The following is a 57,671-nucleotide window of genomic DNA, read 5'->3' as shown; positions in this document are numbered from 1 at the left end:
CCTCCTGGCCATCGTCGGCGAGGCCTCATCCACGACGATCACCGCCGCGACGCACCTCGGATTCGCGCTGGTGGTTCTCTTTTCAACGGTCGCCGCAGGCGCACAATTCGTGCTCCCCGTGCGCGCAAATGCGGAGCGCTCGGCCAGCGTCCGCAGGCTGTTCGGTTTTTTATTGGGCGAACGCGGACCGGTCACTTTCCTGCGCAACGGGGAAGTCATCGAAGCGCACGACGAACGCAGCCGCAGCGGACCCGGCGTGCTGCTCATCGACTACGCCTCGGCGGCGGTCCTGCGCACGGACGTCAAATTCACCCGCTCCGTCGGTCCCGGATTGGTCTTCACCGATCCGGGCGAACGCATCGAGGAAGCCGCCGATCTGCGCCGTCAAATCCGCGCCGTGGAGGGATTCATCCCGCCTTCGGGGGAAGCGGCCGCGCTCGAATCGGTCAATTCACTCGCCGTGACGAAGGACGGCATCCCGGTTTCGACGGACATCTCCGTCGAATTCATGCTCGATCCGGGCGAGCACGTCGAGCCCCACGAAGGACGTTTCGCCCGCCGGCCGCCCTACCCCTGGAAATCCTCGGCCGTCGAAAAGGCCGTCTACGGACACGTGTACGGCGAGGCGGAAGACCTGCCCTGGACGGAACTGCCACTGCGGCTGACCATCGATCTGTGGCGCGAAATCATCAAGGGCAAGAGTCTCAAGGAACTGACCAGCTTCGATTCCAAAAGCGCACAACCCCTTCAAACCGTACGGGACGACATCCTGCGCCGTTTGACCACACCGAAAAACGATACGCAAACAGATGACAACGACGATAATTCTTCACAGCGGGATTGGAAAATCCTGCAGTCGCGCGGCATTCGCGTACTCGACGTCGATCTCTCGCATCTCTATCTCCCCAGGGACATACAGCAGGAGCGCATGGAAGCCTGGCGTCACGAATGGGCGAGCGACGTGCAAAATGTCCTCGCCGACGCGCAGGAACAGGCTACCCGAGCCATCGAACAGGGACAGATGGAGGCCAGTGAAATCCTCTTTGATGCGTTGAGCGGCGTACTTTACGAGCAGATTCGGAAAAACCCCACGCTCAGCAGACAGGACACAATGCGCTGTATCCTCAAGGACGCCGTCGATCTGTGTTCACGCGACGAGATGGTCGAAGAAAGTCCGGCCTTGAAAGCCGAGTTGCTCGACATCGCCCGGGAGTTGTCCACACTCGATAAGGACTGCCGTGAGCCGGGAGGGGAATCGTGAAACCGTCCTTCTCCTCCTCGCTTTTCGAGCGGCCCAAACGCTGGCTGATGCGTTTTCCGGCGATGGCCTATCTCGGCAGATTGAGCCGGCAGGCGCGCACCCATTTCCTGGCCCGCAATCGCGGCGGCGCCTTCCTGCGTTTATTCGTCACGGCTGTTGCGTTCGCCGCGTATTGGTTCCTCATCGTCGTCGCCCAGGGATTTCCGGGGGAGCTCGATCCCGAACTGCAGAACGAGCTGGGCCCCATCGGCTTCCTGCTGCTGAACATCCTCACCCCGTTCTTCCAACCCGAAGTCCTGGTGTACATCCTGCCGGTCATCGCGGCGGCGATGCTCGGGCTGTACGTCGCGGCGCGCTACCTCGCCGATCTGTTCGACACCGAATCGGTCTGGACGGCGTACCGCTACCTCGTAGGCGCAATCCTCGGATTGAACTACCCGGTCCTGCGGGTCGATCAAGGCAACCTGGAAACGCTCGAGGCGGAAAACGCCGAGAATCCCGTGATACTCATCGGGGGGCCAGGCTACGTGGATGTGCATCTCGGTTTCGCAGCCGTGTTCGAATCGGAGAACGGCTATCCCAGAGTGCTCAGCGCCCAACAGCGCGAGGAAGCGGCGATCCCCGACGTGTTCGCGCGCGGCGATCGACACATCGAAGGGTTCACGCGCCTTCGCGACGTCGTCGATCTGCGCGATCGTCACAGCCAACTGGACGAGATCATGGCGGTCACGCGCGACGGGATCGAGGTCTACGCGCGCGACGTCCAGGTGGTTTTCCGCGTGTACAGCGGCGAGCAAAAACGCACGCTCGAAAATCCCTATCCGTTCGATGAACGCAGCGTGCGTCGTCTGGTATACGGCCAACCGGTGACCCGCAAGGGGACGAGCCGCTGGGAGAGCGTTCTACCCTCCATCGTCAAACGCGAGATCCGCGATTTCGTGGCGCAGCGTAAAGTCGAGGAATTCCTCGCAATGCAGCCTTTCCGCATCCTCGAGAACGAAGCGCAAATCGCAGAAGCAGACGCTGGTGAAGACGGCGCTGCGGACAGCGCAGCCACGCGCCGCGATCTCACCGAGCGTTTCCATACAGAGGAACGCAAGGCCAGGCTGAGAGATCACGGCCTGGAGTCGACCTGGGTGGGTGTGGGCGCCTGGGAAGTGCGCGGCTCGCACCCGGGCGAGGACATTGGGCCGGGAAAAACGCTGCTCACCGCATGGCGCGATCTGCAGTTGGCGCGGCGTCTGAATTCAAAACGCTACCTCCAACGCAAGGGACACGAGGCCTTCCAGGACGTCGTGTCCGATTCGGTGTCGCATCTGATCCGTTCCTGGAAGGCACATCAACTGCGTCGTTCCGATCGCTGCTTCGAGTTCCTCAACACCTATCGCCAGGTCCTGCTGGAAATCCAACAGCGACTGGAGCGGAATCCCGAGCAGGACGGCCGCATCCAGACGATCCTGCTGCACCTGGACAAACTGATCGGACCGACGGTGTTTGGGGGGCCGGATTATTAACTTCGTTTTTATCATCATCCACGGAAAAACGTGCAGCGCCTATCAAACCCTCTGATTTCGGTCACCATATACCCGGCAACAATCGATACCTTACCCTACTGCAGTATTCCCGATATCCCCCCAATTCATCCTGCAGCGTGCGGTCCTCGAGCGCCGTGCGCAGCACGTATCCGGCTATTCCCAACACGGCCGGGATCAGCGCCCAGTAGGAGCCGAGCAGAAACGGCACGCCCAGAAACGCCAGAATCGCCCCCGCATAGCCCGGATGGCGCACGACGCGATACGGCCCGTTCGTAGCGACCGCATGGCCGCGTTCCGCCTGGATGCGTACGACTTCGGAGAAGTAGGCGTTCGATGCCATGGCCCAGAGGAACAGGAACCAACCTATGGCGACGAGGACCAATCCCACGACGTGCATGAGCGCGGGCGGCGTGGGCTGCCAGTTGTAACGCAGGTTCAACCCGGCCACGATCCACGATGCCATGGGCAAGATCCCGCCGGCAACCGCAGCCAGCCAGCGATCCCAGCGCTTTCCGCCTTCCTGCCGTAAACCGCCGGCGCGCTCGAGGAAAGTCTCCGGGCTGATGGGAACGAGCAGGATGGGTTGACCGAAAAGCATCACCGCGACCGAGGCGAGGAACAACCACCCCCAGAGCCATTTCACTGTACCCGCGGCGAGGAAGATGATCACCCCATAGCCAACCAGCCCCACCACGGACTGCAGGCACCAAATGATGATCTTCCGTCGAACGTCTGTCGTTGCTCGATCCCGATTTCCTTCAGTCTCATGCATGATCCTGCCTCACTCTTTATCTCGAACGCGTTTGCGTAAGCGCACGTCCAACGCCACCGCGCCTTCACCTTCGGGCAGCACGCACAACGGATTGATTTCCACTTCCATCACGTCCGGCAGATCGACGGCCAACTGTCCGATACGCAGCAAAGCCTCGATCACCGCCTCCCGATCGGCGGGGGGAAGGTTGCGGTATCCCTTCAAGCGTTTACCCGCCCAGGTGGACTCGAGCATGCGCTCGGCCTCGAAACGGCGCAGGGGCGCCAATTCAAAGGCCACGTCCCTGAGCGCTTCCACCTCCACGCCGCCGGAGCCGAACATCACCAGCGGTCCGAACTGCTGGTCGCGCACGACACCCACGATCACTTCCTGACCTTGCTCGATCATCGGCTGCACGATCACGCCTTCGATTTTCGCCTCCGGCGCCGTCGCGCGCGCGCGTTCGACGATCGTCGCAAAACCGCTTTCCAACTGCGCGGCGTCCCGCACGTTCAACAGCACACCGCCAACGTCCGATTTGTGGGGAATGTCGGCGGAGGCAACTTTCAACGCCAACGGGAAACCCACCTCGTTCGCCGCTTGCTGCGCTTCTTCCACACTTTTCGTAAGCACTTCGGCAGCGGATTGCAACCCGTAGGATTGGACGATCTCGGCGGCCAGGCTCGGTCCGATGAAATCCCCTTCCCCAACCTCAGCGCTCTCGAGTTTTTTACGCGCTCGAGCGGGATGAATGCCCCGGATCGGCTGCGCTGTTTCCTCGACCGTGCGCAGGTGAACGGCACGCTGCAGCAGCACCCGTATTGCCGAGGCCGCCCTCTCCGGGAAACGGTAGTCCGGAATTCGCGCCTGCCGGAACATGCGCGCCGCGTGCTCGATCAGATCCTGACCCATGAGCGTCACCACGACCGGCTTGGATGTGGAATGGATCAAGGGGATGAGTGCTCCGGCCACTTCTGCGGCGGTGCTCATCGGCGGCGGCACCAGGATGACGATCACCGCATCGACGGAGTCGTCCTCGATCAGCGCGCCGAGGCACTCGGCATATTCCTGCGGCCCGCCGCCCGCCAGCAAATCGATGGGATTGCGAATGGACACCGTGGAAGGCAGCAAGGACTTCAGCTTGCGAACCGTCTCGTCACCCAGCGCTGCCAGACTCAGATGGTTGGCCGCGATGGCATCCGAGGCAATCGCCCCGGGACCGCCGGCGTTGGTCAGGATGGCCACCCGGTCTCCCTGTGGTAGGGGGCACCAGGCCAGCGCCTGGGCCCAATTGAACATCTCCTCGCTGTGTCGGGCGCGGATCACCCCCGCCTTGCGGAAGGCCGCGTCGTAGGCCTTGTCCTGGCCCGCGAGTGCGCCGGTGTGCGAAGCGACCGCCGCCCGGCCCGCCTCCGAAACGCCCACTTTAATGGCGATGACCGGTTTTTCACACGTGACCCGGCGCGCTTGGTCGATGAAACGCGCACCGTCGACGATGCCTTCCAGATACATGGCGACGACACGGGTGTGGGCATCCATGGCGACCGCCGGAAGCAGATCGCTCTCGTTCAAATCCATCTGATTCCCCATACTGACCAGGCGGGACAATCCGAAACCCTGGCCGCGTGCCCAGTCGATCACGGCCTCGCACACCGCGCCGGAATGCGAGACGAAACCGATGTCCCCCTGGGTGGGACCCGGCAGCGGCAGAAAGGTGGTATCGATGGGCAAATGGGTGTCCAGGAAACCGATGCAGTTGGGACCCAACACGCGGATTTTGTGCTTGCGAGTTATTTCCAGGCAGCGCTGCTCCAGAGCGGCGCCTTCGGGGCCGGTTTCCCGGAAGCCTCCCGAACCGACGATCACGTAACGCACGCCGCGCTGGCCACATTCCTCGAGTACGTCCGGCACCGCTTTTGCGGGGATGATGATGATGGCCAGATCGAGCGGATCGGGCACAGAACTGACATCGACATACAGCTCCCGGTCGAAGAGCACTCCGCCGCGCGGATTCACGAAATACAGCTTACCCCGGTATCCGGAGACGACCAGATTCCGCGCCACGCCGTAGCCCAACTTGGTCGGATTCGTCGAAGCCCCGATAACGGCCACTCCGCGTGGTTTGAACAGCGAATCCAGCATCTCACCTCGGCTTTCTGCCGGTCTACGATTTCACGCCGACACGAAGTCCTGGTTTGGACGAAACGAGCCCAAACCAATGATAGCAGATGTTAAAACCAGGCAGAATAGAGAATTCTCATTGCTTCCATATCTTCGGTGTGTTAGAATGCCCTCAACCAAGTCACGAAAGCGGACGGAGGCAATGAATTTTGTAGAGGTAGTCGTCGACAGTATTCGTGTAAGCCTAATGTCTCCCCAGCGGATCATTATTCTACGAGAACTTGACTCCGATCGCTTCCTGCCGATATGGATCGGCCCTTTCGAAGCCGACGCAATCACACTCAGCCTGCAGGAACTCGAAGTCGCACGCCCATTAACCCACGATCTACTCCGAAACGTTCTACAAACCCACGATGCCAGCGTCGTACGCGTCAACATCACAGAGTTGAAAGACGACGTTTTCTACGCGCGCATCATCCTGTCCGTCGACGGGCGCGAACTTGAAATCGATTCGCGTCCTTCTGATGCGCTTGCACTCGCTGTTCGAGTCAACGTTCCCATTTTCGTCGCCGAAGAGGTCATGGAAGAAGCGTCTTCTGTGCCAGAGGAGGACGTGGAGGCGGGAGAAGAAATGGAAGATTCGGAAGACCGCCTCGAAGTCTTCAAGGACTTTGTAGAGAATCTCGACCTCGACGATCTGGATTCAAAGGATGAGGAGTCCAAGGACTAGCCTCTTCCCAAACGCACCGTAAGTAAGATTTTGTATGAATTTAATATGGAATGGTTGGGAACGACGATGACTGCTCTCCAGCAGTCATTACCTTTCGAGCCGAATAATAAAATCCGATTAGCAGGAATCCACACGAATGAGTGACTCCCCCTCTTTTTCCGTCGCTCCGCAGGACAGCGGGCAAAGCCAGGAGATGCCCTACGACCGCGTGGCGGAAGAAGCCGTGTTGGGCGCTGTTCTCGTCAATCCCGAGGTGTATTACGACGTCGCTCATTTCCTCACTGCGGATGATTTCTTCCTGCACCGCAACCGCTGGGTGTGGAATGCATTCACCAGCCTGCAGGAGCAGCGCCTGCCGATCGACATTCTGACCGTCTCCGAGGAACTGGAACGCAGAAACCAGCTCGACGAAACCGGCGGTCCGGCGTATCTCACGACGCTGATCAACAACGTGCCCTCCACGCTCCACGCCGAAGCGTACGGCCACCTGGTCGAAGAGACCGCAACCCGCAGACGTCTGCTCCAGGCGGCAAACCAGGTCGCTCGATTGGCGTTCAAAGCCGACGCCCTCATCGAAGACGTGGTCAACGACGCCGAGAAGGCGATCTTCGGCGTGAGCGAGCGCAGGCTCGCCCACCAGTTACAGCCGATCAAGCAGGTCGTCAGCGAATACTACGACCGCATCGATTATCTCGCCCGGCACCGCGACGAGACCCTGGGCGTACCCACAGGTTTCCTCGATCTGGACCGTTTGCTGGGCGGTTTGCAGCCCAGCGACTTTCTGATCATCGCCGGGCGTCCCGGGCAGGGGAAATCCGGATTCTGCCTTTCGGTCGCCAAGAACGCCAGCCAATTGCACAAGAAGCACGTGGCGCTCTTCTCGCTCGAGATGTCGAACGAACAACTCGTGCAGCGTCTGGTGTCGCAGGAGACGGGCATCGATTCGCAGCGGCTGAGATTGGCCAATCTGGAGGACGACGAGTGGCCCTTGTTCACGCAGGCCGTCAGCGCGCTGGGCGACACGCACATCTATCTGGATGACACACCTGCCATCACGCCGCTGCAGTTGCACACGAAGTGCCGCCGCCTGCACATGGAAGTGCGGCTGGATTTGATCGTCGTCGATTACCTGCAGTTGATGACCGGAGAAACGCGCATCGACAACCGGGTGCAGGAAGTCTCCTACATCTCGCGCAACATGAAAGCCCTGGCGCGCGAGTTGAAGGTGCCCGTCTTGGCCGCCGCACAGCTCTCACGCGCCGTGGAAGCCCGCAGACCACCGCGTCCGATCCTCTCCGATCTACGCGAATCGGGCAGCCTCGAGCAGGACGCCGACGTGGTGATGTTCATCTACCGCCCGGATCAATACGAAGAAGACACGCTCAAACAAAACATCGCCGAGATCATCGTGGCCAAACACCGAAACGGACCCGTGGGCAGCGTCGAACTGGTTTTCCGTAAAGCGCTGGCGAAGTTCGAGAACGCCGCCACGCGGCAGGTCGATCTATCGCAAATCGGATGAATTGTCCGGTTCGAGAAATGAAGTCCTTTGCCATCTGCCGCACATTCATATATAAACGGTTGAGATGAAAGCACAAAAAGGGTTCTCCGGATTCCCGGCCGGCAAATTACGAACCACACCGGTGCCGAATTTATTCTACAGCGAGCTGCTCCCGGCCATCGACCATCTGGGGGAATTGAAACTCACGCTCTACGCCTTCTGGGCACTGGCGCAGAAGGAAGGCCGCCACAGGTACCTGCGCGAGTCGGAAATCGCAGCCGACGAAGTTTTCATGCGGAGCTTCGATTCGGGCGGTCAGGACCCACGGGAAAAGCTGGCAGACGCATTGGAACGCGCCGTGGCCCGCGGGACGTTTCTCAAAGCGGTCTTGACGTTTGCGGACGGCGAAGAAGCGTTATACTTTCTGAACACCCCCAAGGGACGCGCCGCGATCGAGGGAATCGAACGCGGCGACTGGCGCCCTACGGGAATCGAGGACCATCCGGTCGAGCTGAAGGTCGAACGACCGAACATCTTCGTTCTTTACGAACAAAACATCGGCGCGCTGACGCCCATGATCGCCGACCGGCTGCGTGAAGCGGAGGACAGCTATCCGGCGGCGTGGATCGAAGATGCCATCCGCATCGCCGTCGAGAACAACGTCAGAAAATGGCGCTACGTGGAAGCGATACTCGAAGATTGGGACAAACGAGGGAGAGATGAGCGAGAAGATCGAGGAGACTCTGAAAAGGCTCGCCGCCGCTACGTCGAAGGGGACTTCTCCGACTTCATCGAACGCTGACCGCCCTGAAGAACCACTCGGCGATCCGGGATGCCCGCTGTGCGGCGGCGTGGGGTATTTGCGCGCCGACGTTCCGCTCGAAGACCCCAACTTCGGCAAGGTCGAAATCTGCCCATGCCGCCAGCCGGATGTACGTGAGCGGGTGCGCAGCCGCCTGTACCGCTTCAGCAACCTGGACGAATTGAAGCATCTCACCTTCGAGAGTTTCAACCCGGAAGGCCGTCACAACCTGCCGGCGCATCAACGCCAATCGCTGGGAAATGCCCTGGAAGCGGCGCAGAAATTCGCCCACAGCCTGGACGGCTGGCTGCTGATCCAGGGACCGTACGGCTGCGGGAAGACGCATCTCGCCGCCGCCGTCGCCAACGAATGCGCCTCTCTCGGGGTGCCCACCCTGTTTCTCACGGTGCCCGACCTGCTCGATTCGCTGCGCTTCGCATTCAACGCCGAGGACACGACCTTCGAAGAGCGCTTCGTACAAATCCGCTCCGCCCCTTTGTTGATCCTCGACGATTTTGGCACGCAGAACGCCACCGATTGGGCGCGTGAAAAACTGTTCCAGATCTTGAACTACCGCTACGTCAACCGCCTGCCCATCCTGGTGACGACCAACCTGGCGTTGGAACAGATCGAGGGACGCATGCGTTCGCGTCTATCGGAGCCCAATCTGGTCACCCAGGTTGAAATCCTGGCCCCGGACTACCGCCTGGATCGCGATCAGGTCGGGACAAATGGAATCTCGTCGCTCGAACTCCACAAAGAACAGAGTTTCGCCAACTTCAACACGCGCGACAAGGAACGCCTGGCTCCGGAAGACACGCGCAGCCTCAAGCTTGCTCTGGAAGCGGCGGTGAAATTTTCCGAAAAACCTAAAGGATGGATGGTCATCACTGGAACTTACGGTTCGGGTAAAACACATCTGGCCGCGGCGATCGCCAATGTTTGCGCCAGCCAGGGTCACGCGGTTGTCTTCATCCAGGTGCCCGACCTGCTCGATCACCTGCGCGCCACTTTCAACCCAAAGAGTGAGATTTCCTATGATCGGCGATTCGAAGAGGTCCGTGCCGCACCAATCCTGGTTTTAGATGATTTAGGAACCCAGGCCACAACCCCCTGGGTTCGAGAAAAACTCTATCAATTATTCAATTTCCGTTACAATGCGGAACTTCCTACGGTAATCACAACTGCTGACGATGTGGATAACATTGAGCCTCGCATTCGCTCGCGGATGTTAGATAACCGCTTGTGTAAAATCTACGCCATCACGGCACCTTCATACTTTGTTGATGGGACAAAACGCAAACAAAGAAAGAAGCGTTGACCCTGTTCCACGCACCGTGGTACAATCCGGCCGTTGCCCCCATCGTCTAGGGGACCAGGACGTGGGCCTTTCAAGCCCAAAACGGGGGTTCGAATCCCCCTCAAATCCGCCGCATAGTCGCGTGGCGACCTCAGGATAATCCGGGCTCGTTTCAATCCCCATCCCGTTGAATCCCACGGATGATATCCTCCACAATGTCCTCGACCGGTTGATCGATCGAAATTTCAAGCGCCTCCGCAGCGTCCGGAGGCTCCAGCGCGTCGAATTGGGAGCGCAGCATGTCCGCTTTCATGTAATGCGGATCCCGACTCTGCATGCGTGCGAAAATCGTTTCGTAGTCCCCCATCAGGTACACGAAGGTCAGGTTCCCAACTCCCCGGGCGAGAATCTCGCGGTACTTCCGTTTCAAGGCCGAACAGCTCACGACTACCGAGGCGCCTTCAGCCTGTTTTTCGAGCAGCAGCGCGTTGATGCGTTTCAGCCAGGGCAGGCGGTCTTGATCGTCGAGCGGAATACCGCTCGTCATCTTTTTAACGTTCTCCGCAGGGTGAATTTCATCCCCTTCGATGAACGCCCAGCCCAATCGCCTGCACAGCTGCGTTCCAATCGTGGACTTTCCACAACCGGAGACGCCCATTAATATCACCGCTTGACTCATCGGAGATCACCGGATTTCAACTGGCTAATGAATCTTCTGGAGATGGGAAGAACGGCACGCGTTCGCTGAACGCACACCCCTACGAAATCTGCACCTCGACGGCACACGCCTTTTCTCCCTCCGACGGCAAGGGGACGATTTCGCCTTCAATCGGGACGCCATCCACATTGAGAGAGACGGAATTTCCCGGCCCCGTCCGTTTGACGTCGATATTATACGTCACTCCGCGGTAGATACGCCGGGCTGTAGAACCGGTCCACTCGCCGGGGACGACGGGAGAGATTCTCAGACCGCAAAAATCGGACCGGATGCCCAGAATCCATTGGGTGATGGCGACGTAATCCCAGGCCGCCGTGCCCGACAGCCACGAATTTTCTGCTTCACTCACTCCAGGCGCCTCGCGGCCGGCGATCATCTGGGCACAAACGTACGGTTCGCATCGATGGATCTCGCTGATCGCCTCGCGAGCGGAGGGATTGATGCGCGTGTAATAGTCAAAGGCTCGATCCCCATTCCCCATGCGCGTTTCGGAGATCATGATCCAGGGGTTGGTATGGCAGAAGATACCCGCATTCTCCTTGTAACCCGGCGGGTAGGAAGAAATTTCGTCCAGGCGGAGATAGTATTGGGTGAAAGCGGGTCGATGCAGCACGATGCCGTGTTCGGTGGCCAGCCGCTCTTTGACCGAGTCGAGTACCCGCCGCGCCGTTCCATCTTCGAGACCCACGCCGGCCATCACGCACATCCCCTGGGGCTCGATGAAGATCTGGCCCTCTTCGTTCACCCTGGAGCCGAGCGGATTCCCAAAGCTGTCATGCGCACGCAGGAACCAATCCCCGTCCCAGCCGTGCCGGCGAATGGAATTCGCCATCCTCGCCGCGAGCTGCGCGAAATCGGGGACGGCCTCGGGCTGATTGGGCCAGGGTCATGTCCCAGACTTCCAGGTTTTCGCCCAGGGGGACGAAATAGCGAATCTCGGTCTGGATCTGCCGGTACGTGGAGCGGATGATGCTGTAGCCCATGCTGTGCCTGCAGGAGTAAGCCTCGAGGTCCTTTCGCACGGGCTGCCACGTCGGAGACCAGAAGTCGCCGTCGGCATTGCTGCGCAAGTAGAGGTAACGGCCGCTGGAATCCAGGGGTACGTTGTTGTAACGGTAGCGCGTCAGCCGCCGGTAGCGGGCGTCCCGATAGAAACAATATCCTCCCGCCGTGTTCGAAATCAAAGAGAAGAACGCCTCCGAACCCAGGTAATTGATCCAGGGCAGCGGCGTATCCGGCTGCGTGATCACGTACTCGCGCGAACGATCGTCGAAAAACCCAAAACGCATGTCAGCTCCTTGCACCTCGGCATCGATGTGAAACCACTCAGGATACCATCGAATGGAGAGCACCACCCAGATGCGTCAGCTCTTCGACGTTATCGATTCCATGCACGAAATTTGGGAGCGCTCTCAGTTAACGGCAAATTATACGCTCCCGATCTTCTTGGAAGGGAGCGCACCTATTTTGAACAATCCCGGACGCGGCGTCAAGGATTCTCCGAAAACTCGACGGCAATGCAAGCTCGCTCGGCAGATGTAAAAATGGAAAATGGAGAAGTTATAATAAATGTTAAGCAAGCTCGGCATACATTTCGACGCACGAACTGACCGCACGTCCACTCAAATACGGGAGAACGAAAATGAGATGGCTTCTTACCGGCGGCACTGGCATGATCGGCCAAGCGCTGAGCGCGAATCTGATCGCAAACGGCGACGAAGTCGTTGTCCTCAGTCGAAATCCAAAAGCCCACGAAGGCGAAGTCGAGGGACGACGGTTGGTTGCATGGGACGGTGCCACGGCCAAAGGATGGGGGCACTCAATCGAGGGCGTGGATGTGGTGGTCAACATGGCCGGCGAGCGCATCGCCGGGCCCAATCCATTCAGGCTGCGCTGGACCTCCGCCCGCAAAGAACGCATCTGCGACAGCCGGGCGCAAGCGGGCAAAGCGCTCGTTCAGGCAATCGAGAATGCTTCCAACAAACCCGCTGTGCTGATCCAATTTTCCGGCGTCGATTATTACCCCGTTGCTTCCGAACACGTAACCGAAGCAACACCTCCGGGAGACAGCTTCCTGGCACGAATATGTACTGAATGCTGGGAGCCTTCCACGCGCAGTGTGGAGGACATGGGCGTGCGCCGCGTGATCGTGCGCCTGGGGCCCGTGCTGCACTCCGAGGACGGCGCCCTACCGCCAATGATCTGGCAGACCAGGCTGTTCCTCGGCGGCCCGCTGGGTTCGGGCCAGCAGTATTTTTCATGGGTGCACATTGACGACGTTATAGGCGTGCTGCGATTCCTCGCCGGCCGAACACAGGCCGCGGGTGCGTATAATCTGACCGCCCCGAATCCGCTCACCAATGCCGAGTTCATGAAAACACTGGCGCGGGTGATGAAACGGCCCAGCTTCCTGCGCATCCCGGGCATCGCGCTGAAACTCTTGTTTGGAGAAATGTCCAGCACCTTGCTGAAAGGCTCGCGAGTCCTCCCCGAAAGGCTGCTCGCCGAAGGATATCATTTCCGGTTCCCGAAAGCCGAAGCGGCTCTGAGGAATTTGATGGGCAAGAATGGCGACGGATAGGAAGATTGGGGGATCATACAAGTAGACTAGACTCTGACACCGCCGTCATCTTTGAGGGGATCCGTTCCGTTGAATAGTAAAAGTATGTAACACCGCATTCACATCGCGCATCTATTGGATGAAAGGAGTTGCCTATGTCAAACCGAGAAATAATCGTGGAAAACCTCGCGAAACACTACCCCGGCGTGCAGGCTGTCGATGATATTTCCTTTACAGTGAATGCCGGCGAAATATTCGGCTTCTTGGGACCCAACGGAGCGGGTAAAAGCACCACGATAAAAATACTCACTACCTTGGGCCTGCCCACTTACGGTAACGCCCGTGTCGGCGGATATGACATCAAATGTGAAGCGGACGAAGTACGTCGAATTGCGGGCGTCGCGCTTCAAGAAATCGGTCTCGACCCCATAATGAAGCCGCTCGAGTTATTGATTCTTCAAGGTCAATTGTTCGGCAAGAGCCGCCAGCAAGCCCGCGAACGAGCGGACGAGCTGCTGCAATTGGTCGGCCTCACGGACGCCGTCGACCGTCGCGTGGGTACATACAGTGGTGGGATGCGTCGGCGGTTGGATCTCGCCCTGGCGCTCGTTCACGAACCTGAAATCCTCTTCCTCGATGAACCGACGACTGGTCTTGACCCTACGAGCAGGCGCGATGTCTGGCAGGAAGTCCGCAGGCTCAACGGGGAAATCGGCATGACCATCTTTCTCACCACGCAGTATTTGGAGGAGGCCGATGTACTTTCCGATCGAATCGCGATCATCGATCAGGGTAAACTTCAGGCTCAAGGTGTTCCGGCTCAACTCAAAGCCGGGCTGGGGCTGGAAGCGATCAACGTTATTTTCGACGATCGCTCCACGGCAGATCGCGCCTGCCAGCTGCTGAGCGACATCACCGATCGCACGCAAATCGATCGCAATACCGTAAGGTTGTATCTGAACCAGGCGGCCGAAACCATTCCTCAGGTCGTCAGTCGGTTGCAGCAGGCGAACCTGAATCCGATCTCGTTAACGCTCACCCAACCGACGCTGGATGACGTCTTTCTACAGGTGACCGGGCAACGACTTCAAAGCCAAGAAACTAAAACCGAACAAGGCGCCACAAGTAAAAAGGACACAGGATCATGAGTCAAAACACTAACTCAGTAAATACATCTTGTGACAACCCGTCGCGAAGATGGTCACCGCTCCAGCTTCTGCTCCTTACCTGGCGCAGTTTGGTCACGATTTTCAGAACCCCGGAGGCGCTGCTTCCCCCATTGGCCATCAGTCTGTTCTTCCTGATCATATACGATTCCACCCTGGGCGAAGCAGCCAATTTCATCCCCAACCTGGGTTCCAACAGTTATCTGGGGTTCATCTTGCCGCTGTCGATTATCAGCGCAGCGCTTTCCGGCGCCGGTATCGCCGCTCAGAATCTCGTGCGCGACTCCAACAGCGGCTATTTCGATAAACTCCTGCTAACACCGATCAGCCGTGCCTCGCTTCTTCTCGCCCCGATTCTGGCCGGCGCCATTATTCTGGGTTTGCAGGCGTCTCTCGTTCTCTGCGTAGGTCTGATCATGGGCTTGAAAATCGTGACCGGCATCAATGGCGCACTCGCGATCGTTGGTTTGGCCGTTCTTCTGGGAACGGGATTCGCAGGTTTCACAGTCTCGGCCGCCCTGGGAAGCGGGAGCGCCGCGGCGACACAGGGCGCCAGCTTCATCTTTTTCCCACTAACCTTCCTCGCACCGACCTTCGTCCCGCTCGATCTGCTCGACGGCTGGTTAAAGACAGCCGCAAGCATCAATCCCATAACCTACGTGTTGGAAGCAATGCGCAGTCTGATCAACAACGGCTGGGATGGCAGCCTCCTCGGGAAAGGCATCCTGGCATGTTTGATACTCGCCTCCGCCATGTATTTGTTGGCCGTGTTTGCGCTGCGGGTACGTACGCGGCGGACATGAGAGTCGTGAACGCCCACATCGTCAAACAAAACACGTAACTTTCAATGACGAGCCGATTTTTTCCCTTTCACGACCTGGGCTTTCGCTGCAACCCGTTCCGTGCCCTGACGCGCGAGGAATGGTCTCAGATCGCGGTCGTGCCCCAGGCGATCGAAGAGGCGATCGAAGGGGATTTCAGTCACCTGCAGATCATCGGAAATCAAGGTTCCGGAAAGACATCGGCGCTGTTGGCCTTGAAGAAACGCTTCAAGGATCAGGGCCACAAGGTGCAGTACTGCTACCTGCCGCCGGGGCAAACGAAATTGCCAGGGACGTGGCCCGTGGGCGAAATCCTGTTGATCGACGAAATGCAGCGCCTGACCCAGAATCAACGCCTGCGGGTGGTGAAGAAAGTTGCCCCGATGCGCGAGGCTGGCTTACGGCTCATTTTCGGCAGCCACGAAGATCTCAGCCCCGTGTTCGCACGGCTACGCCGCCCGCTGCAGACGATCCCGCTCCATCATCACGAAGCCGAGTTCGTGCGCAGCGTCATCGAACGACGATTACGATTTTTCTCCGAGGGGGAAAGCGCCAGAGCTTCGTTGACCGAGGAAGCCTATGGTTGGCTCGGTGAAACCTTCGCTGATGATCTTCGTTCGCTCGAAGATTTTCTCTACGAGGTCTTCCAGCGGCGGCAATTCGAAAGTGTCATTTCGGTCGAAGTGCTGCGCCGCGCGATGGCGCAGTGACTGCCTACGCCGGAACGAGGATGAACGGCTTGGCGGCTCTGGGGTCGACCGTCATGGCCAGATCGATCGAAACCTCTACCCGCCAGACGATGTTGATGTAGTGGCCGGCATAACTCCATGGCTCGTCGGGAAGGCGGAAATGGAAGGAATGGTACCTCGGCGTTCCCGCCTGCAGTTTGCCCTGGAAAAGGTCGATTTCCCCGCCTACGCCGTGATCGCGATCCCCGCGTCCTTCCGTTTGCCAAATGAGGCGAACCAAGAGATGTCTGCAATTCATGTCGCGCTGAGGCGTAACCTGAACCGAACCTTGCATCGTTTCGCCGGGTTTGAAACGCAGGAAAACGCCGTCCGCCTCGCCACCCTGAAGCGCGATCTCAAAGTCTGCTTTACTCATCTCAAATGCCCCATGCCTTTTGCGGCATCACACGAATCTCGTAATTCTCTTCCAGGTCCGGCCAGTCGACGATGTCTACGTGCACGCGAACGAACCACTGAAGCTTGTTGTTATCGGCGATGAAAGTGTGCATCGCCTCGCTGGGAATCGCCATCGAAAGGCTTTGCCGCATGACTTCCCCGGCTTCGAACCGCCGGCCTGGTATTTCATGCGTTTCCACGACGTCCGTATGGCGATCCGTGCGCGTATCGGTTCCCTGGGTGTATGTGGCCGCCTCCTGGAAAACGAGGGAAACGCTGGCTTTGCTGACCTCGCTGGCGACCTTGTAAGCCTGTTGATAATCTACGTTGAAACGCTCCCCGACCTGGAGTTCGGTATTGGAGATCGTAATCACGGGGGAGCTCAGTCTGAGTCTCGAGAAATAACGCCACAGTGCAGCCACGAGCATCGCCAGGCCGATGAGCACGAACAAAGAGATGAACAAAATTGCAGGCACTTCATGATCATTCCAGGCCATGACGAACATGAAAACGGACAAAGCAGTCCAAAACAAGGCGAATCCGAGGAAACAACCTTGGCCGAGCACGGTCCCGCGAGGCTTGTTCAACGGTTTCATTCGATCGCACTCCGAGCGATATGGTACACGATATCGGACGACAATGCGAGTACCACCTGCCAGCCCATCTAATTCGAGTCTTTGAATTCCAGGTTTTGATATACAGTTTGTTATAATGAGATGGAGTAAATTACGGTCCGTTCGATGCCAGAGAAACCATTCGAAGACGAAAAGCAAACACCCCGGAAACCACTTTATGTTCTCGTGGTTGATGACGAGGAAACCGTCTGCAATGTCGTGTGTGAGATATTGGAGACGTTGGGCTTTAAATGCCAGCGAGCTTACAGTGCTGCGGATGCTCTCGCATTCCTGGAGAAAAATACACCCGATTTGATCTTGACCGACGTCATGATGCCCGACATCGATGGGCTGACGTTGATCTACAAGATTCGCTGCGCGACGAAATCCGCAAATGTTCCCATTATCGTTTTCAGCGCCATCGCAGCCACATCGGACCGCAAAGCAGCCATAAACGCAGGCGCCAGCGCTTTCTTGGCCAAACCATTTTCATCTCGCGAGTTGAAAGAAGTGATTCGCCCGCTGCTCCCCTCGTTTAAATTCTAGACCACCCGCTGCGCCCCTGGAACTCCTATCTTTTAAAATATGATTCAACCGTTTCAGGTGCAGGAACGAAGGACCCCGGAGTGATGATCAATGTCTTGAGAGGATTCCCTCGATCCTCGAGAGAAGTTAATCGGGCAGCGGTTCCCAAGGGGATATCTTACGGATTTTCTCGATGATTTTTTCCCGGCTGGTTCGATCCTGGGCCAGCTCCAGGTCCTTCTTCAAGCGGCGCAGTTTTCGAACGCGTCGTTGACGTCGGCGGAGCTTCCTTTGTTTTGCCGTCATTGGCATAGACACACCTCGATATTCGGACAATTGCAACTATACCGGAAGAAGCAGCCCGGATCAAGGTCATTGATGATACAGCGACTCCAAATTCGTGAAGCAAGCGAAGGAAAACGGGATTCAATGCTCACGAAAAGGGATTAACGCGACATGTGCGATCGACCGCGGATCGAAGTCCGACGGGAGAGGAAGCACGAGATCGAGCCAGCCGAGTTTACTTCGATGCGTGGATGGGCAGAACGCTGTCGATTTGATGGACGATTCGATTGAGGATTATCTCGCAACCAGGCGATGAATGCGCCGAATCAATTCGCCCGTATCGATATCTTTGAGAAGATATGCGGTTGCACCTGCCCGACTGGCAGCGTCCTCTTCCCAGCTCGAAGCGTATGAAGTGAGCACGATCAAAAGCGGCGGGTCGGGCAAGTTGGCGATTTGACGGATGATTTCCAGCCCCAATCCGTCCGTGCGCTTGACCTCCACGAGCACGACATCGGGTTTGTCCTTGCGAATGTCGGAAAGCAGCGTCTCGGCGTCGCCTGACTGACCGATCACAGCCAGGCTGGCATCCCGCGATAGACGCTCCGCTAGTGCGGAGCGAACCGTCGTGTGTTCATCAGAAATATACAATCGAGCGGTGACCATGATCGGTATCCCTCCCCTTCAGGGATACTCCCAGTATAAGAAGCCAGGTATTCCGCTTCCAGTGATCTCTATCCCAATGTGTCTGGCAAACTGTCACGCGAGATATGACGCGTCAATATCTTTACATAAGTTGATTCGGGGATAAAAAGCATGGCCGGAATACGAACGGGAGGCGCTCAGCGTCCGTCCGTTTTGGGAAGCCGAACGGTTATCGTGGTTCCCTCACCTGGATGCGAGGCGACTTCGAATTTGGCGCCGATGTTGCGCGCTCTTTCCACCATGTTCGATAAGCCGTGACCCAGGACGTTTTGTTCTTTCCCCACCTCAAAACCCACACCGTTATCGATGACCTGCAGTGTGACGTCATCCCCCAGCGACCGCACGCTCATCATGACTTGCGTCGCCCGGGCGTGTTTCGCCACGTTCGCAAGGGCTTCCTGAGCGATGTGGAATAACTCGCGCGCCTTCGGGTTTGGAAGGGACTCGAGCACTTTCGCTTCGGTTTTCAGATCGACGTCGACGAGAGTATTGGCTCGAAATTCACGACGCAGTTGTTCCAGCGCCGCACCCAGGTTGTCCACAGACATTCGACTCGGCTGCAGATCGAGGATGTACGAGCGAAGATCGCCGATGACTTCGTTCAATCCGGTTATCGCTTGCTCCAAACGCTCCACCGCCTGGTCCGGGTTTTCGTGAATTTGAAGCCGGATATATTCGAGAATCAAACCTACCGCATAAACGGATTGGATGATGCCGTCATGGAGATCCATAGCGATGCGTTCGCGTTCTTCGAGGACCGCCAATCGCCGTGCCTGGCGATACAAACGCGCGTTTTCCACGGCAATCCCCGCGCCTGCGCCGACAGCCTCGAGCAGGCCGATTTCACGCTCCTCGATCACTCGTTCGCCTTCGAAGGCCAAAGTAAAGATTCCAACGATTTTACTCGGCGCCGTGAGGGGAACCCCTACTATCGTGCCGATCCCTGCGGTTTTTACGGCGGCCTCGTGCAGATGAGGTTCCTCTTCCAATTTCGTCGTCCAGGCAGGTTTCCCCAGACGGACGACCCGGCCGATGAATCCCTCGCCTTCCCTGAATTGCTCCTGATCCCACAAGGCATCCAGTGACGGCCCCGAATGGATCGACTTGCGATATATTCCCTGAGCTTCCTCGAGGAGAAAGACTTCGCCGGCTTTGGCACCAATGAGCTGGATGACTCGAGCGAGCATCACTTCGAGCATTCTATCCAGTTCCATCGCCGAACTGACGGAAGTCGTCAGGGTGTTGATCAGCTCGAGCTCCATATTACGCTGGGTGAGTTCCGCTTCATTGTCAAGAATCTGCCGGTAAAGCCTGGCATTCTCGATCGCCGCCGCGGCGTGGGAAGCCAGCATTTCGATCAGGCGCTGGTCTTCCGCGCTGAAACCATCGGCATCGCGTTTATCCGTAAGATAGATCTGACCGATCGGACGCCCGTAGGCCGAGATCGGCACGCCCAAGAATGAAGTCATCGGCGGGTGACCCTCGGGAAATCCGGCGGATTTGGGGTGTTCCTCAATATCGGGGATGCGGATACTGTGACCGAGGCGAAGCATCTCGCCGAGCAAACCTTTCCCTTCCGGTTCGTGGGAGATGGCTTTGATTTGCCCTTCCGAGAGGCCCAACGTTATAAAGGTCTCCAGTCCGCCCTTTCCGTCCGGAATGCCTAAGGCTGCGTAGCGCGCGTTTACCAGTTCGCGTGCGGCGTGGATAATCCTGCGCAGGACGCCGTCCAAGGAGAGATCGGAAAAAAGAGTCAGCGTCGCGCGATGAAGCGCACGCATACGCGTTTCTTCGGACGGTGAATTGGAGGTGGGATTCTTGAGTTGTACCCTTCCCTGTTCTTTCGGACTCACGAATATACTCACCCTTCAAACCAATTCTACCCCATCCCGGTATCACCGCAAATGCATATGCATCCTGATAGTTTTTGCCAGTAAATCTCTGTATAGTTTATGATGTAATCCCTAACGGAAGGGTATTTATGTATACCAACGGTACGTCACGCATATCGGGTCTGTACAACTTGAGCATGGAAGAAAGACTGGAGAGAATATCGGAAACCGCCGAACTCGATCCGGAAAAATACGCTGCCCTGAAGGGCGCGAATGGTTTAACCGCAGAACAAGCGGAAAAGATGATCGAAAACGTCGTCGGCGTATACAGTCTGCCACTCGGAATTGCAGCGAATTTCCTGATCAACGGCGAAGACTTCCTCGTCCCGATGGCCATTGAAGAACCATCCGTCGTTGCGGGTGCTTCATTCATGGCGAAATTGGTGCGCGCGAGCGGAGGCTTCGAGGCTGAAGCCGGCGAATCCGAGATGATCGCTCAAATCCAGGTCCTGGATATCGATGATTTCGAGTCCGCCCGGGAGAAATTGCTGCAGCACAAGGCCGAAATACTCGAGCTGGCGAACGAAATCGATCCCGTGATCGTGCAGCTCGGCGGCGGCGCACGCGACCTCGAAGTGCGGATTTTAGAAGACACGCCGATCGGGCCCATGCTGGTCGCCCATATCATATATGATACGCGCGACGCCATGGGTGCCAACACGATCAACACCGTGGCCGAATACATCTCGCCGCGGATCGAGGAAATCACCGGCGGCCGGGTTCACTCCAGAATCCTTTCCAATCTCGCCGATCGGCGCACGGCATCCGCCCGCTGCAGCATTCCACCGCACTATCTGGCGTTCGGCGAATACGACGGCGAGCGCGTTCGTGACGGTATCATCGAAACCTGGGCGTTCGCTGCGGCCGATCCTTATCGGGCGGCGACGCACAACAAAGGCATCATGAACGGGGTGGATGCGGTGCTGATCGCCACCGGAAATGATTGGCGGGCGGTCGAAGCCGGCGCTCATGCCTATGCCGCAAAAGATGGCCGCTACACCTCGCTAAGCCGTTGGTGGGTAGACGAGGACGGCAATCTCAACGGCGAACTCGAAATGCCGATGGCAGTAGGGATCGTCGGGGGCGCCACGCGCGTGCATCCGGTCGCACAAGCCAGCCTGGCGATCATGAAAGTCGAAAGCGCACGCGAATTGGCCGAAGTGATCGTCTCTGTGGGTCTTGCGCAAAATCTCGCCGCACTGCGAGCGTTGGCAACGGAAGGAATCCAGGAAGGTCACATGGTTTTACACGCACGCCAACTCGCCGCTGCGGCCGGCGCGAAAGGCGACCTGGTGGATCGCGTGGCAAAACAGACGGTCGAAGAGAACACCATCCGCCTGGAACGCGCACGGGAATTGGTCCGCTTGTATCAAAGCAAAAACGGCAACGGACACAAACCGAAATCTTCAACTCTTCAGCGATAAACGCCTTACAATTCACAAAATTCAGCTAGAGGTTGCGAAACCATGGATCAAACGCGAGCAGAACCCAGCATCTATCAACCAGATCGCGAAGTCGGGATCGTTGGCTACGGCAGTTATGTCCCCCGCTATCGTCTTCCCGCAAGCGAAGTGGCCCGGATCTGGAAGGGCGGCAGTGGCGGCACGCCCATCCAAGAAAAATCGGTCGCCGGATTGGACGAAGACGTCATCACCATGGCGATCGAAGCCGCCAGGAATGCATTGCAGCGGGCTCAAATCGATCCGTCTGTCGTTCGAGCGGTCTGGGTGGGCTCCGAATCGCATCCGTACGCCGTAAAGCCGACTTCGACCGTCGTTGCGGAGGCGATCGGCGCTACACCCCACACCCTCGCCGCAGACTGGGAATTTGCCTGCAAAGCCGCTACCGAAGCCTTCCAGGCATCCATCGGCCTCATCGGCTCGGGGATGGCGGATTATACGCTCGCAATCGGCATGGACACGGCGCAAGGCAGACCCGGAGATGCCCTGGAATACACGGCGGCCGCAGGCGGCGCAGCCTATGTCATCGGGCCGGCCGAGGAAGCGCTGGCAGTCTTCGAAGGATCCTATTCCTACGTCACCGATACGCCGGATTTTTTCCGGCGGGCATATGAAAAATATCCCGAACACGGCGAGCGTTTCACGGGCGAACCCGCCTACTTCAAACACATCCACTGCGCCGCCCGCACCCTCATGGACGCACTGGGTACGACGGCGGAAGATTACCAGCATGCGGTCTTTCACCAACCGAATGCCAAATTTCCCCAGAAAGCGGCACGAAGTCTGGGTTTCAAGCCGGAACAAATCCAGGCCGGGCTGCTTTCCCCTAAAATCGGGAACCCGTACGCCGGATCGGCGCTCATCGGTCTGACCGCAGTGTTGGACGTCGCACAGCCGGGCGATCACATCCTCCTGGTCTCCTACGGTTCCGGCGCCGGATCGGACGCCTTCAGTTTGCGGGTATCCGAAGCGTTGACCGAGAGACGCGAGCGCGCCGTCTCGACGCAGCAGTATCTCGAACGCCGCACGGAAATCGACTACGCCACGTACACCCGCCTGCGCGGAAAACTAATTTTGAAGTGAAAACCATGATGACAAAATCGAACCCCAACGACATTCTCATCGCCGGTCTCGGCATTACTCCCGTGGGAGAACACTGGGAGAAGCAATTGCGCACACTGGCGCTCGAAGCCATCACGGCAGCGCGCCAGGATGCGGGAGAACTGGTTCCCGAGGCGATTTACGTGGCCAACTCCCTGGCCCCCGTGCTTTCATCGCAAACACAACTGGGCGCATTGGTCGCCGACTTCGCCGGACTGCGCGGCGTCGAAGCATACACCATTCAAGCCGCCGAAGCTTCCGGCGGCGCCGCCGTACGCCAGGCGTTCCTCGCCCTGCGGTCCGGTCAGATCGACGTCGCCCTGGTCGTGGGTGTGGAAAAAATATCCGAACGACCCAGCGCCGAAGTGGAAGATGCCCTGGTGATGTCCGGCGACGCGGATTACGAGGCCATTCATGGCGTGACCACGGCGGCGCAGGCAGCGCTGGTGATGCAGCGCTACCTGTATGAATTTGACGTTCCGCAGGACGCCTTTGCCGGATTCTGCGTCAACGCCCACGCAAACGGCGCCAACAACCCGATGGCCATGTTCCAGCGGGCCATCGACGAGAGCAAATACGCCAAAGCGCCTATGCTCTGCCCGCCGGTCAACATGTTCGACGCCGCCCCAATCGCCGACGGCGCCGCAGCGCTCGTCCTCACGCGAGCCGAGCTATTTCCGGAAACACCTTCCCATCCCCAGGTTCGCATCGCGGCATCGTCACAAGCCACTTCGACCGTCGCGCTTCACGATCGACAGGATCTGCTTTCATTCGGCGCAGCGATCGACTCCGCCAACAAGGCTTACGCCCTCGCCGGCATCCAGGCCAAAGACGTTCAGGTTTTCGAGCTGCACGACCGCTTCTCGATCTTTGCCGCGCTCTCTCTCGAAGCTTGCGGCTTCGCGCAGCGCGGCGAAGGATGGAAATTGGCGAAGGATGGAAGCATTCGGCCGGAAGGCAGTATTCCCATTTGCACCTTCGGTGGTTCGAAGGCACGCGGCGATTCCTGCGGTGCAACCGGCGTGTATCAGATCGCAGAACTGTGCCTGCAGCTTCAAGGCCGTGCCGGCAAGAATCAAATTCCAGAGGTGCAGACGGGGATGGCGCAATGCCTGGGCGGTACGGGCGCGACGGCGGCGACGCACATCTTGCAGCGAATCGATGGGTCTTGAAAGCATGCTGATAGGTCTTGAGAGTCAACGCTGAGTATAGTTACACTCGGTTAATCCAATTCGAAGTACCATGGAGAAGTACGCAATGCAATTACCACGACACTGGCGCTTGAACAAACAACGTTACGCACTCGAAGGCGAAGTATGCATACATTGCCAGGCAAAGATTTTTCCGCCGCGGGATATCTGCCCGGAATGCGGTGAAGAGGCAAACAGCACCCTGGCCCTCAGTGGAAGAGGCCAGGTCTATTCGTTCACGAAAGTATCTCAGGCCCCAGCCAGCCACGAAGAGCAGGCGCCCTACACCGTCGCCCTCGTCAAACTCGACGAGGGTCCGACCGTGACCGCGCAGCTCACCGATTTGGACGAAAAACAGCAGCCGGTGGAAATCGGCATGCCGGTAGAAATGGTGACGCGAAAATTGTATTCGGACGGCGATCGCGGCTTGCTGATCTACGGATACAAGTTCCGGCCGCTCATCCGGCAATCCTGATGCCGCCTTTTTCCCACTTTAGCCCACAGTTTGAATTCACATGTGGGCTTTTTCATTTGTCCTGGCTTCCGCGAGGTGCGAAAAAACGAAATCTTCGCTAGAATGACGTTTATATCATCGGCATGGAACTTGCAATTATAAGTACGTCAGCGTGCCCGCTTGACGCGCCCAAACACATGTGCTACTATGCGCGCTTGAGGGTTGGCACGAGACTTCGAACCATAGAAAGGCACGGCAGAAGACATTTGGGCGTGAAATTTCGGGATGTGCGAAATTCTCGACCGTTTCGACTGCCGCTCGAGAGGAGTTCACACCCTCCAAGGAGGAGACAATGAGCGATCAGCGCCTGCGTTACCCGGTGATTCTGATTCTCTGCTTCGTCGTTCTACTGACTGCTTGCACACGTTCCGCTTCGACGGCTCCGCCATCCGAAGGCGAAGAGACACAAAGCGGAGAACCCATGGACGATACCGAAGCAACGATGGAAGCCATCCGATCCGGGATACTCACCAAGACGGCCCAGGTAGAAATGGGCATTGTCGGCACGGATACGCCGCAAGCGGAACTCGCCGAAACCCAGGAATCCTCGGCTGCCTCAACGGAACAGGTCTCGGAAGCGACCGCAACCCCAACGCTGGGAGGCGTGGTGGAATACACCGTCAAGGCTGGGGATTGGATCTGGAAAATTGCCCGACAGTTCGACGTCGATCCGCAAGACATCATCGACTACAACAACCTGGCCTCACCCAGTTCGCTCGAAGTCGGCATGGTGTTAAAGATCCCCATTTCATCGCCCCCTACCCATACGCCGTCTGAACCCAGGCCATAATCGACGCTAACAATCTGGTGAATCCAAGCTCGATCAGCCCGGGCCAGGAATTGATCATTCCGTAATCTAAACAGGACGCACACCGCCTCCTGATTTCCAGGACGGGACGATTGAATTCCTGGATGCTGTGAGCGTCAAGATCGCCCGGTGAATTGAAGTGCATGAGATGATACGGGGCAGACGAAAGGTCTGCCCCGCTCTATTCCCGAAAGTTGAAGTCGAAAGAACAACGGAGGAGTAATGGCGATAGAAATCAAAAAATCGGACACCGTGTTCCAGGGCAAAGTCTTCGATGTGCGCATCGATCAAATTATAAATCCAGCCGGAAAGACGCAGCGCATCGAATATGTCAACCATGCCGGCGGCGTGACGATCATCCCCGTGGATGAAGAAGACCAAATCCTTTTCGTGCGTCAATATCGGCACCCGACGGGAGAAGAGCTGCTTGAACTCCCTGCGGGAAGCATCGAGGCAAACGAGGACCCCGAAAGCTGCGCCAGGCGGGAGTGTCGTGAAGAGGTCGGTATGTCGCCCGGTAGTCTACGACATCTCGGGGGCACTTTTCTCGCTCCAGGATATTCCAGCGAGTTCTTACATTATTATCTGGCGAGGGATCTCTCTCACGCGCCGCTGCCCCCGGACGAGGACGAAGTCATCCAAGTCATCCGGCTTTCATGGAACGCAGCCCTCCAGAAAGTAACGCAAAACAAAATTCGCGATGCGAAAACGGTGACCGGGATCTTCCTTGCAGGTATGGCCCTGGGGAAGTGGGGAAACGAGAATTGACAAAAAAACCGCTACTTTCCTGAACCCGCCATTGACAATAAAAAAATATGGCCTCGGCTGCCATATTTTTTCTTACATTGAACGCAGTCTTTTCGCATTTACAGGATTTTTGAGACGAAGGTGATCCTGCGAATGATAAAAGCGAGGAGAAAGCAAGCCGGTACCGCGATCAAGGATACCACAGCGAATTTCAGCAGATTGGCCAACTCGAGGCCTCGCAGTGCGTAGGCCAGGAACACGATGACCGGGATGTGAAAAACGTAAACCGCATAACTCTGTCGGGACAAGAAGCTCCCCAGCCTGCTCGGCTTGTTCAGGACCCGCCTGAAGAAGGGGATCAGGCCCAGGCACATTCCTACCGCGAAAACGGAATCAAACAAAGCGTACAGTGCAGATTGCCAGTTCCCATTGCCCATGGCGATTTCCAGATTGTTCGAAACCTCAAGCGTGAACCATTTTCCGCTGAACAAATAGGGGAACAAAACCACGCCCGCGATCAAGGCAGCGATAATCCCGATCGCACCCATCGTGTTCGATATCCCACGGAACCAATCTCTGCGTGATGCCACAATCCCCAAGATAAAAAAGCTGAGATACTGCGGCAGGTAAGCCAGCGTCGGAAAGCCGCGCACATCTTCTCCAATCGGAACGATCATGCGCATCAGATAACTGATCCCCGCCAACGCAAGGATGAAAAGTCCCACCCCAAGATAGCCGAGAGAAGAAGATCGGTACGTTTCGTTTGATGTTCGCTCAGCGGCCAGCCGGCGCCATATGGCGTAGCCGATTGAAAAGACGAGCAGCAAGGCGACGAACCACATCGGCCCGAGGCCGATGGTTTCGGGGTAGAGCGCCTTCAAGGTCAGCGGCGTCGTGATGCCGGTGAGTTCGGAGGGCATGAGGTAGAAGCCGACCGAGGAAAGCGGGTTGAGCACCAACATGAAGAAGACCAGCGGAATACCCAGGCGCAGTAGACGCGCTTTGAGGAAAGAACCGAATCCCTTTCGATCGAACGAGCCCGGCGTGAAGTAACCCGCCAGCAAGAAGAACGCGCCCATGAACCAGGCCTGATTGAGCAGCATGAACGCCAAAAGCAGGCTGAAGGCGGTCGGGTCGGTGAACGGCGGCTCGACGTAATAGAACTCCGTCCCCGCGCCGTAGACCGCCGCCACGTGGTGCAGCACGACGAGGATGATCAAAAAAGCGCGCAAGTGATCGACGAACACCAGACGGGAAGATCCGCTCATCTTCCCTTGAATTCCTGACTTAACCATTACATCCTCCATTCCCTAATAAATTGTCACTTCTACGATGTTTATCCTATATCAAAAAGAGATGGCTACACCATCTAGTTTACAACACAAACATTCCCACAATGTTGGGTAACAGAACCAGCAGTGCCAGTGCAAGATGGCCGCGCCTGGTGGTGTTGCGGCTGTCCCAACTGAACAGGTAGACTGCCAGCGCAAAGGCGAGTAAACCGGTAAGTGCCAGGACGATCACGGAACCCCAGGGGGAATAATCGGCTGCGTTTCCCATCGCCAGTCCATTGAAGGCATTCATGGCGTGTGCAGCGGGCAAGAGTTGGGCGAATTTGGCGGCAACCTCAGGTAGCATACTGGACGGGAACATCATGCCGCCCAACATGATGGAGGGGATGAAGAAAAGCTGCGACCAGAGCACCGTGATGCGCGAATTCGCCGAAATCACCCCGATCAGCACGCTGATGCCCGCACAGGCGAAAGCCATGACGAGGAAGACCAGGAAATAGTGGAACCAATCAATCGGAAGCGGAGCGTCAAACAGCGGTGCGGCGGTGGCAGTGATGATTCCCGCTACGATCAGCAGATGCAGCATCGTCGTCAAGGCCGGGATGACGAGAATCGAAATCGAAGGGACGCCGTTGATCTTGTAGCTGCGGAAGATGCCGTTTTCGCGTGCGTTGACCAGCGGATCTGGAATGCCCAGAAAGGTGGCCGCCAAAATGGCAAAGACAACCATCGCCGGGGTCATACTCTCGATGAAAAGAGGGTTGATCGCGCCCATGACAAATCCCATCATCAGAAAAAATCCGAGTGGAAAAAGATAGTTCATCAACAGCAGCGTCTTGTTGCGGATACCCGTGCGGAATTCGAACGAAAAGTGATTGAGAAAAGCGGTCATCGTGCGCCTCCTGCTGCCGTGTTGGGACGGGTGATCTCGAGGAAACGATCCTCGAGCGACGGCCGTTCCACACGCAAGTCGATCAACACATCCCCCCGGGATTCGACCTGCGCAATGATGGCGGCCACAGTCGGACCGATATCGGTGCTGTAATAGATCTCGTAGGTCTCTTTCGATAAGTGTTGGCTTACCGCGGGCAAGGAGGTGGTGCTTTCGGAGAGACAGGAGTCTCGAGTCCGTACGGAAACCTTGGTCAACTCCGCTCCTGTGGCCGTGATTTCCAGCGGGGTGCCGGTCGCGACGATCTTGTGATTCAGCAAGATGGCCACTCGATCCGACAGCTCCTCCGCTTCGGCCATGTCGTGCGTGGCCAAGATGATGGCCGTGCCGACGTCTTTCATTTCGCGCATCAAGTCATGCAATTCAGTCCGAGTTGCCACGTCCAACCCCGCCGTCGGTTCATCCAGGAAAAGCACCGGCGGTTCGTGCGCCACCGCAAGTGCCAACGCAAGGCGGCGCTGCTGCCCGGTGGAAAGCTCGAAGAACTGCGCCTTCCGTTTCTCATGCAGACCCAGCCGGTCCAACAGGTCGAAGCGAGGCGTCACACCGTGATAAGCGCAGAAGAATTTCATCGCCTCGTCGGGGGTGATGCTTTCCGGCAACGCAGAGGACTGCAGTTGCACGCCGATCACGTTACGCAGCCCTCGGGGATCTCTGGTCGGATCGATGCCCCCCACCCGCAGAGAACCCCCATTTGGTTCACGCAGCCCCTCCAGGCTTTCCAACGTGCTGGTCTTTCCGGCGCCGTTGGGTCCGAGCAAGCCAAAAATCTCACCTTCCCTGACGTCGAAGCTGATGCCGTCCACGGCGACGAAATCGCCGTAGGTCTTGCGAAAATCTTTAACGTTGATGACCGATTCTCTCATGCGATTTCCTCTCTCTTAAGTGATTCCTTTCAAATGGCAGCGATCAAAATCGACCACGCCAGAAGCGTTGGCCGGATCGATCCCCACTCTTCCAGCGTGACGGTTGCGCTGCTATATTCACCCACCAGTAACGAGAACTACTTTACCTGCGTAGCCTCCACGCTCGAGCAGTTCGTGAGCGCGAGCGGCCTCGGCCAACGGAATGCGCGCCGCTATCAGCGGTTTGATTTTTCCCGCGACGAGTAAATCGAGCAGGTCCGTTAGCGTTTGGCGATATAAGGCATTTTCCTTGCCAAGATCCGGCACGCTCATGACCTGCTTGCCGTCCGGAAGGACCATCAGCAGCGCCATCATTGCCATGGTGAACGGAATGACCCGCATGCCGCCCTTCTTCGTTGCGGCCACTCCGAACCACACCAGACGTCCGCCTCTGCGCACGGCTCTTTTCGATCTCCAAAGCTGCCGCGCACCGCCGATGGGATCAAACACGGCGTCCGCGCCAACGCCGGTGAGGTCACGCACGCGCTCAACAAAGTCTTCGGTGTGATAGTCGATCGGCGTAGCCCCATATCCCGATACGACTTCGTGATTGTATTTGGATGCCGTGCCGTACATCTCCAACCCGGCGAGCTTCCCGAGATCGAGCAGCGCAGTCCCCACCCCTCCCGCAGCACCGTGGATTAGGACGCGCTCTCCGCTTTGGACCTCTGCGCTGTGATGCAGCGCGAGATGCGCAGTCAGGTAATTCGCCAGGAGACAAACGGCCTCGACAGGATCGATCCCTGCAGGCACGGAAACCAGATCGCTCGCAGGCAAACAGATGTACTCCGAATAACCGCCAAGACCGCCACGCGAAAACGTCATGCCGGCGAGAGTTTTCCCCAGCTCGATGGTAGAAACCCCCTCTCCCAGTTTGTCCGCCACGCCGACGACGTCCGTCCCGAGGGTGAACGGCACGTGCGGCGTTCCGGGAAGCATCCCGGAGCGCCGGAACATCAGATCGTAGGCAGAGACTCCGGCGGTCTGAACCTTCACCCGCACTTCGCCGGATTGAGGCTCAGGCAGTTCCTCTTCGATCATCTGGAGGACTTCCGGTCCGCCGTGCCGAGCGACGACGATACGATGATGTTTCATAGTTCTCCCTCCTCAACTTTGACGATTCTTCCGATAATATACATGAGTTCTAGATTGCTTTATGTTGCAATGTGAAAATTGCGCTTCTCGTGTCTTTGGGACTAGGTGTATCGAATGCGTATTTGTCGTTTTACTCCGACGAACCCTTCCCGACGACTTGACGGGCAAACGGGATTTCGGCGAAATGACTTGACTATAGAATAATAGATCGATTTATATCATACTTGCACGATGAGCAAGGATTAAAGGATGGAAATCGATAAGGAGGTGAAAATTGAAAAAGGGAAAATATCTTACTGTGCGCTGGAACAACATGCTCACGCTGGCGTTGGGTATTCCCAGCTTGATCTATATCATCGCCGCTTTTTCCACTTCGACCTGGTCTGAAAAGAGTGGGATGATCGGCATCTCGATTGTTGGTGTGCTTTACTGACTGATCATTGAGTATCATACGTCCATGCGGTTCGCATGGCTTCGGGAAAATACGGCCGACAACACCGCAGTTCGACAGGCGTCCACCCACCCTCTGGCGCTCATCCGTAAGGCCTATAATCTTGCCTTCTGGATCTTTCTGCTGCCCTTCTTCACAATAATGGAATACAGCACCGGTTTCATTGTCTTTACGGTAATTATCTTCGTAAGGCTGTTTGCAAATCTATACACAAACAACGTGCTCAATCTCACACCGGAGGAATTCGATCGTTATCCATTCCGGATTCCGTGATCCAATGAAATCCGCGGCGGCTTAGATCATCCCAACTCAAACAGCAGGGGCCGGCGCCACCGTGATGACGACGTTTCCCTGCTTCTTCCCGGTTTCCACATAGCGGTGGGCATCCACGATTTGTTCCAACGGATAAATGCGATCGATCACCGTTCGCAGCGTTCCGGCTTCGACGAGTTCTTTGAGGTAGATCAAGTCATCGATCGTCCCACTCGCAGTCTCCAGAACGACCTGCTTGCCGGTCGTCATCCTGGTCCAGAGGCCTTTCAGGATCTGTGATGTTGGGTTGGCGAGAAGGAAGATGCCGTCCTTCTTGATGGAATTTTTGCTGCGCGAAAATGAAACCGTGCCGACGACGTCGAAGATGACGTCGTAGACGACGCCGTTTTGCGTGAAATCCTCCTGGGTGTAGTCGACGACATGGTCGGCGCCAAGCGATCGAAGCATCTCCAACTTCTCCGCGCTGTCGATCGCCGTCACTTCGGCTCCGAAGTGTTTGGCGAGCTGCACGGCGAACGTGCCGATGCTGCCGCCGGCTCCGTTGATTAGGATCTTCTGCCCGCTTTGAATGTCCGCCTTGCGCAGGAAATGCAGTGCGTCGCGGCCTCCGAAGGGGACTGTGGCGGCTTCCGCATAGTTCATGTTGTCCGGTTTGAGAGTCACGCCCCCTTGCATGTCGTTCGGTTCTGCAGGCAGGCAGATATATTCGGCATTCGCGCCCAATTTCATGCCGGCGGCGCCAAACACCTGATCGCCCGCCTTGAAACCCTTCACCGCTCGACCCAGCGCTTCGATCTCTCCGGCGAGTTCGGTTCCGGGGATCGTCGATCCTCTCGGTTTTAAAAGCCCGATCCACAACCGCATGGCGAGGCCGAGAATGAGGGGAAAATCGAGACTTCGCATTTCGCAGTCGCCGGCAGTGACGGTCGTTGCGTGAATTCGGATGAGCAGTTCGTCGTCCTTAGGCGCGGGCTTTTCGACTTCCCCAAGTCGAAGGACTTCCGGGGGACCGTATTTCGTCCAGACAATCGCCTTCATGTGTTTGAATCCTCCAAATGAAAATCGCAACCGGCGTCATCATCCGGATATGACCCGAGCAGCCGTGCAAGCAACGCTTGGAAAGACGCGCTGATCGAAATTCAAGACTCCGGTTCGGGCCATTTCCAGGCATACCAAAACGTCAATCCATTAAACACAAGCCCGACGATGATTAAAAATTGATCGTAGAGGGAAGGGTACGTCGGCAGCCCAAAGAGGTTAAAGATAAAAAAGAAGGCCGCCAGGACGAGGTTTGTCCACCGATTGGCTCGATACTTCAAAACCAGTGAAAGGAAAACCATAATAATGGGAATCAGCAACAAAATTGCCAGTCCCAGATACATCCCCTGCGTGATCTGCATCCCACCCATCTCGCCCATCTCGCCCGGGACAAAGTCGCCGCTGAAAATACGCAGCACGTCTCCCAAAAGATAGGTCAGTATGAGCGCCGTCCATAGTCCTGAAAGCTTGATCCGTATCTCTTCCATCGTTGCACCCTCGGCTTTATGATTGATCCACGTCTCTTTCCGGGAAACGCACGAAGCTGCGTCGTCCTTTCGCTGAATAACCGCTGCTTACTCCGTCACTCCAAAGTGATGACGACGTTGCCTTTTTTATGCCCCTCTTCCACGTAGCGATGGGCTTCGGGAATCTGCTCCAGCGTGTAGGTGCGGTCGATCACCGCCTTCAGTTTTCCCTGCTCGATGAGCCCTTTAATGAAGACCAGGTTCTCGGTTCTTTCGCTCGTTGGAGAGCTGGCCGAAAGAGACTTTCCATTTTCCTTCAACAATCTCTTCGCCTGCGAAGACGGCAGTTTTCGAACGGCATCAAAGACGACGTCATAGTACGCAGCGAATTGGGCAAAATCGGTCTTTGTGTAATCGATGACGTGATCGGCGCCCAGGGACTGCACCATTTCCAGATTCGAAGTGCTGCACACGCCCGTGACCGCCGCCCCGAAATATCTGGCCAACTGGACGGCGTACGTCCCCACGCTGCCTGAGGCGCCGTAGATCATAACCTTCTGTCCCGGTTGGATGTTCCCTTTGCGGAGAATGTGCAGTGCGGTGTTGGCGCCGATGGGAACCGCCGCAGCCTGCTCGTAGGTCATGTTGTCCGGCTTGAGCGCCAGCATGCCGTCTTCCGGCAGGCAGATGTACTCGGCATAAGCGCCTCCGCTGTTTCCGGCCGATGCAAAGACCTGGTCGCCAATTTTGAATCCCTTCACTTCTCTGCCGAGGGATTCGACCTCTCCGGCCAACTCGTGTCCCAGGATCTTATTTTTCTTGAGACCGAAGAATAGGCTGAAAATCAAACGCAGCGGGAAGCGCATACGCCGCAGGATGACATCTCCGGCGGTCACCGTCGTAGCATATATTTTTATCAAGACTTCATGTTCTCTGGGCGTTGGTTTTTCCGCTTCCTGCAGCCGGAGTCCGTTCGCCGGTCCATACTCGGCGACGACGATCGCTTTCATGCGCTTCCTCCTTAGAAACGGACGGCTGTAGACCTTCAGAAACCGCAATAAACTGAGGCCGTCTTGAGTTCTTGCTTGACGGCCCCAGTTTCTTCCAACACAGAAGGTCTACCCAATCACGCCAATGCTAACTCAAACTGAACGGTGGATATTTGTCGGTCACCAGCAGGAATGCGTAAGCGTTCACACGCAGCCCCCAGCGGACGACGCCGACCATGTAGTCGAAAAGGCTCTTCGGGTACTGGCCGGTTAACAGAATGGCAAACCAGGCGATGATCGCGGCGAACACGGCGCCGACACCGAGAAAGGCCAAAACGATGTAATGCGGTATGGCCAGGAGCCATTTCACCAGCGGCATCCAGCGATTGAGTTCTGTTTCCACTTCGGGGTAGTCGATCTCCAGATGGACCGCCTGCTCTTCGACGGTCGAGGGATATTGATCGGTGAGCAGCGTCGCATAGACAGCGAACCTGGCCTCGAAGCGCGTCAATTCGCGGATAAAATCGAACCACCAGCGGGGATAGCGTTGGCGAAAGAGGATCATCAAGAGTGTAGCCATGAATAAGCCAGTCAACAATCCGCCTGTCGTGTCCCGGGTAACGTTCACCACATCGCCGGCTTGATTCAGGATAACCGTCTTCGTGACGGTCTCCCCGGCCTGCGTGAGCAGACTCAAGATGATCGCAATGGGGATGATGTAGATGATACGAAAGAACGTGGTCCAACGATCCAATTGTTCCGGATAGTCGACCTGTAAACGAGCCGGATATTCTGCGGGGTTTTCCATCGTTCTCCTCCTTTTGATTTTAGGTTACTGATTCGGAAACGGCATCAGGTGCACTGAATCCCTTGACGATCAACCATACCCCCAGAAACAATTCGTTCAATAGCATGATCACGCCCAGGTTTCCTGGAGGGTAACCGAACATGTCTAATATGGCATTGGCAAGTACGGCAATGCCTCCGATGAGACCCCAAATCGATATGAAACGCGGGACGAGTTTCGATTGATACAACACGCAATAAAAGAACAACGCCCCGAGTCCGAACGTGATCGAAACCATTAGAAAGGCCGAATCACGATCTGCCATGGTCAGCGTGCCCAGGGTTTGGAAGGTAGACGCCTCTGGAGCGCCTGCTTTCACAAATTCCTCACTCAATTTCAGCAGTGACAGCGGGCTGAGGTCAGCAAGGATTTGCGCCCCGTACTCGAGGATTCTAAATGCGACGTAGCCGAGTGTCATGCTGACGCTGTATCGCTTCAGGATTGGATACATCAGCATGGCGATACCAAGATAGGCGACACCGTTTACCAGCTCGAGCAGCACCCCGAACGCCAATTGAGCGTGGTGTTCGGAGACACTGATGAGATAATCAGGCGCACTTAGAACAGAGTCAAGAAGCAACGCACCGGCCAGAAATGTAATGTTGACGACAAGAAACAAGATCCCCACGATTCTTGCAGTATTTCTGTTCGGATGCATTCTGAACCTCCTCCGCATGGAATGAGTTCCCAGGAGAGATAGAGCTCTTTCCCGGTTCCGGAATGTCAGGGACAGACAATGTGCTTCGCATCACCGGGCATCGTGTTGGACCCAATCACCGGCTGGCACTGCAGGTTCGTTATAATGCCTGCAACAAGGCTCAGACGGTGGACGAGTCTAGAATTCGGATGTCGTATCTGCATTTCAGTACGCAAAATTTCGCAAACGGGCAATTGATTCAGGAATAGAACCTACGTAGTAGTATATCTGCAATCACCGCGGGACTCAAATTATCGATCGCAAGCCATTCCGTTGCTCACGTACCAATACTTTCCCTTTTAGATTATGGATCCGCGGATTTCAGTTTTGACCTTTATAGAACGAAGTAGATTACTCTAGCCCTCTCCAAATCGAATGTGGTATACTTTTGCCTGCGCCGCCCGGGAGCGATGGGCGGCGGGTGTATGTTCAACAGAGAAGGAAGATCGAGATGAACGAGCTTGTTAAATCCATCGAAGCGCCCGTCAACCCGGAAATCCCCGACATCCAAGCCGGAGATAACGTGACGGTGTTCGTACGTATTACCGAAGGCGATCGTGAACGGGTTCAGGAATTTCGCGGAACCGTGATTCGTGTGCGCAAAGGCGGCAACAACGCCAACTTTACCGTCCGGCGCACGGCCACACACGGCATCGGCGTCGAACGCACTTTCCTCATGCGCTCCCCTCGACTGGAAAAAGTCACCATTCAGCGCCGTGCACACGTACGTCGCGCACAGCTGTACTACCTGCGCGAGCGTTCAGGGAAGCAAGCCCGCTTGAAGGAAAAACGATCGTAAATTCACACAAGCATCAAAACGGTGCGGGTCGCGACCCGCACCGTTTTTTTCTCCCGGCACACCGCCGATCCGAGTTGTGCATCCCCATAATTAAAACCAACGTTCGCATACCTATTTCGCGGTTCGACTCGAATAAACCGGCATGTAGATTGGCCGCTTTTCGGTGTACAATGCACAAAACACGCCGTGATTTCGATCGAGATGCAGCAATCGATCATTCTTAAATTCAGCTTGGGATAGCGCATTCGACTCAATGGACCCACGACCTATCGGGCTTTTCGATTCGGGCGTTGGGGGACTTTCCGTTCTGCATCAGATTCACGAACTGCTGCCGCAGGAAAACGTCGTCTTCTTTGCCGACCAGGCTCACGTTCCCTACGGTAATCGTACGCTACTCAAGGTGCGCGAGCTCTCCCAGGAGATCACCCGCTATCTGCTCGACCGCGGCGCGAAAACGATCGTGGTCGCCTGCAACACCGCTTCGGCTGCCGCACTGCATCATCTGCGCCGGGTTTTCCCGCATACGCCCTTCGTCGGCATGGAACCTGCGGTTAAGCCGGCGGCTCAAACGACGCAAAGCCGGGTCGTCGGTGTGCTGGCAACCTCCGCCACCTTTCAGGGGGAACTGTTTGCTTCCGTGGTGGAACGCTTCGCAAACAACGTCACCGTCCTGCAGCAAACCTTGCCCGGCCTGGTCGAACGCATCGAAGCGGGCGACCTGGACGGCATCGCCACGCACCGCATCCTGAGAAACGCCGTCGAGCCGCTGCTCGCCGAGGGCGTGGACACGCTGGTCTTGGCCTGCACGCACTATCCCTTCATCATCCCCGTTCTGGAGAACATCGCCGGCCCTGAGGTCAACGTCATCGATCCCTCCCCCGCGATCGCCCGCCAGACCCAGCGTATCCTCGACCAACACGGCCTGGCCGCTCCGCCGGATCAAGAAGGCCGGGTGACTTACGTCAGCAGCGCCGACTCTCACCGGCTGCGCGAGATGGGAATCCGACTGATCGGCCTGGACGGCGAACAGCATTCCGCCCAATGGCGGGGTAAAACACTGAAATAGGGAAATTACGCAGCGAAAAACAAAACCTCCCACGCAGATCATGCGTGGGAGGTTGATATGCTTCCCATTCTTTCCGCTTCGCTTTACTCCACGCCTGCTTGTTTGAGATCTTTGGCCGAAGTACGCGCAACCGAAGCAACGGTTTCGCCTTCCTTGAGGTTGATCACGCGCACGCCCATCGTTGCCCGGCCGGCGCTCTTGATCTGTTTGATCTTGGTGCGGATCACGATGCCCCCGCTGGAAATGATCGTCAGGTCGTCGTCCTGATGGACGATTCGTGCAGATGCGATCGGCCCAGTCACCGACATCTTGTCGCGGCTCAAGGTGATCACCCCGCCCGTTCCCCTTCCCTTGCTGGGATATTCATCCACCGGTGTGCGTTTGCCGTAGCCGTTGGCCGTGACGACGAGCAACTCACCGTCCGCATCGACGACGTCCATCCCGGTGACGAAATCGCCCTTGCGCAGATTGATCGCCTTGACGCCCATGGCCGGGCGTCCCATCGGCCGTACGTTTTCTTCGTGATAGCGCAGCGCCTGGCCGCGTTCGGTGACGATAATCAACTCGTCGTCCCCGCTGGTCAGCCGCACCCAGCCCAGCATGTCCCCCTCCTCCAGTCCGATCGCAATCAGACCGGAAGGCCGCACGGAGGCGAACTCGGCCAACTGAACGCGTTTGATCTTGCCGTTGCGGGTGACCATGGTGCAGTAGTCGGCCTGCTCGAAATCGGGAACGGTCACCGTTGCGGTGATCATCTCGTCGGGCGACAAGGCCAGAATATTTACCATGGGAATGCCGCGCGCCGTTCGATCCGCATCCGGGATCTGATAGGCCTTTTCGGAATACACCTTTCCCCGGTCCGAGAAGAACAGCACCGTGTCCAGGGAACGTGCGGGGAAGAGCATCATGACTTCGTCTTCGCCGCGTATCGAATGCCCCTGCACGCCGCGTCCACCGCGCCCCTGGCGCCGGTATGTCTTCGCAGCGACCCGCTTCACGTAGCCGCGTTCGGTAATGCTGATCAACACAGACTCGTCCGGGATCAAATCTTCCTCGCTGAAATCCTCGCTGGCATCGGGGGAAATGCGTGTGCGCCGCGCATCCCCGTAATCCTTTACGATCTCGTCGAGGTCCGTTTTGATCAAAGTGTACATTTTCTTCGGATTCGCCAGCAGGTCTTCGAGGTAGGCGATCCGTTCCAGGACTTCTTTATGTTCCTGTTCGATCTTCTCGCGCTCGAGCGCCGCCAGGCGCCGCAACTGCATGTCGAGGATGGCCTGGGCCTGGATTTCCGACAGTTTGAAGCGTTCCATGAGGCGTTCTTTGGCGACATCCGCATCCGCTGATTTACGAATGGTTTGAATCACGTCGTCCAGATTGGCGAGCGCGATGATCAGACCATCCAGAATGTGGGCGCGCGCTTTCGCCTTTGCGAGCTCGAATTCCGAGCGGCGCGTGATCACCGTCAAGCGGTGGTCCACGTAGAGCTGCAGGGCACGCTTGAGGGACAGCAGTCTCGGTTCGCCGTCCACCAAAGCCAGCAGCTGCACGCCGAACGTCGTCTGCAGCTGTGTGTACTTGAATAATTGATTGAGCACTTTTTTCGGCTGGGCGCCGCGCTTCAGTTCGATGACGATGCTCAAGCCGCGTCGATCCGATTCGTCGCGCAGATCGGAGATGTCGGAAAGCCGCCCTCCACGCGCCAGATCGGCGATGCGTTCGATCAAGCTGGCCTTGTTCACCTGGTAGGGAATTTCCGTGACCACGATGCGGTGACGAGATTTGCCGTGCTCTTCGATGTTCGCAAAGGCGCGCATGACGATGCGCCCTTTTCCCGTGCTGTAGGCTTGTTTGATGCCTTCCGTTCCCACGACCATCGCCCCCGTCGGGAAATCCGGCCCGGGAAGAAATTGCATCAAATCGTCGACCGTGACGTCGTCGAGGTTATCGTAATGATCTACGACGTAGCGAATCGCCTCTGCAAGCTCGTTGAGATTGTGAGGCGGGATGTTGGTCGCCATGCCGACGGCGATGCCGGAAGCCCCGTTGAGCAGCAGGTTGGGCAAGCGTGCAGGGAGCACGACCGGTTCCTGGAGAGAACCATCGAAATTGTCGACGAAATCCACCGTCTCTTTATCGATGTCTACGAGCAGCTCCTGGGCCATGCGCGCCAGCCGGGCTTCGGTGTAGCGCATGGCTGCGGGCGGATCGCCGTCGATCGAACCGAAATTTCCCTGCCCGTCGATCAACATGTAGCGCATCGAAAAATCCTGCGCCATGCGGGCCATCGAGTCATACACCGCCTGGTCGCCGTGCGGATGGTATTTCCCCAGAACCTCACCGACGATCCGCGCCGATTTCCGATAGGGGGTGTTTGCCCGAATCCCCATCTCGTGCATGGCATACAGGATGCGGCGATGGACCGGCTTCAGCCCGTCCCGCGCGTTGGGCAGCGCCCGCGCCACGATCACGCTCATGGCGTAATCCAGGTACGCGTCGCGCATCTGATCGTCGATATCTACTTGTCGTATGGTTCCAATTTCCATTGCGTTTGCCACTTTCACATGGTCAAAATCCACAGAAAACCCGCCTGCAGCGGGAACGTTTCTATTATACCCCTAGACCGTCGTTCAGACTACTTTCTCATCCCCCGTGCGTCGAAATACGGGCTGCGAAAGGGATCGATTTGACGCGATTCCTGCCCTGCGTCACGTCCAAAATCGTCGAATTACGCAGAAACCCCCGAACGGACTTTGTGTTCCAACGGATGAATATTGGGGGATTCTCATATACAATCAGATCAACAAACTAGACAGTCACGCATGAAGGGAGGCTTTTATGGCTCGTGTACGAAAGTCCGTGATTATCTTCATGATTATCATCATCCTGCTCGCAATTGCGCTCGTCATCGCAGGGTACATCAGCAGTCGCCAGTCTTTCCCGCTAACCGAAGGAGTGATTCAACTCCCCGGCCTGCAGACGCCCGTGGAGGTCTACCGCGATTCCTTCGGGATTCCCCACATCTACGCCGCCAACACACACGATCTTTTCATGGCCCAGGGATTTATTCACGCGCAAGACCGCTTCTGGCAGATGGAATTCTGGCGCCGCATCGGCAGCGGACGGTTGGCCGAAATCCTCGGGCCGAGTGCGCTGGAAAGCGATCGATTCATCCGCACGGTGGGATGGCATCGTGCGGCAGCAGAAGAAGTCGAACTTCTGTCGCCCGAGGCATTGGCGGTCATGGAGGCCTATGCGGAAGGCGTCAACGCCTATCTCGAGACGCAAACCAAACCCTTGAGTTTCGAGTTCACGATATTGGGACTCACGGGCGTTAAAATCGAGCCCGAGCCCTGGACCGTGCTCAATACACTGACCTGGGCCAAGGTCATGGCCTGGGATTTGAGCGGCAACCAGAACATGGAACTGCTGCGCGCCAACGTCGCCGCGCGCCTGGGAACGGACGCCGTTGCGGAAATCATTCCCGCCTACAACAGCGACTACCCGGTCATCGTACCCGAAACCCTGACGAACGCGACGCTGGACTCGATTCCCGCGGCCGCATATGATTTCAACGTATTCGGAGAAGGATTCAGCCTGGGAAGCAACAACTGGGTCATTTCCGGCGAGCGAACCGAAACCGGAATGCCGCTCCTGGCCAACGATCCCCATCTGGGCATCCAGATGCCTTCGATTTGGTACGAGATCGGCCTGCACTGCGAACCCGTCGGACCGGAGTGCCCGTTCGATGTGGTCGGATCGTCCTTCGCCAGTGCACCGGGCGTGATCATCGGGCACAACGAACGCATCGCCTGGGGAGTCACCAATCTGGGTCCCGACGTGCAGGACTTGTTCATCGAACGTATCAACCCCGAGAATCCCAACCAGTACGAATTTCGCGGCGAATGGCTCGACATGGATTTGATCCAGGAAGAAATCAATGTTGCCGGAGATGACGATCCCATCGTCGTCAACGTGCGCATCACGCAGCACGGACCGATCATCAACGACGTCGCCGGCGGCACGGAGGATCAATGGTATTTCGGCTGGCAGCCGTTGGCGCTCTCCTGGACCGCGCTGCAGCCCTCGCGGTTGATGGAGAGCGTCCTGCGCATCGATCTGGCCCAGAACTGGGAGGAATTCCGCGACGCGCTGCGCTACTGGGACGTACCCAGCCAGAACTTCGTATACGCCGACGTGGACGGCAACATCGGTTATCAGGCACCGGGACGCATTCCCATCCGCGCCAGCGGAGACGGATCGATCCCCGTTCCCGGATGGAGCGGCGACTACGAGTGGGTCGACTACATTCCGTTCGACGAACTGCCCAGGTCCTTCAATCCTGAGAAGGGTTACGTCGCCACCGCCAATCATGCCGTCGTGGGCGAGGAATACCCCTACACGATCACCGTAGACTGGGCGCCCGGCTTCCGCGCCCGCCGCATCGTGGAGATGATCGAAGCGAACGACTCGATCTCGATCCAATACATCCAATCCATGCAAGGCAACGACAACCAGATTTACGTGGAGGACGTCCTGCCTTACATCCTCGAACTGGATCCGGCGGAGGCGAGACTGTCGGAAGCCGTGGACTTGCTGCGGCAATGGGATGGGCGGACCGTGCGGGAGAGCGCCGCGGCCGCGTTGTTCGAAACGCTGCGTATCCACATGATCGACCAGGTGTATGGCGATGAGTTGGGCGAGCGTTTGCTGGAGAAAGCCCGTCCCTCGCTGCTCACCGCATTGGTCAACACGCTGCCCAACGCCGACGCAGTCTGGTTCGACGATGTTTACACGCAGGAAGTCGAAAACCGCGAAAGCATCCTGCTCCGCGCGCTCGAAGCCGCGGTGGACGAACTCAGCGAGTCGCTGGGCAAGTCGATGTCCAAGTGGCGCTGGGGCGATCTGCATCGGGCCACATTCGAAAACCAAAGCCTGGGGCAGAGCGGGATCGGCTTGATCGAAGCGATTTTCAACCGCGGCCCGGTCGAAGTGGACGGATCGTTCTTTACCGTAAACAACACGGGATACGATCTGGGCAATTCATACGACGTGGCCATCGTGCCGTCCTATCGGCAGATCATCGATCTGGCCGACTTCAGCCGTTCGATTTCGATTCACACCACCGGTCAATCCGGTCACGCGTTCCACACGCACTACGATGACATGATCGACCTGTGGCGCAACATCCAATACCACGCGATGCTGTGGGCCAAACAAGACGTAATTGCGGCTTCCGAAGCCCACCTGACCCTCAAGCCCAGCGATGGCTAGAAATGGATTTCGAGAGAATGAGTGGAACGAACCGGAGAAATTAGAAGCGAAGAGCCGGTAACGCAGCTCGGAGTATCCTGGAGAACAAACAAAGGGCGCATGAACATGCGCCCTTTGAAACTTGTACGCCGCGATCGAAAATACGTCAATACCAGACTTTTCCCGTCACCAACAGACAAGCTGCTCCCATAACCATCACCGTAGCCATCAAGAGTACCGCCAACACCAACCGTTGGCCCGACGTCATGCCAAAAATCCGTCGTTCAGGAGCGATCTGTTCTTCGACATCGAAAAGGCGTTTGCGCTCCTCCTCGTATTCCATCGGTCCGTCAGTTAATTCACGTAAATTGTCGAACATACCTGCCCTCCCTGAAGGAGCAAACCTTACTCGCCAAGTGTAGCCGATTTGAAGTTTGTGTCAACCGAACGCATACGTACATCTCCACAGGCTGCAAGAAACTGCTCTCCCTGAGGCGTTTCCAAACGCAGCCGTCCGTCCACGGTCATCCCGCACAACACACCGGTCCGTTCCCCGGTTGTATCGCGCACGACAACCGTTTGGTTGAGAAACGCCAGATGATGCTGCCACGCGTCGATCAGCTCCTCGCTGCCCAATCGTTCGTACCAATATGCAAGAGATTCTAGGACGTCGATGAACAGATCGTAGCGATCGACTCGTTTGCCCACGGCGGCTTCGATGCAGCTCGCCGGATAGTCCAGCGCATCCTTCGCAGGAACCGACTGCCTCTGCACGTTGATGCCGATTCCCATAACGGCATACTCCAGTTCCACTCCGGCCCAGGATGTCTCGACCAAGATGCCGGCGATCTTGTGCCGGTCGATCAACACATCGTTGGGCCATTTTATGGCCGCCCGAATGGTCCACGTCTCGAGGGCTTTCACTACCGCCAGGGCGCCCAGGCCGGCAAGCCCGAAGACTTCCTGTGAATCGTCCAGCTGCGGTCGCAGCACCAAACTGAAAGCCAGGGCGCTTTTCGCCGGCGTGAACCAGTGCCTACCGGCGCGGCCGCGGCCTGCCGTTTGTTCCTCGGCGAAGACCAACGCCCCGTGGGCAGCTCCCTGGCGTGCCCGTTCCAGGGCTTCATCGTTCGTCGAAGCGATTGTTTCGTGATAAAAGAACGGGTCGCCCAACCCCTGGATCGGGAGTCTGGCACGCAGATCAGCAGCAATCGTCATACTCCAATTGTACTCGCTGGTGCAGGATGCATGCCATGACGTTTTCCATTTGGCTATTCTCTGATAGAATCCATCCGTCGAAGCATGAAACGAATCTGGGCTCCCTGGCGGATGGACTACGTGGAAGGAAAGGTTAAGGAGAAAGGCTGCATTTTCTGCAGCCGTGCGGCGATGGACGACAATTCGGAGAGCCTGATCTTACATCGCGGCCGACAGACCTTCGTCATCCTCAACCGCTTCCCCTACACCAACGGCCACACGCTGGTCGTGCCGTTCGAGCACAAAGCCTCGCTCGAAGATTTAGACGAAGCGACGCGGAACGAACTGATGCAGCTAACCACCCAGACTCTGGCCGTCATGCGCGAGGTGTACAACGCCGAATCATTCAACGTCGGCATTAATATTGGCGAGGCGGCCGGTGCCGGCATTGCAGAGCACATCCACGTGCACATCGTGCCGCGCTGGACGGGCGACACCAGCTTCATGACCACCAGCGCAGACACGCGCGTTCTGCCCGAGTCATTGGAAGAGACGTACCGGCGGCTTCATGCGGCGTGGGTGAAATTGAGTTCCGATCTGCGTGGCTAACGATCCTCGTTCCAAATGCCAAACAAACCCCAACATTGAAGAGGTAGTGTATGAGTGAAGCAACAAACAAGCTTGATCCCGTCATTTTGAGTGCCGTGCGCACACCCATGGGCCGTTTTCAGGGCGTACTGAGTCCACTTTCTGCCGTGCAGCTTGGTGCAGCTGCCGTTCGAGAAGCCGTCGAACGCGCCGGCATTCCGGACCCGGCGCAAATCGACGAAGTGCTCATGGGCAACGTGGTTTCAGCCGGCCTCGGCCAGGCTCCGGCCCGGCAAGCGGCCATCTTCGCCGGTTTGCCACCAACGGTAGGTGCAACGACGGTGAACAAGGTATGCGGATCGAGTTTGAAATCGGGCATGCTCGCTGCCCAGGCCATCAAAGCGGGGGACGCCAGCTTGATCGTTGCCGGGGGCATGGAAAGCATGAGTAACGCACCTTTCCTCGTACGGGGCAGGCGCGGAGAACTGCGTTACGGCAATGCTGAACTTACGGATGCCCTACTGCACGATGGATTGTGGGATCCCTTCGAAGATTGGGTCATGGGAATGGCCGCTGAGTGGATCGCCGAAGAATTCGACATCAGCCGCGAAGCGATGGATCGTTGGGCCGTAGAAAGCCATCGAAAAGCGGTCACGGCCATGGACGACGGCAAGTTCGACGCTGAAATCGTCGCAGTCGAGGTGCCCGGCAGGAAAGGCACACGGACGCGTGTTGAAAAAGACGAGACGCCGCGGCGTGAGACTTCGTTGGAGAAGCTGGCCGCCCTGAAACCGGCCTTCACGCCCAACGGCAGGGTGACGGCCGGCAACGCACCGGGGTTGAACGACGGCGCCGCTGCCGTCGTCTACGCCAGCCGCCGGCAAGCCGACGAGATGGGAACGGCGCCCATGGCGCGGGTCTGCGGCTACGCACAATCTGCGGTTCCCCCGAAATCCTTGTTCATCGCACCGGCACACGCCATTCCGCGGCTGCTCGCCAAAATAGATTGGACGCTGCAGGATGTGGATTTGATCGAATTGAACGAAGCCTTCGCCGCACAAGTTCTCGCCGACGGGGCGGCGCTGGAAGAGATCGGCTGGGACTGGGACAAAGTCAACGTAAACGGCGGCGCCATCGCCCTCGGACATCCCATCGGCGCATCCGGCGCACGCGTCCTCACGACGCTGCTTTACGCGTTGCGGGACCGCAATCTTCAGCGCGGCATCGCCGCGCTCTGCCTGGGCGGCGGAGAGGCCGTCGCCATGGCCGTGGAACTCGAAGCCGAAGGATAGAAACAGCGCGAACGCAAACAGCGTTTCCGAGAGGGGAGAAATAACGTGGCAATCGAGAACATCGTGGTCGTCGGCGCCGGCACGATGGGCAGCGGCATCGCCCAAACGGCGGCAATCGCAGCATACCGGGTTACGCTGACCGATGTCGATTCCGCGGCGCTGCAGAAAGCCACGGCATCCATCAAGCAGTCGACGGACAAGCTCGTCGAAAAGGGAACGATCGACGAAAAACAGCGGCTTGCCGCATCGGACGTGAACACCGCACTGGACCTGGAATCCGTCGCTGAGGCCGATCTGGTTATCGAGGCCGCCCCGGAAGACGTGGATCTGAAACTCGATCTCTTTAACCGCCTCGATGAACTGGCTCCCCCGACAACGATCCTGGCTTCGAACACTTCCTCTATTCCGATAACGAAAATCGCCGCCGCCACCCAACGGCCAGAGCAAGTAATCGGCATGCATTTTTTCAACCCCGTGCCGCTGATGAAGCTCGTGGAAATCGTGCGCGGCTTGCTCACCTCGGATCACACCACCAAGGCCGTCTTCGAGGTCGCTCGCAAGATGGGAAAAGAGGCCGTCCAGGCGTTGGATTCACCGGGCTTCATATCCAATCGCATCCTCGGCCCCATGATCAACGAAGCCATTTTCGCCTTGATGGAAGGGGTGGGAACGCCGCAGGCCATCGACACCGTGATGCAGTTGGGCATGAACCACCCGCTGGGTCCGTTGGCCTTGGCCGACCTGATCGGACTCGACGTCGTCCTTCAGGTGATGGAACTGCTGCATCACGATCTCGGCGACGATAAATACCGTCCAGCGCCGCTGCTGCGCAAGATGGTCGATGCGGGTCAACTGGGACGCAAGTCCGGCAAAGGTTTTTACGAATATTAGGCCCTATTCGTCGAGCAAAGCTCGACGCCTTTTCAAGATCAACGCTGCGATAATTCCGGCTGCGAGTATAATGCCGATATCCGAATTGCGGAGACAGCCATGCACAGACCACGTCTGATGTTTGCCCTTACGATCCTGCTGATCGTCGCGACAGCTTGCACCGTCGCCAAGACGCCAACCCCTCCACCGGGAGACCTGTTGGAAAATGCGGTCGCAGCGACACTGACGGCTCGGGCCGAACAAGAATCTGGAGTCGAGAATAAGCAAGCCCCGGCCGAAACACAATCCGGCCAGCTTCCTTCGGGAGACACACAACCCGCCGAACATCCTTCACCCGAAGCCGCCGTTTCCAACCGACACTGTATCGTCTACACCGACGCGGGTAACGTATGGCTGCTCGAAGCCGCCAACCCGCCCCAACAGCTCACGAGCAGCGGCGACGCCGGTCAAGTCATGATCTCGAGCGACTGCCAGAAGGTTGCCTTCATCCGCCGCATCGGGCCGGAACAACTGCCTGAAATCCGATCCGTTAATTCAGATGGCAGCGGCGAGAAGGCTTTATTGACTTCGGCGCAGATCGACGCCCTCTACCCTTTAGATCCGGTGTTCAGCCGGAACGACACCGCCGGTATTGCATTCATACCCGGCAGTCATGTGCTGATGTTCAACACTCGTGCCGTTCCCTCGGAGGGTCCGGGATTAGCGAAATACGATGACCTCGTTCGCCTGGACAGCGACACGGGTGATTTGACGATCGTTTTTCCGCCCGGCACCGGCGGAGATTTCACACTCTCACCAGACGGCACGAAACTCGTTCTGCTCACACCCGACAGTATCGGCCTGGCCGACGTAGACGGCAGCAACCTGCAGGCGAACTTGATCACTTACGCGCCCGTCATCACTTACAGCGAATTTCAATACTACGCACAGCCCGTATGGACTCCCAATTCTGACGCCTTCGGCGTGGCCATCCCGTCCTCCGATCCACTCGACGCGGCACCTTCCGGTACGATATGGCGCGTACAGACGGCGACGGCAGCGGCGAGCAACGTCGGAACCATCCGGGGCGATTTTTACTTCCCACAGTTTTCCAGCGCACCGCTCTTGTCCCCCAATTTGCAGCGGGTTGCCTTCATCCGCAAGACGAGTACGCAGAACGTCTACGATCTGTATCTGGCCAACGCGGATGGAAGCGGACAATTGGTTTACGCTACTGGCGGCATTCAATGGCAGGGCTGGTCGCCAGACAGCACCCACTTCGTTTACTCACTCGGCACTCCGCTGAATTTGCAGTTGGGCCTCGACGGTGGCGCAGCGACATCGATCGGCAGTTGTAACGATTTGCGCTGGAGAAACAACAACGCGTTCTTTTGTCTATCGGGCGGAATGGGCGCCTGGACGCTGATGAGAGGTCAGATTGGCGGCAGCCTGACGGCCCTCGTGAGCCCGGCTGGTGATTTCATCTCCTACGATTTCACGCCGTGACAGGGAATTCCCTGTTTGCCATCGGCAGCGATCACCGGCCCGGATGAGCAAGCGGCTCGTAAGCGCTTGCGTGAAAGTTCAAGCACGCCTATGCTTTGTCTACCAATGACATCATAGACGCGTTGAACGATCGAACGAGGTGAAAATATGAACCCCTTTCGGATTCTCTGGCTAATCGCAGCTGTTGTCTTCTTCTACTTCGCCATTCTATTCTGGATATACTCCCGAAGTGGAACGCGGCCCTTCATTTTTAGCAGCACGGCCAAACCAGGAGAAGAGGGGAAAGAAGGATTCATGAATGCGATCCCCGAAGACTTGCAGCGAGAGGTCGAAAGCTTCAGAAAATCGGTCAATCTCACCATGCAAACCCGTTTTCGAATCGGCGCCGTCAGCATGGTGCTCGCCGGCGCACTAGCGCTCGTTTCCATGATCTTCAGCTAGCCTAACTGATTACGACTCTAAAAATACAATTCGAATCCCGAATGCCGGATCCCACTCAACTTGATATTGCCGATGCCGGAAAAATAATATGCCCGCTTCGGCAACGATATGCAGGAAATTCACACACTGTAATAAGATGGTCATTATGAATTTACTGATTATGGAAGAAATTCCGCTGCTTTTTCCTCTCTTCTTGGATAATTTTTCCCTATACACAGAAGGAAGGGATATACCGCCAGATTGCACAAGCGGCAAGGTTATGGGTGAACGCACAGTCCAGCTACAAGCTGCTCTCCATCATTCGACCATCGTGTAAGGCGATGACTCTCTCCGCCATTTCCGCCAGCGCATCATTGTGTGTCGCCAACAGGATGCAAACATCATGCTCCTGCTGCAGGCGCTGCAGCAGGTCCATGATCTCGGCTCCGGTTTTGCTGTCCACATTACCCGTTGGTTCATCCGCCAGAATTAATTTTGGCCTGTTGATCAGCGCTCGAGCTATCGCAACCCGCTGTTGCTCCCCTCCACTCATCTGACCCGGCAAGTGCTGCGCGCGCTCAGAGATGCCAACCGCTTTGAGTAACGCCCGTGCGCGGGTTTCGAGATGGAAATCGATTTCTCGTTGATAGGGTATCAACGGCAGCATCACGTTTTCAAGCGCCGTCATGAAAGGTACCAGGTTGAATAACTGGAAGATGAAGCCTATCGTCCTTCGTCTGAAATCGGCCAGAGCATCCCCACTCATGGTGCTGAGGTCTATCCCGTCGATCTCAACCCTGCCTCGCGATGGTCGATCGAGCGCACCCAGGAGATTGAGCAACGTGGTCTTTCCGCTGCCCGAGTGACCGGTTATGGATACAAACTCACCTTTATGCGCAGACATATTGATGTCATCGAGCGCCAATACCTCCGGTCCATTGGCATACGCCTTACTCAATCCCTCGGTCTCGACGATTATGGTATTTTCTCCTGTCATTTGGCCCGCTTCTTTCGTTCGATCACAGTACGCTTACGGATCTCGAGCGATCATCTCCCGCAAGATCAGCTTCCAATCGGCCCAAGCCATTCTTCCATAAAATCACGCAAATTCCTGCCGGATGCCCGTTGCATGGCTTCGATGAAACCCGCCCCGGTTGCTATGCCATATTTGTACTGCGTGAAATACGTGCGCATGCCGCTGAAGAATGCCTCATCCCCGATCTCGAGCCGCAGCGCATGCAGGAACATTGGCCCTTTGTAATAAATAACCTCATAATAATTTTCCCCGTTTGGTGCAAATTCCCACACCGAGCTTCCGACAGGAAAGCTTGTCCCATGCAGAACCTCAAGCCGGTCGATATCTTCCTCATAATCGCGAAGATAGCGCTGCATGACTTCTTCGCCCTCGACTTCTTCCATGAAAACCAGGGCAGAATATTGGGCAAGCGCCTCGTCTAGCCATGGCTCCAGAAACACGTCGTTGCCGACAGCGCTGTACCACCACTGGTGGGACACCTCATGTGCCGTCAGTATTGGCAATCGATCACTTTCCTGTGAAGAAAACAGGTAGATTAAACCCGGGTATTCCACCCCGGCAGCTCCCGGGCCCGGCATAACGACCAAATCCAGGCTCTCGTATGGATAGGTTCCGAAAAGGTCGCCGTAGAAGCTTAATGATTCGACGGCGGTATCAAGAATTATGGCGTTTTGTGAATGATCCGTCAGCGCATACAAGGATACATTCACATCATCGAATTGCCTGCGATTTACCTGGAAGGAGGGACTCATTGCCAGCGCAAGATCTCGTACCACGTCTGCGTTGTAAGTATGTGTCGTGGACCAACCATCGTTATCGCTGGCGTTCACTTCCTCACCCGTCGCCGCGATGATCCAATCTCTCGGAGCAGTTACGCTGAACTCGTACAGCGCACTCTCGCTGTAGACAAAATCCGTGCAATACGAGCATACATCCAGACGCCAACCTGTCTCATCATAAACCGCCAGCATGGGATAGAACGAATGAAGAATCCATGCATCTACCTGGGCGTCGGCCGCTTCACGTACTTCCAATTCGAAGGAGATATCCAGCGTCGTGCGCTCACCTGGCTGCAGGGCATCGTCGAGATTCACAATCACAGCCGTGTTGAATGCCGTGAGCGACCAGTCGGACAGCGTATCCCCGTCGATGGTGAGCTTCGTCACGCGGAGATGGTCCACCTGTTCCTCACCTTCAGACGTAAGGCGAGGATAATTCGGATAAAGACGCAGGGCCAGCGCGTTTAAAACACCACCCGTTCGATTTGTGAACTCGATTCTTTCATGCCCCTCAATCTTCCTTCCTTCGACATCGACGTTTAGGTCGATATGGTAGCGGTTCAAATCCTCCGTCGATACCGCTGTGGGGGTCGGAGCGGGTGTATAGATCGGCGTAGGTGTGTTCTGCACTGCGCTGGCGGGGATGGATGTGAGATGGGTCGATACCGAAGCGCGATCTGCCTCGTGCAGGTCCGCATACACCAGGGACGAAATAATCAAAAGGACCACGGAAACCAGCGCTGCGAGACCAATCCATCCGAAAGCGCGACGGCGATTCTTTATGAGGCTGCCTCGCCCCGCCCCCCTTAGTGCCGTCCCGGGGAATACTCGTATGGTTCTGCGCGCCATGAATCTGGTGACCATCGCCGCCGACAATGTTGGGAGCACCACGCCCAGACCGAACACCAGCATCCAGGTAAAGACATCGATCGATTGCGGCGGGAAAATCATTCGATAGATCAGAACGGACAAGACTGTACCAAGGATCCCGCCGAATAGACCGATCAACGCACTTTCACCGGTGATCATTCGCGAAATGGTCCCCTGCCGCCAACCCAGCGCCCCCAACAGTCCGATCTCACGCCGTCGCTCCATGACATTCGTGGCCATCATCTTGCCAATCGCCAAAATCGCGGATAGGAAGGATACGATTGCCAGGGTGATGTGGTAGGGTCGTATCTGTGTGCAGATCCATTCCCCCAGCAAAGTGCCGCACAGACTGCCGTTCAACTCAGACAACACCATAACCAGGAAAACCGTCGATGCCGCTGCCAGAATCAGCCCAATCGACGTAGCCACTAATCGAAGCGGTTTCCGCAACATCCCGCGCAGGATGTATCGAAGCAAATTGGAACTCACCGAACCGCGGCCAATCACCGCGATCTCCCCGGACCGGATGACAGGCACCGGAAAAGACCGCACCGCCCGCAAGGCCGGAAGCAAAGCGCCGAGCAAAAAAGCGCCTGCTCCTAACGGGATCAGCAATGCGATATATTCCCTGGGCACCGACAAATCGAAAACCTGCACGATCCCCAGGACACACGCCGCGCCCAAAACACCACTGCTCAACCCCAGTAAAAGCGCCTCGCCCATGACAGATCCGATCAACGTGCGCTTACGCCAGCCTATGGCTAGCATGACTCCGAATTCGGGAAGCCTGCCTATGATCGAAACGAACATGGCGTTGAACAGGTAGAGGAGAAAAGCCAGAAGAAACACGCCGAAAAGCAGTTCTTCTCCGCGATCGATCCCCGTATGGATCAGCGTGTTCACCCCCTTTTTGACCCACATCTCTTCGACGTACCCCAAACCGGGCACATCTTCATAGCCCGGGATGTGAACCAACACGGGTTGAGGTGAGGAGCCCACCATGATATCCACGTGTAAACCCGTCAGTTCAACGATTTCTTGCGCAACCTGCTCGATCCGGCTTTGAGCCAGCGGGGTAAGTTCAGCGATGTCCCCGACGCGGACCCGAACGGCCGAAATGATGTCGTCCCTCACAGATGGACATTCAATGGGTTCAATGATTGGATATGGCGTTCCCTCAACTGTTTTCCAGTCCACGCACCATTCATCGATCAAATCCTGTGCGGTTTCGAGCGATATGAGCATGTCCGGCGGAGCGACCAGGTAGCCTGCGGTGTTGAGTGTTGGTCTTAGGGTGGCTGGAGCCTGGTAAGGTTCACCATTTTCATCATAGACAAGAGTGACCAGTGGTGGGTAGTACGTTTCAAGCGGCACTTCGTTGGGTGAAGCGCCGGACAACGCAATCAGCGGATCCACATCATACACGCCACGGATAAACACGTCGAAAAGGACCTTCTGCCGGGGCTCGAGCTTCCTGAAGACCAGTTCGGGAGATCGTTTCCAACTTATGCTTTGCAGAAGCTCCTGATAGTCGGGCGCCCATAGTTCCTCTCGTTCAAAATGCTCCTCGGTGGAGGTCGAACCAATCGGCAATGCCTCCAACACCAGGCCATTCCCTTCGAGAGATTCGGGAATAGCTTTCATCTCTTCGTATTGGACCGGCGCCGGTGCGTAAATATAGCCCGCGAATTCAGAGGTTGTCGAAGAGCCACTTTCTATCTGACCATTCGCAATTTCCATGAGTGGTGCCACGTTCGTCCACTCCCGTTTTACCGGTACAGTCTCTTCCCATACAACCCGGCGCGGCGCTTCAGCGATTTCGTCTGGCCCAGAGATATTCTTGAGACTATCTACTGGTGGGAGATTTTCATTAAAAACGTCCACGCGTTCGATCCGAATGGCGATCGTCTCACTCACGTAATCGTGTATGTTCACCAGAATCGGAATGAGCGGATACCCCCTGCGATCGTGGGTCAGCGACGTCTCAACGGACAAGTAATCATCCGAAATCACCATCTGGTCGAGGTTGATGAGTTTGGCTTCTTCTTCCGGATCCACTGCCGCCAACAACGCCTGATCTTCGAAGGAAGGCGTACGTATCATAAAGCCCCAAATATCTGAGGTGCCTACCGGCACCAGTTGTAAGCGGATCAATTCCTCACGGAATTCTCGATTAAGTTCTTCATCGGAAAAAGGTATTTGCTCGTTGCCCTGGTAATAGAATGCATAATAGGGTTCTTGGATCGTGGCGTCTATGGATCTGCTTCCATCCCATATCGCCGCGGAAACAGCAACGCGATAGACACCGGCAGGCAGAGGGTCGAAGATACCAATGAAAGGTGCATTACGATTCACATAACCGAGCATCGCGATCGGCGCGGCCACATCTACGCCATCAATGCCTTTGATCAATCCGTACTGCGCAACAGTAATGCCACCCGATGTTCCGGCCAGATGATTCATCTCGACCAATCCAAACTCGCGTTCGATGTCCGACACTGCACCCGGCGATCGCACCAAAAGATCATAGGTGGTACGCCAGTATTGATCCAGCGATCGGTCGGCGATTACGGAGGTCTCTGAAGAAATGGTGAGGAATATCGTGAAGGCTATAGTTAGAAGGACAGTGCTGGTAAAAACCAACACTGTTTCTTGCCTACGCAGAAAAATGCTACGAGATGCAAATCTCAAATTCATCCTGGTACCAAGAGGCGTCAGTCATATATTCGCGAATCTCCCGATCCGGCCAAAACACGAAGCAATTCGATTGTCTTCTGAGAGCTCGTGCCATTATTTTACAACATGGCAGATCACTCCAATATCACGGGTGTTTCATGCCCACTGTGGTACTTCAACCAGGTTCTTGTGTTTACCTTTATCGTATTGAGTCAGTGTTACTAAGTCCTTTAAATTCTGCCTGAAGGGGAAAAACATTGTCCACGTGTATCAAGCACCCAGCCCCTCCCAAGTATGTTATGTTTTCGCAAATTACAATGAGATATTGCGAAAATCCACAATCGGCAATATTATGCTGCAACTCTATCTTCGTTTGTGGAGAAATGACGGGGGTAAATTTTTCACAAACAGCAATTGTTAAGCAACAAGACCAGCAAGATTATGGAGGAAACATATTCGAGGTGGGGTTCGCTTATATTAAAGCAAACCTAATCAAGGCCTCGATTCGGCAGGAAGATCCCAGCGCATGACGGCGAGGTAGCCCCCGATGGTCCCCACGAAGTGCAGCAGCTTTCCGAAGATTCGAGTCAGTTTGAAATACCGAGGCATCTGAGCGGGGTCCCGGATTTCCCGGAATCCGAAGCGGGAATAAAAGGGGATCAAGCCTGACCGGCAGGTCAACCACAAGGGTGAATTCGAGCGCTGCTGGACATATTCGATCAACGCACCGGCCACCCCGCGCCCTCTCCAGACAGGAGTCACCACGAGAGAGGACAGTTCCATCGCTTCACCACCGTGCTTCTTCACCTGCACACAGCCCAGTAAGCCGCCGCCGCGATCTTCGGCGATCAAGAAACGCCTCCAGTTCAACCCCAACGGATTGAGTCGTTCGCTGCGCACGAGGCGCTTGATCTCGGAAGAGTCAGTTGCATTGGCGGGCCGGATCGTTTTCATAAGGAACCGACAAAAATCGCGAGCGATGAAAAAAAGGTGTCTTATTCTGCGAGTAGGTCTTCGAGTATCGAGCGGACTTTTTGTGGGTTCGCCTTGCCCTTCGTCTCTCGCATGATCTGGCCCACAAACCAACCCAGGATCGTCGTTTTCCCGTCCCTGTACGTCTTTGCCTGCTCCGGATTTCCGGCAATGATCTTTGCGGCCACCTCACGCAGAACGTCCTCATCGGAGACCTGCGCCAACCCCAGATCGGCGACAAGCTGCTCGGGAGATTTCCCGCTTTGCTCGACTTTCATGAGCAGGTCTTTGCCGGTGTTCGTGGTGATCGCCTTCTCCTGAACCATCTGGATGATCCTGGCCAGGTGCGCGGGACGCAGTTTCAAATCGGCAGGAGAGACACCAAGCTCCCGGATCATGCGCTGTACGTCGTTGATCAGCCAATTGGAGACCGTCTTTGCGTCGTCTCCTACGATCGAAACCACCTCCTCAAAATACTCGGACAGGCTGCGTTCTTCGGTGAGAATTTCTGCGTCGTACAAGGGAAGACTATATTGCTCGACGAAGCGTTCGCGCCGCGCCAGGGGAAGTTCCGGAAGGCGGGCCAGGATTTCGGCCCGCCATTCATCGTCGAGGACGATGGGCAGCAGATCGGGTTCTCGAAAATAACGGTAATCCGCCTCACTCTCTTTGGAACGCATTTTACGCAGCGTTCCACCGTCCTCGTCCCACTGTAACGTCCAGGTTTCGATCGTGCGGCCGGCGGAGACCTCACGGATTTGCCGTTCAATTTCAGTTTCCACCGCCATGCGGGCATTTTCGATCGAATTGACGTTCTTGATTTCCGTCTTCGGATTGAGAACCTCGCTGCCTTTCGAGCGAATGGAGACGTTCGCATCGCAGCGCAGTTGGCCGCGCTCCATGTCGCCCTCCGAGATGCCCAACCAGCGCAGCAGCTGCCGCAAACGGATCAAATACTGCGCGACCTCGTCCGCCGTACGCAAGTTCGGTCCCGTGACCATTTCGACCAGCGGCACGCCGCAGCGGTTGAAATCGATCAGACGTCGATCGTTTTGGTAAACCGTCTTTCCGGCGTCTTCCTCGATGTGCAGTTTTTCGATCGTCACCAGCCGAGTGCCGCCGTCCGGAAGTGGAAGCTCGAGAAAACCGCCGCGCGCAAGCGGCTCGTCGTATTGGCTGATCTGATATCCCTTCGGCAAATCCGGGTAGAGATAATTTTTACGTGCGAAATACGAAAGCGGTTGTATGGAATCAGCCTGCATGGCTGCAGCCAACAACACGGCCTTTTCGACGACGACACGATTGAGAACCGGCAGCACGCCGGGCAGTCCGGTGCAGACCGGGCAGATATTCGTGTTCGCCTCGTCGTCCCACGAATCCGCCTTGCACCCACAAAAAATCTTACTCTGGGTGTTCAGTTGGATATGGGTTTCGAGACCGATGACCGCTTCGTAATCCGGCATGATGCGCCTCTCTATCCCTCGACGATCGTTATCGATTCGATCCTGTCTTCAGCGGTCAAACTCTCGACCACATCCAGGCCTTCGGTGACGTATCCGAAAACCGGATACATCTCATTCATGGTGGGAATGGCCACCATGGTGATGTAGAACTGACTGCCGCTCACGGCGAGGATATCCTGACGCAAGAAAAAGCCCACCGCGCCGGGTGTGGTTTCCAAACCCGACTCAAACGGAAGCGTGTATCCGATGTCACTGTCCTGCGTGCCGCGCGGCGAGCCCGTGATCACCAGAAATCCCTGCTCGACGTAGGCGATCGGAAATTGATCCCAATAACCCAACTCTGCAAGAACGACGAAGTTATTGACGCTCACCGGCGCTTCCTGCGGATGAAGCTCGACGACGATCTCCCCCTGCGTGGTCTGGATCGATGCAACGTACGATTTGCTCACGTCGATTCTCATTTCCGGAGGGCCGGTGAAGAGGTTTTCGCGAGCTTCGACATCGAGCGCAGCAAGTGGTCTCCCCGCTTCCCACTGCGGTACGATGGGGATCGCCGTTTCCGTTGGTGTGGGCAGCAAGCTCTCCGATACCCGTTCGATCTCGACTTTTTCCAATCGATCGCCTTCGAAATCCGGATTGGAAATCGGATCGCGCGGCGTCAATGCTCGCGCCACGTCCATCCCCTCGACGACCTTACCGAAGATCGTATGCAAACCGTTTAAATGCGGCGTGGGCCCGAAAGTGATGAAGAATTGACTTCCATTGGTGTCCGGACCGGAATTCGCCATGGCGAGATAGCCTTCATCGTCGAAACGCAAATTGAAACTGATCTCATCCGGGAAGCTGTATCCCGGGCCGCCCATCCCCGTTCCTTCGGGATCGCCGCCCTGCGCCATGAAATCGGGGATCACCCGATGGAAGGTGGTGTCGTCGTAGTAGCCTTGCTCCGCCAGAAAGATGAAGTTGTTCACCGTCATCGGCGCCTCATCGGCGAAAAGCTCGATACGGATGTCGCCCTTTTCCGTCTTCAACGTTGCGATGTAGATGGCCGAAGTGTCGATGCTCATCTCCGGGGGTTGATCCCACTGCGTCGTCTTCTGCCCAACGAGCGAACAAGCGCTCATCGAGGCGAACGAAAACACGAGCAAACTCCGCAATACCCACGCCCGAATGGATTTTTTATTCGTTTGAAAGCGGTCCATACTGACCTCCACGATTGTGTGCCGTCATCTCTCGAAATCCTTGCATCACTGCGATGTGTCTCATCCGCAAATTCACTACTGCTTCCCGTCTACGGGAAATCCAACCCACAGTTCAAAGCTGGTATCTCCAGTATTTACCACCTCGATTTGCATGCACTCGATACATTCTACACCGGCGACCCTGTCCCCGATGGTGACGCTCATCTCATTTCCCGGGTAATGTAAATCCAGCCAGGATTTCACCGTATAGTCCAATATGTATGAATCATCCAACGAGGGCAATCCGACGATCGTGAGTTCAGCGCCTTGTGGAAGCTGCGGTACCTGCTTATTGAAGGCAGTAAAGAAAGCCTGAGTCACTTCCGCCCGATTCCGGAGTACAGCAGCGTCTCGAAAGATTGGACTATAAGCAAGCAAGCAGATTCCCAACGATCAGAATGGGCAC

At 56.7% G+C, this 57,671-nt stretch carries 55 protein-coding genes and 1 tRNA gene (1 of these 56 running past the window's edge); 28 read left to right on the top strand and 28 right to left on the bottom strand.

The window, feature by feature from the left end:
• Positions 1-1,261 carry the 3' portion of a hypothetical protein gene (locus tag P8Z34_07375; protein ID MEJ2550485.1) on the top strand. It extends 272 nt beyond the left edge of the window, so only the last 1,261 of its 1,533 coding nucleotides appear in the window; its start codon lies off the left edge, out of view; it ends in the stop codon at positions 1,259-1,261.
• Positions 1,258-2,775: a hypothetical protein gene (locus tag P8Z34_07370; GenBank protein ID MEJ2550484.1), complete on the top strand. Its 1,518-nt coding sequence runs from the start codon at positions 1,258-1,260 to the stop codon at positions 2,773-2,775. Before P8Z34_07375 ends, P8Z34_07370 begins: the two co-directional genes overlap by 4 nt.
• A gap of 61 nt (positions 2,776-2,836) precedes the next feature.
• Here the strand turns inward: P8Z34_07370 and P8Z34_07365 are convergent, their stop codons facing one another.
• Positions 2,837-3,568: an isoprenylcysteine carboxylmethyltransferase family protein gene (locus P8Z34_07365; GenBank protein ID MEJ2550483.1), complete on the bottom strand. Its 732-nt coding sequence runs from the start codon at positions 3,566-3,568 to the stop codon at positions 2,837-2,839.
• Positions 3,569-3,577: 9 nt separating this feature from the next.
• Positions 3,578-5,689, bottom strand: coding sequence for an acetate--CoA ligase family protein (locus P8Z34_07360; GenBank protein MEJ2550482.1), 2,112 nt, complete (start codon positions 5,687-5,689; stop codon positions 3,578-3,580).
• 181 nt (positions 5,690-5,870) lie between these two features.
• Here P8Z34_07360 and P8Z34_07355 point away from each other — a divergent pair, with 181 nt between their 5' ends.
• The 5 genes from P8Z34_07355 to P8Z34_07335 all read left to right on the top strand — a co-directional run bounded on the left by P8Z34_07355 (position 5,871) and on the right by P8Z34_07335 (position 10,128).
• Complete coding sequence (locus P8Z34_07355; protein MEJ2550481.1) at positions 5,871-6,398, top strand: bifunctional nuclease family protein; 528 nt, start codon at positions 5,871-5,873, stop codon at positions 6,396-6,398.
• 136 nt (positions 6,399-6,534) lie between these two features.
• A complete protein-coding gene (dnaB, locus tag P8Z34_07350; protein MEJ2550480.1) occupies positions 6,535-7,920 on the top strand; it encodes a replicative DNA helicase in 1,386 nt (461 codons plus the stop codon).
• 64 nt (positions 7,921-7,984) lie between these two features.
• Positions 7,985-8,701 (top strand): DnaD domain protein, encoded by a 717-nt coding sequence (locus tag P8Z34_07345; protein MEJ2550479.1) that lies wholly within the window; start codon positions 7,985-7,987, stop codon positions 8,699-8,701.
• Positions 8,619-10,022: an ATP-binding protein gene (locus P8Z34_07340; protein ID MEJ2550478.1), complete on the top strand. Its 1,404-nt coding sequence runs from the start codon at positions 8,619-8,621 to the stop codon at positions 10,020-10,022. The genes P8Z34_07345 and P8Z34_07340 overlap by 83 nt, the downstream gene beginning before the upstream one ends.
• 41 nt (positions 10,023-10,063) lie before the next feature.
• Positions 10,064-10,128, top strand: a tRNA-Glu gene (locus tag P8Z34_07335).
• 45 nt (positions 10,129-10,173) lie between these two features.
• On the opposite strand, the gene P8Z34_07330 is transcribed toward P8Z34_07335, so the two are convergent.
• From P8Z34_07330 to P8Z34_07320, 3 genes are all read right to left on the bottom strand, one after another.
• Positions 10,174-10,680, bottom strand: coding sequence for a gluconokinase (locus P8Z34_07330; protein MEJ2550477.1), 507 nt, complete (start codon positions 10,678-10,680; stop codon positions 10,174-10,176).
• Positions 10,681-10,759: 79 nt separating this feature from the next.
• The gene (locus tag P8Z34_07325; GenBank protein ID MEJ2550476.1) at positions 10,760-11,551 is read right to left on the bottom strand and encodes a hypothetical protein; all 792 of its coding nucleotides are present in this window, start codon (positions 11,549-11,551) and stop codon (positions 10,760-10,762) included.
• Positions 11,493-12,008 carry a hypothetical protein gene (locus P8Z34_07320; GenBank protein MEJ2550475.1) on the bottom strand — a complete coding sequence of 172 codons (516 nt, stop codon included), beginning with the start codon at positions 12,006-12,008 and terminating at the stop codon, positions 11,493-11,495. Before P8Z34_07320 ends, P8Z34_07325 begins: the two co-directional genes overlap by 59 nt.
• A 353-nt stretch (positions 12,009-12,361) precedes the next feature.
• On the opposite strand from P8Z34_07320, the gene P8Z34_07315 reads away from it, so the two are divergent.
• From P8Z34_07315 to P8Z34_07300, 4 genes are all read left to right on the top strand, one after another.
• Positions 12,362-13,300, top strand: a complete 939-nt coding sequence (locus P8Z34_07315) for a TIGR01777 family oxidoreductase (GenBank protein ID MEJ2550474.1) — start codon at positions 12,362-12,364, stop codon at positions 13,298-13,300.
• Positions 13,301-13,434: 134 nt separating this feature from the next.
• Entirely contained in the window at positions 13,435-14,427 is a 993-nt protein-coding gene (locus P8Z34_07310; protein ID MEJ2550473.1) for an ATP-binding cassette domain-containing protein, read from the top strand.
• The gene (locus P8Z34_07305; GenBank protein MEJ2550472.1) at positions 14,424-15,248 is read left to right on the top strand and encodes an ABC transporter permease; all 825 of its coding nucleotides are present in this window, start codon (positions 14,424-14,426) and stop codon (positions 15,246-15,248) included. The genes P8Z34_07310 and P8Z34_07305 overlap by 4 nt, the downstream gene beginning before the upstream one ends.
• A gap of 44 nt (positions 15,249-15,292) precedes the next feature.
• Entirely contained in the window at positions 15,293-15,976 is a 684-nt protein-coding gene (locus P8Z34_07300) for a hypothetical protein (GenBank protein MEJ2550471.1), read from the top strand.
• Positions 15,977-15,980: 4 nt separating this feature from the next.
• Here P8Z34_07300 and P8Z34_07295 read toward each other — a convergent pair whose 3' ends face one another.
• Positions 15,981-16,370, bottom strand: coding sequence for a hypothetical protein (locus P8Z34_07295; GenBank protein ID MEJ2550470.1), 390 nt, complete (start codon positions 16,368-16,370; stop codon positions 15,981-15,983).
• Between the two features lies 1 nt (position 16,371).
• Positions 16,372-16,986 carry a hypothetical protein gene (locus P8Z34_07290; GenBank protein MEJ2550469.1) on the bottom strand — a complete coding sequence of 205 codons (615 nt, stop codon included), beginning with the start codon at positions 16,984-16,986 and terminating at the stop codon, positions 16,372-16,374.
• 144 nt (positions 16,987-17,130) lie between these two features.
• Here P8Z34_07290 and P8Z34_07285 point away from each other — a divergent pair, with 144 nt between their 5' ends.
• The gene (locus P8Z34_07285) at positions 17,131-17,550 is read left to right on the top strand and encodes a response regulator (GenBank protein MEJ2550468.1); all 420 of its coding nucleotides are present in this window, start codon (positions 17,131-17,133) and stop codon (positions 17,548-17,550) included.
• Between the two features lie 126 nt (positions 17,551-17,676).
• On the opposite strand, the gene P8Z34_07280 is transcribed toward P8Z34_07285, so the two are convergent.
• From P8Z34_07280 to P8Z34_07270, 3 genes are all read right to left on the bottom strand, one after another.
• Complete coding sequence (locus P8Z34_07280) at positions 17,677-17,835, bottom strand: hypothetical protein (protein ID MEJ2550467.1); 159 nt, start codon at positions 17,833-17,835, stop codon at positions 17,677-17,679.
• Between the two features lie 273 nt (positions 17,836-18,108).
• Positions 18,109-18,480 (bottom strand): response regulator transcription factor, encoded by a 372-nt coding sequence (locus P8Z34_07275; protein ID MEJ2550466.1) that lies wholly within the window; start codon positions 18,478-18,480, stop codon positions 18,109-18,111.
• A 176-nt stretch (positions 18,481-18,656) separates the two neighbouring features.
• The gene (locus P8Z34_07270; protein ID MEJ2550465.1) at positions 18,657-20,372 is read right to left on the bottom strand and encodes a GAF domain-containing sensor histidine kinase; all 1,716 of its coding nucleotides are present in this window, start codon (positions 20,370-20,372) and stop codon (positions 18,657-18,659) included.
• Positions 20,373-20,500: 128 nt separating this feature from the next.
• Here P8Z34_07270 and P8Z34_07265 point away from each other — a divergent pair, with 128 nt between their 5' ends.
• The 6 genes from P8Z34_07265 (at position 20,501) to P8Z34_07240 (ending at position 26,252) form a co-directional block, all read left to right on the top strand.
• Positions 20,501-21,835 carry a hydroxymethylglutaryl-CoA reductase, degradative gene (locus P8Z34_07265; GenBank protein MEJ2550464.1) on the top strand — a complete coding sequence of 445 codons (1,335 nt, stop codon included), beginning with the start codon at positions 20,501-20,503 and terminating at the stop codon, positions 21,833-21,835.
• A 42-nt stretch (positions 21,836-21,877) separates the two neighbouring features.
• On the top strand, positions 21,878-22,954 hold the full coding sequence (locus tag P8Z34_07260; GenBank protein MEJ2550463.1) for a hydroxymethylglutaryl-CoA synthase: 1,077 nt from the start codon (positions 21,878-21,880) through the stop codon (positions 22,952-22,954).
• A gap of 5 nt (positions 22,955-22,959) precedes the next feature.
• The gene (locus P8Z34_07255) at positions 22,960-24,144 is read left to right on the top strand and encodes a beta-ketoacyl synthase N-terminal-like domain-containing protein (protein ID MEJ2550462.1); all 1,185 of its coding nucleotides are present in this window, start codon (positions 22,960-22,962) and stop codon (positions 24,142-24,144) included.
• Between the two features lie 85 nt (positions 24,145-24,229).
• A complete protein-coding gene (locus P8Z34_07250; GenBank protein MEJ2550461.1) occupies positions 24,230-24,637 on the top strand; it encodes a Zn-ribbon domain-containing OB-fold protein in 408 nt (135 codons plus the stop codon).
• 331 nt (positions 24,638-24,968) lie between these two features.
• A complete protein-coding gene (locus P8Z34_07245) occupies positions 24,969-25,466 on the top strand; it encodes a LysM peptidoglycan-binding domain-containing protein (protein ID MEJ2550460.1) in 498 nt (165 codons plus the stop codon).
• 240 nt (positions 25,467-25,706) lie between these two features.
• On the top strand, positions 25,707-26,252 hold the full coding sequence (locus P8Z34_07240; protein ID MEJ2550459.1) for an NUDIX hydrolase: 546 nt from the start codon (positions 25,707-25,709) through the stop codon (positions 26,250-26,252).
• A gap of 98 nt (positions 26,253-26,350) precedes the next feature.
• Here the strand turns inward: P8Z34_07240 and P8Z34_07235 are convergent, their stop codons facing one another.
• The 4 genes from P8Z34_07235 to P8Z34_07220 form a co-directional block, all read right to left on the bottom strand.
• Entirely contained in the window at positions 26,351-27,526 is a 1,176-nt protein-coding gene (locus P8Z34_07235) for an acyltransferase family protein (GenBank protein ID MEJ2550458.1), read from the bottom strand.
• A gap of 79 nt (positions 27,527-27,605) precedes the next feature.
• Entirely contained in the window at positions 27,606-28,415 is an 810-nt protein-coding gene (locus P8Z34_07230) for an ABC transporter permease (protein ID MEJ2550457.1), read from the bottom strand.
• On the bottom strand, positions 28,412-29,341 hold the full coding sequence (locus tag P8Z34_07225) for an ABC transporter ATP-binding protein (protein MEJ2550456.1): 930 nt from the start codon (positions 29,339-29,341) through the stop codon (positions 28,412-28,414). The genes P8Z34_07230 and P8Z34_07225 overlap by 4 nt, the downstream gene beginning before the upstream one ends.
• 117 nt (positions 29,342-29,458) lie before the next feature.
• On the bottom strand, positions 29,459-30,475 hold the full coding sequence (locus tag P8Z34_07220; GenBank protein MEJ2550455.1) for a zinc-binding dehydrogenase: 1,017 nt from the start codon (positions 30,473-30,475) through the stop codon (positions 29,459-29,461).
• Between the two features lie 274 nt (positions 30,476-30,749).
• On the opposite strand from P8Z34_07220, the gene P8Z34_07215 reads away from it, so the two are divergent.
• Together P8Z34_07215 and P8Z34_07210 are read left to right on the top strand one after the other, a co-directional pair.
• Positions 30,750-30,908 (top strand): hypothetical protein, encoded by a 159-nt coding sequence (locus P8Z34_07215; protein MEJ2550454.1) that lies wholly within the window; start codon positions 30,750-30,752, stop codon positions 30,906-30,908.
• Positions 30,909-30,932: 24 nt separating this feature from the next.
• Entirely contained in the window at positions 30,933-31,199 is a 267-nt protein-coding gene (locus P8Z34_07210; GenBank protein ID MEJ2550453.1) for a hypothetical protein, read from the top strand.
• A 36-nt stretch (positions 31,200-31,235) separates the two neighbouring features.
• On the opposite strand, the gene P8Z34_07205 is transcribed toward P8Z34_07210, so the two are convergent.
• The 5 genes from P8Z34_07205 to P8Z34_07185 all read right to left on the bottom strand — a co-directional run bounded on the left by P8Z34_07205 (position 31,236) and on the right by P8Z34_07185 (position 35,198).
• Complete coding sequence (locus P8Z34_07205; protein MEJ2550452.1) at positions 31,236-32,237, bottom strand: NAD(P)-dependent alcohol dehydrogenase; 1,002 nt, start codon at positions 32,235-32,237, stop codon at positions 31,236-31,238.
• A 101-nt stretch (positions 32,238-32,338) separates the two neighbouring features.
• On the bottom strand, positions 32,339-32,725 hold the full coding sequence (locus tag P8Z34_07200) for a DUF6326 family protein (protein MEJ2550451.1): 387 nt from the start codon (positions 32,723-32,725) through the stop codon (positions 32,339-32,341).
• 95 nt (positions 32,726-32,820) lie between these two features.
• Entirely contained in the window at positions 32,821-33,714 is an 894-nt protein-coding gene (locus P8Z34_07195; GenBank protein ID MEJ2550450.1) for an NAD(P)-dependent alcohol dehydrogenase, read from the bottom strand.
• 127 nt (positions 33,715-33,841) lie between these two features.
• Positions 33,842-34,501: a DUF4389 domain-containing protein gene (locus tag P8Z34_07190; protein ID MEJ2550449.1), complete on the bottom strand. Its 660-nt coding sequence runs from the start codon at positions 34,499-34,501 to the stop codon at positions 33,842-33,844.
• 19 nt (positions 34,502-34,520) lie between these two features.
• Positions 34,521-35,198 (bottom strand): DUF4386 domain-containing protein, encoded by a 678-nt coding sequence (locus tag P8Z34_07185; protein MEJ2550448.1) that lies wholly within the window; start codon positions 35,196-35,198, stop codon positions 34,521-34,523.
• 490 nt (positions 35,199-35,688) lie between these two features.
• On the opposite strand from P8Z34_07185, the gene rplS reads away from it, so the two are divergent.
• On the top strand, positions 35,689-36,036 hold the full coding sequence (rplS, locus tag P8Z34_07180; GenBank protein MEJ2550447.1) for a 50S ribosomal protein L19: 348 nt from the start codon (positions 35,689-35,691) through the stop codon (positions 36,034-36,036).
• Between the two features lie 253 nt (positions 36,037-36,289).
• Entirely contained in the window at positions 36,290-37,102 is an 813-nt protein-coding gene (gene murI / locus P8Z34_07175) for a glutamate racemase (GenBank protein ID MEJ2550446.1), read from the top strand.
• A gap of 83 nt (positions 37,103-37,185) precedes the next feature.
• Here murI and gyrA read toward each other — a convergent pair whose 3' ends face one another.
• Positions 37,186-39,666: a DNA gyrase subunit A gene (gyrA, locus tag P8Z34_07170; GenBank protein ID MEJ2550445.1), complete on the bottom strand. Its 2,481-nt coding sequence runs from the start codon at positions 39,664-39,666 to the stop codon at positions 37,186-37,188.
• A 274-nt stretch (positions 39,667-39,940) separates the two neighbouring features.
• On the opposite strand from gyrA, the gene P8Z34_07165 reads away from it, so the two are divergent.
• Positions 39,941-42,376 (top strand): penicillin acylase family protein, encoded by a 2,436-nt coding sequence (locus P8Z34_07165; protein MEJ2550444.1) that lies wholly within the window; start codon positions 39,941-39,943, stop codon positions 42,374-42,376.
• A gap of 145 nt (positions 42,377-42,521) precedes the next feature.
• Here the strand turns inward: P8Z34_07165 and P8Z34_07160 are convergent, their stop codons facing one another.
• Both P8Z34_07160 and P8Z34_07155 read right to left on the bottom strand, forming a co-directional pair.
• Entirely contained in the window at positions 42,522-42,734 is a 213-nt protein-coding gene (locus P8Z34_07160) for a hypothetical protein (protein ID MEJ2550443.1), read from the bottom strand.
• Positions 42,735-42,760: 26 nt separating this feature from the next.
• Positions 42,761-43,573: a biotin--[acetyl-CoA-carboxylase] ligase gene (locus P8Z34_07155; GenBank protein MEJ2550442.1), complete on the bottom strand. Its 813-nt coding sequence runs from the start codon at positions 43,571-43,573 to the stop codon at positions 42,761-42,763.
• Positions 43,574-43,657: 84 nt separating this feature from the next.
• Here P8Z34_07155 and P8Z34_07150 point away from each other — a divergent pair, with 84 nt between their 5' ends.
• The 5 genes from P8Z34_07150 to P8Z34_07130 all read left to right on the top strand — a co-directional run bounded on the left by P8Z34_07150 (position 43,658) and on the right by P8Z34_07130 (position 48,249).
• Positions 43,658-44,161 carry an HIT domain-containing protein gene (locus P8Z34_07150; GenBank protein ID MEJ2550441.1) on the top strand — a complete coding sequence of 168 codons (504 nt, stop codon included), beginning with the start codon at positions 43,658-43,660 and terminating at the stop codon, positions 44,159-44,161.
• Between the two features lie 50 nt (positions 44,162-44,211).
• The gene (locus P8Z34_07145) at positions 44,212-45,432 is read left to right on the top strand and encodes an acetyl-CoA C-acetyltransferase (protein MEJ2550440.1); all 1,221 of its coding nucleotides are present in this window, start codon (positions 44,212-44,214) and stop codon (positions 45,430-45,432) included.
• A gap of 45 nt (positions 45,433-45,477) precedes the next feature.
• Positions 45,478-46,323 (top strand): 3-hydroxybutyryl-CoA dehydrogenase, encoded by an 846-nt coding sequence (locus P8Z34_07140; protein MEJ2550439.1) that lies wholly within the window; start codon positions 45,478-45,480, stop codon positions 46,321-46,323.
• A gap of 99 nt (positions 46,324-46,422) precedes the next feature.
• A complete protein-coding gene (locus P8Z34_07135; GenBank protein ID MEJ2550438.1) occupies positions 46,423-47,808 on the top strand; it encodes a hypothetical protein in 1,386 nt (461 codons plus the stop codon).
• A gap of 147 nt (positions 47,809-47,955) precedes the next feature.
• Entirely contained in the window at positions 47,956-48,249 is a 294-nt protein-coding gene (locus P8Z34_07130) for a hypothetical protein (GenBank protein ID MEJ2550437.1), read from the top strand.
• A 280-nt stretch (positions 48,250-48,529) separates the two neighbouring features.
• Here the strand turns inward: P8Z34_07130 and P8Z34_07125 are convergent, their stop codons facing one another.
• The 6 genes from P8Z34_07125 to P8Z34_07100 form a co-directional block, all read right to left on the bottom strand.
• Entirely contained in the window at positions 48,530-49,225 is a 696-nt protein-coding gene (locus P8Z34_07125) for an ABC transporter ATP-binding protein (protein MEJ2550436.1), read from the bottom strand.
• 65 nt (positions 49,226-49,290) lie between these two features.
• Entirely contained in the window at positions 49,291-53,430 is a 4,140-nt protein-coding gene (locus P8Z34_07120; protein ID MEJ2550435.1) for a M1 family aminopeptidase, read from the bottom strand.
• Between the two features lie 651 nt (positions 53,431-54,081).
• Complete coding sequence (locus P8Z34_07115; protein ID MEJ2550434.1) at positions 54,082-54,543, bottom strand: GNAT family N-acetyltransferase; 462 nt, start codon at positions 54,541-54,543, stop codon at positions 54,082-54,084.
• 41 nt (positions 54,544-54,584) lie between these two features.
• The gene (gene gatB / locus P8Z34_07110) at positions 54,585-56,024 is read right to left on the bottom strand and encodes an Asp-tRNA(Asn)/Glu-tRNA(Gln) amidotransferase subunit GatB (protein MEJ2550433.1); all 1,440 of its coding nucleotides are present in this window, start codon (positions 56,022-56,024) and stop codon (positions 54,585-54,587) included.
• Positions 56,025-56,035: 11 nt separating this feature from the next.
• A complete protein-coding gene (locus P8Z34_07105) occupies positions 56,036-57,226 on the bottom strand; it encodes a peptidylprolyl isomerase (protein ID MEJ2550432.1) in 1,191 nt (396 codons plus the stop codon).
• Positions 57,227-57,301: 75 nt separating this feature from the next.
• A complete protein-coding gene (locus tag P8Z34_07100) occupies positions 57,302-57,586 on the bottom strand; it encodes a hypothetical protein (GenBank protein MEJ2550431.1) in 285 nt (94 codons plus the stop codon).
• Between the last annotated feature and the right edge of the window lie 85 nt (positions 57,587-57,671).

This window comes from Anaerolineales bacterium (genome assembly GCA_037382465.1).
Taxonomy (GTDB): domain Bacteria; phylum Chloroflexota; class Anaerolineae; order Anaerolineales; family E44-bin32; genus WVZH01.
Note: the sequence above shows the minus strand (reverse complement) of the source record. Positions and strands in the feature narration are given on the sequence as shown.

Bases quoted from the DNA above. Each gene is read 5' to 3' on its own strand.
- P8Z34_07365 (MEJ2550483.1), bottom strand. From the start codon at position 3,568: ATGCATGAGACTGAAGGAAATCGGGATCGAGCAACGACAGACGTTCGA.
- P8Z34_07360 (MEJ2550482.1), bottom strand. From the start codon at position 5,689: ATGCTGGATTCGCTGTTCAAACCACGCGGAGTGGCCGTTATCGGGGCT.
- P8Z34_07355 (MEJ2550481.1), top strand. From the start codon at position 5,871: ATGAATTTTGTAGAGGTAGTCGTCGACAGTATTCGTGTAAGCCTAATG.
- dnaB (MEJ2550480.1), top strand. From the start codon at position 6,535: ATGAGTGACTCCCCCTCTTTTTCCGTCGCTCCGCAGGACAGCGGGCAA.
- P8Z34_07345 (MEJ2550479.1), top strand. From the start codon at position 7,985: ATGAAAGCACAAAAAGGGTTCTCCGGATTCCCGGCCGGCAAATTACGA.
- P8Z34_07340 (MEJ2550478.1), top strand. From the start codon at position 8,619: ATGAGCGAGAAGATCGAGGAGACTCTGAAAAGGCTCGCCGCCGCTACG.
- P8Z34_07330 (MEJ2550477.1), bottom strand. From the start codon at position 10,680: ATGAGTCAAGCGGTGATATTAATGGGCGTCTCCGGTTGTGGAAAGTCC.
- P8Z34_07325 (MEJ2550476.1), bottom strand. From the start codon at position 11,551: ATGGCGAATTCCATTCGCCGGCACGGCTGGGACGGGGATTGGTTCCTG.
- P8Z34_07320 (MEJ2550475.1), bottom strand. From the start codon at position 12,008: ATGCGTTTTGGGTTTTTCGACGATCGTTCGCGCGAGTACGTGATCACG.
- P8Z34_07315 (MEJ2550474.1), top strand. From the start codon at position 12,362: ATGAGATGGCTTCTTACCGGCGGCACTGGCATGATCGGCCAAGCGCTG.
- P8Z34_07310 (MEJ2550473.1), top strand. From the start codon at position 13,435: ATGTCAAACCGAGAAATAATCGTGGAAAACCTCGCGAAACACTACCCC.
- P8Z34_07305 (MEJ2550472.1), top strand. From the start codon at position 14,424: ATGAGTCAAAACACTAACTCAGTAAATACATCTTGTGACAACCCGTCG.
- P8Z34_07300 (MEJ2550471.1), top strand. From the start codon at position 15,293: ATGACGAGCCGATTTTTTCCCTTTCACGACCTGGGCTTTCGCTGCAAC.
- P8Z34_07295 (MEJ2550470.1), bottom strand. From the start codon at position 16,370: ATGAGTAAAGCAGACTTTGAGATCGCGCTTCAGGGTGGCGAGGCGGAC.
- P8Z34_07290 (MEJ2550469.1), bottom strand. From the start codon at position 16,986: ATGAAACCGTTGAACAAGCCTCGCGGGACCGTGCTCGGCCAAGGTTGT.
- P8Z34_07285 (MEJ2550468.1), top strand. From the start codon at position 17,131: ATGCCAGAGAAACCATTCGAAGACGAAAAGCAAACACCCCGGAAACCA.
- P8Z34_07280 (MEJ2550467.1), bottom strand. From the start codon at position 17,835: ATGACGGCAAAACAAAGGAAGCTCCGCCGACGTCAACGACGCGTTCGA.
- P8Z34_07275 (MEJ2550466.1), bottom strand. From the start codon at position 18,480: ATGGTCACCGCTCGATTGTATATTTCTGATGAACACACGACGGTTCGC.
- P8Z34_07265 (MEJ2550464.1), top strand. From the start codon at position 20,501: ATGTATACCAACGGTACGTCACGCATATCGGGTCTGTACAACTTGAGC.
- P8Z34_07260 (MEJ2550463.1), top strand. From the start codon at position 21,878: ATGGATCAAACGCGAGCAGAACCCAGCATCTATCAACCAGATCGCGAA.
- P8Z34_07255 (MEJ2550462.1), top strand. From the start codon at position 22,960: ATGATGACAAAATCGAACCCCAACGACATTCTCATCGCCGGTCTCGGC.
- P8Z34_07250 (MEJ2550461.1), top strand. From the start codon at position 24,230: ATGCAATTACCACGACACTGGCGCTTGAACAAACAACGTTACGCACTC.
- P8Z34_07245 (MEJ2550460.1), top strand. From the start codon at position 24,969: ATGAGCGATCAGCGCCTGCGTTACCCGGTGATTCTGATTCTCTGCTTC.
- P8Z34_07240 (MEJ2550459.1), top strand. From the start codon at position 25,707: ATGGCGATAGAAATCAAAAAATCGGACACCGTGTTCCAGGGCAAAGTC.
- P8Z34_07235 (MEJ2550458.1), bottom strand. From the start codon at position 27,526: ATGGTTAAGTCAGGAATTCAAGGGAAGATGAGCGGATCTTCCCGTCTG.
- P8Z34_07230 (MEJ2550457.1), bottom strand. From the start codon at position 28,415: ATGACCGCTTTTCTCAATCACTTTTCGTTCGAATTCCGCACGGGTATC.
- P8Z34_07225 (MEJ2550456.1), bottom strand. From the start codon at position 29,341: ATGAGAGAATCGGTCATCAACGTTAAAGATTTTCGCAAGACCTACGGC.
- P8Z34_07220 (MEJ2550455.1), bottom strand. From the start codon at position 30,475: ATGAAACATCATCGTATCGTCGTCGCTCGGCACGGCGGACCGGAAGTC.
- P8Z34_07210 (MEJ2550453.1), top strand. From the start codon at position 30,933: ATGCGGTTCGCATGGCTTCGGGAAAATACGGCCGACAACACCGCAGTT.
- P8Z34_07205 (MEJ2550452.1), bottom strand. From the start codon at position 32,237: ATGAAGGCGATTGTCTGGACGAAATACGGTCCCCCGGAAGTCCTTCGA.
- P8Z34_07200 (MEJ2550451.1), bottom strand. From the start codon at position 32,725: ATGGAAGAGATACGGATCAAGCTTTCAGGACTATGGACGGCGCTCATA.
- P8Z34_07195 (MEJ2550450.1), bottom strand. From the start codon at position 33,714: ATGAAAGCGATCGTCGTCGCCGAGTATGGACCGGCGAACGGACTCCGG.
- P8Z34_07190 (MEJ2550449.1), bottom strand. From the start codon at position 34,501: ATGGAAAACCCCGCAGAATATCCGGCTCGTTTACAGGTCGACTATCCG.
- P8Z34_07185 (MEJ2550448.1), bottom strand. From the start codon at position 35,198: ATGCATCCGAACAGAAATACTGCAAGAATCGTGGGGATCTTGTTTCTT.
- rplS (MEJ2550447.1), top strand. From the start codon at position 35,689: ATGAACGAGCTTGTTAAATCCATCGAAGCGCCCGTCAACCCGGAAATC.
- murI (MEJ2550446.1), top strand. From the start codon at position 36,290: ATGGACCCACGACCTATCGGGCTTTTCGATTCGGGCGTTGGGGGACTT.
- P8Z34_07165 (MEJ2550444.1), top strand. From the start codon at position 39,941: ATGGCTCGTGTACGAAAGTCCGTGATTATCTTCATGATTATCATCATC.
- P8Z34_07160 (MEJ2550443.1), bottom strand. From the start codon at position 42,734: ATGTTCGACAATTTACGTGAATTAACTGACGGACCGATGGAATACGAG.
- P8Z34_07155 (MEJ2550442.1), bottom strand. From the start codon at position 43,573: ATGACGATTGCTGCTGATCTGCGTGCCAGACTCCCGATCCAGGGGTTG.
- P8Z34_07150 (MEJ2550441.1), top strand. From the start codon at position 43,658: ATGAAACGAATCTGGGCTCCCTGGCGGATGGACTACGTGGAAGGAAAG.
- P8Z34_07145 (MEJ2550440.1), top strand. From the start codon at position 44,212: ATGAGTGAAGCAACAAACAAGCTTGATCCCGTCATTTTGAGTGCCGTG.
- P8Z34_07135 (MEJ2550438.1), top strand. From the start codon at position 46,423: ATGCACAGACCACGTCTGATGTTTGCCCTTACGATCCTGCTGATCGTC.
- P8Z34_07130 (MEJ2550437.1), top strand. From the start codon at position 47,956: ATGAACCCCTTTCGGATTCTCTGGCTAATCGCAGCTGTTGTCTTCTTC.
- P8Z34_07125 (MEJ2550436.1), bottom strand. From the start codon at position 49,225: ATGACAGGAGAAAATACCATAATCGTCGAGACCGAGGGATTGAGTAAG.
- P8Z34_07115 (MEJ2550434.1), bottom strand. From the start codon at position 54,543: ATGAAAACGATCCGGCCCGCCAATGCAACTGACTCTTCCGAGATCAAG.
- gatB (MEJ2550433.1), bottom strand. From the start codon at position 56,024: ATGCCGGATTACGAAGCGGTCATCGGTCTCGAAACCCATATCCAACTG.
- P8Z34_07105 (MEJ2550432.1), bottom strand. From the start codon at position 57,226: ATGGACCGCTTTCAAACGAATAAAAAATCCATTCGGGCGTGGGTATTG.